54 protein-coding genes, 1 tRNA gene and 1 riboswitch (1 of these 56 running past the window's edge) are annotated in these 56,471 nt (G+C 64.8%); of the genes, 29 read left to right on the forward strand and 26 right to left on the reverse strand.

The features are described from left to right. Positions 1–21 precede the first annotated feature (21 nt). Together KNN17_RS02560 and KNN17_RS02565 are read right to left on the reverse strand one after the other, a co-directional pair. Complete coding sequence (locus KNN17_RS02560) at positions 22–162, reverse strand: hypothetical protein (RefSeq protein WP_171983543.1); 141 nt, start codon at positions 160–162, stop codon at positions 22–24. 120 nt (positions 163–282) lie between these two features. Beyond that, positions 283–657, reverse strand: a complete 375-nt coding sequence (locus KNN17_RS02565; RefSeq protein WP_241707371.1) for a hypothetical protein — start codon at positions 655–657, stop codon at positions 283–285. Positions 658–759: 102 nt separating this feature from the next. Here KNN17_RS02565 and KNN17_RS02570 point away from each other — a divergent pair, with 102 nt between their 5' ends. Further along, positions 760–2,205 (forward strand): MFS transporter, encoded by a 1,446-nt coding sequence (locus KNN17_RS02570; protein WP_241707372.1) that lies wholly within the window; start codon positions 760–762, stop codon positions 2,203–2,205. A gap of 32 nt (positions 2,206–2,237) precedes the next feature. Here the strand turns inward: KNN17_RS02570 and KNN17_RS02575 are convergent, their stop codons facing one another. From KNN17_RS02575 to KNN17_RS02605, 7 genes are all read right to left on the reverse strand, one after another. Next, positions 2,238–2,951, reverse strand: coding sequence for a metal-dependent transcriptional regulator (locus KNN17_RS02575; protein WP_241707373.1), 714 nt, complete (start codon positions 2,949–2,951; stop codon positions 2,238–2,240). Positions 2,952–2,980: 29 nt separating this feature from the next. Then, on the reverse strand, positions 2,981–3,757 hold the full coding sequence (locus tag KNN17_RS02580) for a class I SAM-dependent methyltransferase (protein WP_241707374.1): 777 nt from the start codon (positions 3,755–3,757) through the stop codon (positions 2,981–2,983). Positions 3,758–3,807: 50 nt separating this feature from the next. After that, positions 3,808–5,232 (reverse strand): aminotransferase class V-fold PLP-dependent enzyme, encoded by a 1,425-nt coding sequence (locus KNN17_RS02585; protein WP_241707375.1) that lies wholly within the window; start codon positions 5,230–5,232, stop codon positions 3,808–3,810. Between the two features lie 35 nt (positions 5,233–5,267). Then, positions 5,268–5,380, reverse strand: a riboswitch (SAM riboswitch). A 159-nt stretch (positions 5,381–5,539) separates the two neighbouring features. Continuing rightward, the gene (gene hisN / locus KNN17_RS02590) at positions 5,540–6,352 is read right to left on the reverse strand and encodes a histidinol-phosphatase (protein WP_078108436.1); all 813 of its coding nucleotides are present in this window, start codon (positions 6,350–6,352) and stop codon (positions 5,540–5,542) included. 59 nt (positions 6,353–6,411) lie between these two features. After that, on the reverse strand, positions 6,412–7,527 hold the full coding sequence (rsgA, locus tag KNN17_RS02595; protein WP_078108437.1) for a ribosome small subunit-dependent GTPase A: 1,116 nt from the start codon (positions 7,525–7,527) through the stop codon (positions 6,412–6,414). A gap of 2 nt (positions 7,528–7,529) precedes the next feature. Further along, positions 7,530–8,924, reverse strand: a complete 1,395-nt coding sequence (gene aroA / locus KNN17_RS02600; protein WP_241707376.1) for a 3-phosphoshikimate 1-carboxyvinyltransferase — start codon at positions 8,922–8,924, stop codon at positions 7,530–7,532. Between the two features lie 6 nt (positions 8,925–8,930). After that, complete coding sequence (locus KNN17_RS02605) at positions 8,931–9,446, reverse strand: DoxX family protein (protein WP_241707377.1); 516 nt, start codon at positions 9,444–9,446, stop codon at positions 8,931–8,933. A 218-nt stretch (positions 9,447–9,664) separates the two neighbouring features. Here KNN17_RS02605 and KNN17_RS02610 point away from each other — a divergent pair, with 218 nt between their 5' ends. Continuing rightward, positions 9,665–10,504, forward strand: a complete 840-nt coding sequence (locus tag KNN17_RS02610; RefSeq protein WP_372489613.1) for a sigma-70 family RNA polymerase sigma factor — start codon at positions 9,665–9,667, stop codon at positions 10,502–10,504. Next, complete coding sequence (gene rsrA / locus KNN17_RS02615; RefSeq protein WP_028264789.1) at positions 10,501–10,758, forward strand: mycothiol system anti-sigma-R factor; 258 nt, start codon at positions 10,501–10,503, stop codon at positions 10,756–10,758. Before KNN17_RS02610 ends, rsrA begins: the two co-directional genes overlap by 4 nt. Before the next feature lie 79 nt (positions 10,759–10,837). On the opposite strand, the gene KNN17_RS22605 is transcribed toward rsrA, so the two are convergent. The 5 genes from KNN17_RS22605 to KNN17_RS02635 all read right to left on the reverse strand — a co-directional run bounded on the left by KNN17_RS22605 (position 10,838) and on the right by KNN17_RS02635 (position 17,151). Continuing rightward, a complete protein-coding gene (locus tag KNN17_RS22605; RefSeq protein ID WP_369299106.1) occupies positions 10,838–10,912 on the reverse strand; it encodes a 50S ribosomal protein bL37 in 75 nt (24 codons plus the stop codon). Positions 10,913–11,039: 127 nt separating this feature from the next. Next, on the reverse strand, positions 11,040–11,654 hold the full coding sequence (locus KNN17_RS02620; RefSeq protein ID WP_234747938.1) for a PadR family transcriptional regulator: 615 nt from the start codon (positions 11,652–11,654) through the stop codon (positions 11,040–11,042). Then, complete coding sequence (locus KNN17_RS02625; RefSeq protein ID WP_241707378.1) at positions 11,654–12,502, reverse strand: DUF4097 family beta strand repeat-containing protein; 849 nt, start codon at positions 12,500–12,502, stop codon at positions 11,654–11,656. Before KNN17_RS02625 ends, KNN17_RS02620 begins: the two co-directional genes overlap by 1 nt. Positions 12,503–12,618: 116 nt before the next feature. Continuing rightward, positions 12,619–13,218, reverse strand: a complete 600-nt coding sequence (locus KNN17_RS02630; RefSeq protein ID WP_241707379.1) for a GDSL-type esterase/lipase family protein — start codon at positions 13,216–13,218, stop codon at positions 12,619–12,621. A 135-nt stretch (positions 13,219–13,353) separates the two neighbouring features. Then, entirely contained in the window at positions 13,354–17,151 is a 3,798-nt protein-coding gene (locus tag KNN17_RS02635; RefSeq protein WP_241707380.1) for a multifunctional oxoglutarate decarboxylase/oxoglutarate dehydrogenase thiamine pyrophosphate-binding subunit/dihydrolipoyllysine-residue succinyltransferase subunit, read from the reverse strand. 543 nt (positions 17,152–17,694) lie between these two features. Here KNN17_RS02635 and KNN17_RS02640 point away from each other — a divergent pair. From KNN17_RS02640 to KNN17_RS02660, 5 genes are all read left to right on the forward strand, one after another. After that, positions 17,695–19,158, forward strand: coding sequence for a hemolysin family protein (locus KNN17_RS02640; RefSeq protein WP_241707381.1), 1,464 nt, complete (start codon positions 17,695–17,697; stop codon positions 19,156–19,158). Beyond that, positions 19,155–20,225 (forward strand): hemolysin family protein, encoded by a 1,071-nt coding sequence (locus tag KNN17_RS02645; protein ID WP_241707382.1) that lies wholly within the window; start codon positions 19,155–19,157, stop codon positions 20,223–20,225. The genes KNN17_RS02640 and KNN17_RS02645 overlap by 4 nt, the downstream gene beginning before the upstream one ends. A gap of 66 nt (positions 20,226–20,291) precedes the next feature. After that, positions 20,292–21,305, forward strand: a complete 1,014-nt coding sequence (locus tag KNN17_RS02650) for a metal ABC transporter solute-binding protein, Zn/Mn family (protein WP_241707383.1) — start codon at positions 20,292–20,294, stop codon at positions 21,303–21,305. A gap of 121 nt (positions 21,306–21,426) precedes the next feature. Continuing rightward, the gene (locus KNN17_RS02655; RefSeq protein ID WP_372489614.1) at positions 21,427–22,260 is read left to right on the forward strand and encodes a metal ABC transporter ATP-binding protein; all 834 of its coding nucleotides are present in this window, start codon (positions 21,427–21,429) and stop codon (positions 22,258–22,260) included. Then, a complete protein-coding gene (locus KNN17_RS02660) occupies positions 22,261–23,178 on the forward strand; it encodes a metal ABC transporter permease (protein WP_241707385.1) in 918 nt (305 codons plus the stop codon). On the opposite strand, the gene KNN17_RS02665 is transcribed toward KNN17_RS02660, so the two are convergent. Beyond that, positions 23,175–23,657, reverse strand: a complete 483-nt coding sequence (locus KNN17_RS02665) for a Fur family transcriptional regulator (RefSeq protein WP_241707386.1) — start codon at positions 23,655–23,657, stop codon at positions 23,175–23,177. The genes KNN17_RS02660 and KNN17_RS02665 overlap by 4 nt on opposite strands. Positions 23,658–23,765: 108 nt before the next feature. Here KNN17_RS02665 and KNN17_RS02670 point away from each other — a divergent pair, with 108 nt between their 5' ends. Then, entirely contained in the window at positions 23,766–24,422 is a 657-nt protein-coding gene (locus KNN17_RS02670; RefSeq protein ID WP_241707387.1) for an MBL fold metallo-hydrolase, read from the forward strand. A gap of 18 nt (positions 24,423–24,440) precedes the next feature. On the opposite strand, the gene KNN17_RS02675 is transcribed toward KNN17_RS02670, so the two are convergent. Then, positions 24,441–25,529, reverse strand: a complete 1,089-nt coding sequence (locus tag KNN17_RS02675) for a PLP-dependent cysteine synthase family protein (RefSeq protein WP_241707388.1) — start codon at positions 25,527–25,529, stop codon at positions 24,441–24,443. 115 nt (positions 25,530–25,644) lie between these two features. Between KNN17_RS02675 and KNN17_RS02680 the strand changes: the two genes are divergently transcribed. The 3 genes from KNN17_RS02680 to KNN17_RS02690 all read left to right on the forward strand — a co-directional run bounded on the left by KNN17_RS02680 (position 25,645) and on the right by KNN17_RS02690 (position 28,184). Continuing rightward, positions 25,645–26,499, forward strand: a complete 855-nt coding sequence (locus tag KNN17_RS02680; protein ID WP_241707389.1) for a sulfurtransferase — start codon at positions 25,645–25,647, stop codon at positions 26,497–26,499. Between the two features lie 78 nt (positions 26,500–26,577). Beyond that, on the forward strand, positions 26,578–27,759 hold the full coding sequence (locus KNN17_RS02685; RefSeq protein WP_241707390.1) for an NAD(P)-dependent alcohol dehydrogenase: 1,182 nt from the start codon (positions 26,578–26,580) through the stop codon (positions 27,757–27,759). Further along, positions 27,756–28,184, forward strand: coding sequence for an HIT family protein (locus tag KNN17_RS02690; protein ID WP_241707391.1), 429 nt, complete (start codon positions 27,756–27,758; stop codon positions 28,182–28,184). Before KNN17_RS02685 ends, KNN17_RS02690 begins: the two co-directional genes overlap by 4 nt. A 106-nt stretch (positions 28,185–28,290) precedes the next feature. Here KNN17_RS02690 and hrpA read toward each other — a convergent pair whose 3' ends face one another. Genes hrpA through KNN17_RS02705 form a run of 3 tightly spaced genes read right to left on the reverse strand, consistent with a single transcriptional unit; the run spans position 28,291 to position 33,517 of the window. Beyond that, positions 28,291–32,289: an ATP-dependent RNA helicase HrpA gene (gene hrpA, locus KNN17_RS02695; RefSeq protein ID WP_241707392.1), complete on the reverse strand. Its 3,999-nt coding sequence runs from the start codon at positions 32,287–32,289 to the stop codon at positions 28,291–28,293. A 13-nt stretch (positions 32,290–32,302) separates the two neighbouring features. After that, positions 32,303–33,289 (reverse strand): helix-turn-helix transcriptional regulator, encoded by a 987-nt coding sequence (locus KNN17_RS02700; RefSeq protein ID WP_241707393.1) that lies wholly within the window; start codon positions 33,287–33,289, stop codon positions 32,303–32,305. 60 nt (positions 33,290–33,349) lie between these two features. Continuing rightward, the gene (locus tag KNN17_RS02705) at positions 33,350–33,517 is read right to left on the reverse strand and encodes a hypothetical protein (RefSeq protein WP_241707394.1); all 168 of its coding nucleotides are present in this window, start codon (positions 33,515–33,517) and stop codon (positions 33,350–33,352) included. Between the two features lie 81 nt (positions 33,518–33,598). Here KNN17_RS02705 and KNN17_RS02710 point away from each other — a divergent pair, with 81 nt between their 5' ends. Next, positions 33,599–34,567 carry a GlxA family transcriptional regulator gene (locus tag KNN17_RS02710; RefSeq protein WP_241707395.1) on the forward strand — a complete coding sequence of 323 codons (969 nt, stop codon included), beginning with the start codon at positions 33,599–33,601 and terminating at the stop codon, positions 34,565–34,567. Here KNN17_RS02710 and KNN17_RS02715 read toward each other — a convergent pair. The 6 genes from KNN17_RS02715 to KNN17_RS02740 form a co-directional block, all read right to left on the reverse strand. Next, positions 34,564–34,887, reverse strand: a complete 324-nt coding sequence (locus tag KNN17_RS02715; RefSeq protein WP_241707396.1) for a protealysin inhibitor emfourin — start codon at positions 34,885–34,887, stop codon at positions 34,564–34,566. The genes KNN17_RS02710 and KNN17_RS02715 overlap by 4 nt on opposite strands. A gap of 33 nt (positions 34,888–34,920) precedes the next feature. Beyond that, on the reverse strand, positions 34,921–35,937 hold the full coding sequence (locus KNN17_RS02720; protein WP_241707523.1) for a M4 family metallopeptidase: 1,017 nt from the start codon (positions 35,935–35,937) through the stop codon (positions 34,921–34,923). Positions 35,938–36,173: 236 nt separating this feature from the next. After that, a tRNA-Arg gene (locus tag KNN17_RS02725) sits at positions 36,174–36,246 on the reverse strand. An 87-nt stretch (positions 36,247–36,333) separates the two neighbouring features. Next, the gene (locus tag KNN17_RS02730; RefSeq protein ID WP_241707397.1) at positions 36,334–37,854 is read right to left on the reverse strand and encodes an FAD-dependent oxidoreductase; all 1,521 of its coding nucleotides are present in this window, start codon (positions 37,852–37,854) and stop codon (positions 36,334–36,336) included. Next, on the reverse strand, positions 37,851–38,723 hold the full coding sequence (locus KNN17_RS02735) for an FAD:protein FMN transferase (protein ID WP_241707398.1): 873 nt from the start codon (positions 38,721–38,723) through the stop codon (positions 37,851–37,853). The genes KNN17_RS02730 and KNN17_RS02735 overlap by 4 nt, the downstream gene beginning before the upstream one ends. A 4-nt stretch (positions 38,724–38,727) precedes the next feature. Further along, on the reverse strand, positions 38,728–39,147 hold the full coding sequence (locus tag KNN17_RS02740; protein ID WP_078108462.1) for an FMN-binding protein: 420 nt from the start codon (positions 39,145–39,147) through the stop codon (positions 38,728–38,730). Positions 39,148–39,366: 219 nt separating this feature from the next. Between KNN17_RS02740 and argS the strand changes: the two genes are divergently transcribed. The 10 genes from argS (at position 39,367) to KNN17_RS02790 (ending at position 52,070) form a co-directional block, all read left to right on the forward strand. Continuing rightward, positions 39,367–41,016, forward strand: a complete 1,650-nt coding sequence (argS, locus tag KNN17_RS02745) for an arginine--tRNA ligase (RefSeq protein ID WP_241707399.1) — start codon at positions 39,367–39,369, stop codon at positions 41,014–41,016. 5 nt (positions 41,017–41,021) lie between these two features. Next, positions 41,022–42,491 (forward strand): diaminopimelate decarboxylase, encoded by a 1,470-nt coding sequence (lysA, locus tag KNN17_RS02750; protein ID WP_241707400.1) that lies wholly within the window; start codon positions 41,022–41,024, stop codon positions 42,489–42,491. Further along, positions 42,484–43,800: a homoserine dehydrogenase gene (locus KNN17_RS02755; protein WP_241707401.1), complete on the forward strand. Its 1,317-nt coding sequence runs from the start codon at positions 42,484–42,486 to the stop codon at positions 43,798–43,800. Before lysA ends, KNN17_RS02755 begins: the two co-directional genes overlap by 8 nt. Beyond that, complete coding sequence (gene thrC, locus KNN17_RS02760) at positions 43,801–44,907, forward strand: threonine synthase (RefSeq protein WP_078108465.1); 1,107 nt, start codon at positions 43,801–43,803, stop codon at positions 44,905–44,907. A gap of 2 nt (positions 44,908–44,909) precedes the next feature. Then, complete coding sequence (gene thrB, locus KNN17_RS02765) at positions 44,910–45,884, forward strand: homoserine kinase (RefSeq protein ID WP_241707402.1); 975 nt, start codon at positions 44,910–44,912, stop codon at positions 45,882–45,884. A gap of 301 nt (positions 45,885–46,185) precedes the next feature. Continuing rightward, complete coding sequence (gene rho, locus KNN17_RS02770; RefSeq protein ID WP_241707403.1) at positions 46,186–48,300, forward strand: transcription termination factor Rho; 2,115 nt, start codon at positions 46,186–46,188, stop codon at positions 48,298–48,300. 177 nt (positions 48,301–48,477) lie between these two features. Continuing rightward, positions 48,478–49,551, forward strand: coding sequence for a peptide chain release factor 1 (gene prfA, locus KNN17_RS02775; protein WP_028264759.1), 1,074 nt, complete (start codon positions 48,478–48,480; stop codon positions 49,549–49,551). Positions 49,552–49,569: 18 nt separating this feature from the next. Beyond that, the gene (prmC, locus tag KNN17_RS02780; RefSeq protein WP_241707404.1) at positions 49,570–50,442 is read left to right on the forward strand and encodes a peptide chain release factor N(5)-glutamine methyltransferase; all 873 of its coding nucleotides are present in this window, start codon (positions 49,570–49,572) and stop codon (positions 50,440–50,442) included. Positions 50,443–50,454: 12 nt separating this feature from the next. Beyond that, the gene (locus KNN17_RS02785; protein ID WP_241707405.1) at positions 50,455–51,276 is read left to right on the forward strand and encodes an L-threonylcarbamoyladenylate synthase; all 822 of its coding nucleotides are present in this window, start codon (positions 50,455–50,457) and stop codon (positions 51,274–51,276) included. After that, positions 51,273–52,070, forward strand: a complete 798-nt coding sequence (locus KNN17_RS02790) for a WecB/TagA/CpsF family glycosyltransferase (protein ID WP_078108470.1) — start codon at positions 51,273–51,275, stop codon at positions 52,068–52,070. Before KNN17_RS02785 ends, KNN17_RS02790 begins: the two co-directional genes overlap by 4 nt. On the opposite strand, the gene KNN17_RS02795 is transcribed toward KNN17_RS02790, so the two are convergent. Continuing rightward, positions 52,067–52,963, reverse strand: a complete 897-nt coding sequence (locus KNN17_RS02795) for a glycosyltransferase (RefSeq protein ID WP_078108471.1) — start codon at positions 52,961–52,963, stop codon at positions 52,067–52,069. The two genes, KNN17_RS02790 and KNN17_RS02795, sit on opposite strands and share 4 nt — an antisense overlap. Before the next feature lie 212 nt (positions 52,964–53,175). On the opposite strand from KNN17_RS02795, the gene KNN17_RS02800 reads away from it, so the two are divergent. From KNN17_RS02800 to KNN17_RS02825, 6 genes are all read left to right on the forward strand, one after another. Beyond that, complete coding sequence (locus tag KNN17_RS02800; RefSeq protein WP_078108472.1) at positions 53,176–54,285, forward strand: MraY family glycosyltransferase; 1,110 nt, start codon at positions 53,176–53,178, stop codon at positions 54,283–54,285. A 128-nt stretch (positions 54,286–54,413) separates the two neighbouring features. Then, positions 54,414–54,902, forward strand: a complete 489-nt coding sequence (locus KNN17_RS02805; protein WP_078108473.1) for a hypothetical protein — start codon at positions 54,414–54,416, stop codon at positions 54,900–54,902. Continuing rightward, complete coding sequence (locus KNN17_RS02810; protein ID WP_241707406.1) at positions 54,889–55,227, forward strand: hypothetical protein; 339 nt, start codon at positions 54,889–54,891, stop codon at positions 55,225–55,227. Before KNN17_RS02805 ends, KNN17_RS02810 begins: the two co-directional genes overlap by 14 nt. Before the next feature lie 81 nt (positions 55,228–55,308). Continuing rightward, entirely contained in the window at positions 55,309–56,109 is an 801-nt protein-coding gene (gene atpB / locus KNN17_RS02815) for a F0F1 ATP synthase subunit A (RefSeq protein ID WP_078108475.1), read from the forward strand. Positions 56,110–56,190: 81 nt separating this feature from the next. Next, positions 56,191–56,409 carry an ATP synthase F0 subunit C gene (gene atpE / locus KNN17_RS02820; RefSeq protein WP_028264751.1) on the forward strand — a complete coding sequence of 73 codons (219 nt, stop codon included), beginning with the start codon at positions 56,191–56,193 and terminating at the stop codon, positions 56,407–56,409. Positions 56,410–56,463: 54 nt separating this feature from the next. Continuing rightward, a protein-coding gene (locus KNN17_RS02825; RefSeq protein ID WP_241707407.1) for a F0F1 ATP synthase subunit B crosses the window boundary here: on the forward strand, positions 56,464–56,471 show its 5' end (the start). It continues 553 nt past the right edge of the window; only the first 8 of its 561 coding nucleotides appear in the window; its start codon is at positions 56,464–56,466; its stop codon lies beyond the right edge, outside the window.

The following is a 56,471-nucleotide window of genomic DNA, read 5'->3' on the forward strand; positions in this document are numbered from 1 at the left end:
CAATGGCTCCGGCTTTTTTTGCTACTTCTTCCTCATCCTCAAGTGGGCCACCGGATCGGCAGCGGCGTCGGATTCGTGCTTGGCACGCTTCACTGCCCGTTTCTCCTTGATGGACTTCATACTCTTCTTCGCCTCGTGCTGGTGCGGCGCTTTGTCAGGCATGTCATGCTCCCTAACTACGGGTCTTCCGTGAAGATCCTGCAAAGAGGGTCCTGAAGGGCCCTCTCTTTGTAAGCTACGCCTGTTTCAGGCGAAATCAACCGGCCCCCAAACGCCCAGTATTTAGGCTTCGGACGCCGGAACGTCAACGATACCCACGAACCGGGAGCCGATTCCCTCGTACTCGCTCCGGACCTCTCCAGGCAGGATTCCGGGAACCTCGCTGTTCCGGTGGTGGCCACAGAAGACGTAGGTGAACTCGGGCCACCATTTCTTGGGACGCGCGGCCTCGGTGTAGCCGCACACCACGCAGCTGAGGTGCACCCACACGGGACGCTTGCCGGTACGGTTGGCGCGGGATTGGACGAGCCATGGCGGTGGATTGTCTTGCAGCTCCCTCAGCTCGGCTTGTGAAAGCCTGGAGGGGATGCCGTGGCGTTGGGCCATTTCCATCGGGATATCAAGGGCCAGTGCGGCGTCACGTCTGCTAATCACCATTCAACGATACGGGACTTTCGCCGTTGCAGAACTGCGGCAGAACCGCCGCAGGACCGGGCAGGAATCCGGACGGCAAAGGACAAGCAGGCGTAGGCTGTGCTCATGACCGACGCAGCGGCCCTGCTGCCAAGCACCCCGCTTCAAAAGCGGGTCCTTGTTGTGGCTATTGTGGCTTCCTTCATCGCCATTTTGGATGGCTTCGTGGTGAACCTCGCGCTCCCCGCGATCGGCCGCGAACTGGGTGGCGGCCTCGTTATCCAGCAATGGGTGGTGGATGCCTACCTGCTGACCCTGGGCGCGCTGATCCTGGTGGCCGGATCCCTGTCCGACCACTTCGGCCGCGCCCGCATCCTGGAATGGGGACTCGCCGGCTTCACCCTTACCTCCGTCACGTGCGGCCTCGCCTGGAACGGCGAGGTGCTGGTGGTTTCGCGGGCCCTCCAGGGGATTGCCGGGGCCTTGCTCGTCCCGAGTTCGCTTGCCATGATCGTTACGTTCTTCTCCGGGCCCGCGCAGTCCAAGGCAATCGGCCAATGGTCCGGTTGGACCAGCGCGGCCGCCATCGTCGCTCCGCTGATCGGCGGCGCATCGGTCGATCTGCTGTCCTGGCGCGTAATCTTCTTCATCAATGTGATTCCTGCCGTTGCAGTCTGGCCGATCCTCGCCGGGCTGCGGAAGTCCGATGCCGCCGTGGACAGGAGCAAGAAGATCGACTACCTCGGCGCGTTCCTGGCCATGGTGGGCCTGGGCGGTCCGGTCTACGCCTTCATCGAACAGGGGCGCATGGGCTGGAGTAACATGGTCGTCTGGATGCCGCTCGCCCTCGGGGCCGTAGGGTTGGCCCTCTTCCTGGTCCACGAAGCCAGGACCCCGGAACCGATGCTTCCCCTGCGGCTCTTCGGCATCCGCAATTTCGGCTGGGGAAACATCGCCACGCTCGCCATTTACGGTGCCCTGTCATTGGGCTTCTTCGCCGTAGGCATCTACTTGCAGCAAGTGGGAGGGATGAAAGCCACCACCGCGGGCATCGCGTTGCTTCCCGCGACTGTCCTCCTGATGCTCACGGCTTCATTCTTCGGGGGACTGGCGGGCAAGTACGGTCCGCGGTGGTTCATGACGGCCGGTCCGTTCATCTGCGGGGTCGGGTTCCTCATGACCTTGGCCGTCCAGGAGCCCTTGAACTACTGGACCCAAGTGTTGCCCGGGCAGATCGTCTTCGGGATCGGCCTCAGCACCTTGGTGGCGCCCCTGACCGCGGCCATCCTCGGCGCGGTACCGACTCAAGAGGCGGGGATCGGTTCCGCTGTGAACAACGCCGTTGCCCGGATCGCAGGCTTGATCTGCATCGCGTTTGCCGGGCTCATCATCGGTCCTGTCTTCAGCCGCCAAGGCCTCATGAATGCCGTGGTGGTCACCGCCTCGCTGTTCTTCCTCGGCGCGGTGGCATCCGCCGTCGGGATCCGGAACCCGGTGGTGGGCGCGGCGGTAGTGGACTCGTCGCAAGGTCCAGCCCCCGACGACGGCGGGACGGCTGCCCAGCGCGCCTGAACAGTGCGCTCCAAGACGCTGTGACGGTTCCGTCAGCTTTCCGCGAGGACGCAGCCTTCGTGTTCGGCGTCGGTGGCCACCCAGAGCGCGGAAGCGACCTCGTCCGCGAGATCGTAATCGCGGCTTCCCGGGCCCTTCCCGATCCGGACCACCAGCGCACCGCCGAACGGCTTGCGGCCAATCACCTCGATGCTGGCGTCGAGGTCGATTTCCTCGGCTGAAAGGTAGCGCAACAGCTCAGGGTTTTCGTCGCTGATCCGGGTGATCTTGCCGGAATGGCCGTCGTCGAGCTCGATCATCCGGTGCGCGTGCGGCAGGCTCACCGAACCGTCCGCGGCGGGGATGGGGTCACCATGGGGATCGCGTCCCGGGTTGCCCAATTTGGCGGCCATGCGATCGATGAAGGTGTCCGAGACAGCGTGCTCGAGCATTTCGGCCTCGTCATGGACTTCATCCCAGCTGTAGCCCAACTCCCTCACCAGGTAGGTTTCGATCAGGCGGTGCCGGCGGACCATGCCCAGGGCAAGATGCATTCCTTGGGGGGTCAAAGTGATGGCGCTGTACGGCTGGTGGTCCACCAGGCCTTGGTCCTTGAGCTTGCGGACCATCTCCGAGACGGAGGAGTTGGCGACACCGAGCCGCTGCGCGAGCTGTGAGGACGTGATGGGTTTGTCCTGCCACTCCGTAAAGGAGTAGATGACCTTGACGTAGTCCTCGATGGAGGAGGAGGGCGCACTGGTCTTCACGGTTCCAAGCCTATCGTGTGCCGGCGGCATCAGGCTTTGCGCGCCCGCCAGCTCTGCGTGAGATAGGGCAGGGGGATGACCTTGTCCTCTGCATGGCCCAGATGTTCGAAGAGATACCACCGGAGATTGCCCATGACCTTCGCCCGGGTGGCATCGTTCGCCCTGAGATAATAGCTGCGCGACTTCACGAGTTCGAGGATGTCTGCCGGAGCCAAGGGATCCTCCCAGCGCGTGACGTGGTTTTCGAGGCCGGTGAACTCGGGGCCCACCACTGGCCGGAAGTCCGGTTTGTGGACATCGCCGGCATGCATGATGCGGGACAGGCGATGGACCCAGGGCACCGAAGTGTCCAATTGGTTCCAGATCAAGCCGATGACGCCGTGGGGTCGAAGGATCCGGGCGATCTCAGTGCTCGCGGCGAGCGGATCGCACCAGTGCCAGGCTTGGGCAACGCTGACGACGTCGAATGCTGAGTCCGCCAGCCCGGTTGCCTCTGCCGTGCCCTCCAGGGCGATCACCTGTGGATACGCTTTGCGCAGTTGGGTGAGCATGTCCGTGGAGGGGTCCACTGCCGACACCGCCAGCCCCCGCTCGACGAGCAGCGAGGTGAACTTTCCGGTGCCGGCGCCGATGTCTGCCGCGTCCCGAGCCCCCTCCGGCAGCAGCCAGTCGGCTGAATCCGCCGGGTAGCCCGGTCGGACCCGCTCATAGTGTTCTCCGCCGTCCTGGAAACTCCGACCGAGTTCGAGTCGGCGTTCCTCATAAAGCTTGGGGCCGGCTGAGGTGCCTTTGGGTCGCGGGGCCACGCGGGGACTCCTTCGTAGGACAGGAAAAATACCCTACGAATCTATCGCAATCAGTCGGTGCTGCAGGGTGCGGCGCCTGCGGTCCCGGGAGTATTGGGAGCCCACTCCGGGTAGCTGCGGTGATCGTTCGCGGGCACCCAACGGCCGGCATCCACCACGTAGTCCCAGCCGAGGCCGTTGCTTTTGAGGGCCTGGATGCCCGCGATGAGCCGGGTGGCGTCTTCCAAACGCGACCCCACGCCGAAGCTGGCTCGCAGCGATCCGGAGGGAAGGCCAAGGCGCTTGAGCAGGGGGTGGGCGCAAAAGCGTCCGTCCCGCAGGCCGATGCCGTGCTCGGCCGCGAGATAGGCCGCGACGAGTCCGGCGTCGTAGCCCTGGAGCGAGAAGTTCACGACGCCGATCGTGTCCTGGGGATCCGTGTCGCTGAAGATCTGGTGCACGGTCACGCCGTCGATTTGCTTGAGGCCCTCGACCAGGTGCGAGCGGATGGCGGCCTCGTGGGCGTGCCATTCTTCGTGGTCGAGGCTGGCAATGACCTGTGTGGCCCGGGCCAGGGTGGCCGCGCCGAGCACGTTCGGAGAGCCCCCTTCGTGCCTTGCCGGCCCCGTGGCCCAGCTGACGGAATCAAGGCGTGCCTCGCGGACGGCGCCGCCTCCTGCCAGGTGCGGTGTGCCGGCGTCGAGCCAGTCGGGGCGCCCCACCAGGACGCCGGCACCGAACGGTGCATAGAGCTTGTGCCCCGAGAAGACCAGGTAGTCCACCTCCGCGGCGGCGATATCGATCCGGCGATGAGGGGCGAGTTGCGCCGCGTCCACCACGATCCGCGCCCCGAATTCGTGGGCCAAGGCTGCGAGGTCCTTGATGGGCAGGATCTCGCCGGTCACGTTCGACGCGCCGGTGACCGCCAGAAGGCTGACGCCACCCTGGGAGAGTGCCGTGCGGACAGCGGCAACAGTCTCGGACAATGTTCCGGCGGCAACGATGCTGCGATGGGGGACACCTTGCCATGGGAGCAGATTGGCGTGGTGCTCGATGTCCAGGTACAGGACTTCGCCGGTATGCCTTCCGTCCTCAACCGGCAAGCAACCCGCCAGCAGGTTGAGGGAATCGGTGGTGTTGCGCGTGAAAATGACGGAATCGTCCGGCCTGCCGCCAACGAAGTCACGGACGATGTTACGGGCGTTCTCGTAGACCGAGGTGCTGATTTGCGAGGCATAGCCGGCGCCGCGGTGGACGCTCGCATAGTACGGCAGGATTTCGTTGAGGTATGCGGAGACCACGGTCAGTGCAGGCGCGGAAGCGCCGTAGTCGAGGTTTGCGTAGCGGATCTGGCCGCCCTGGATCAAGGGCGCCTGCAGCTCCGCTCCAGTGACGGCGGCCAATGGGCGCGATGCCGGAGTCCGGGACTCACCGTGCCGCTGCGCAGGATCATGGTGCTGCGAAAGAGCCGTGGAAGAAATTGTGGCTGTGCTCATGGGACCTCACTCAAGAGGGACCCCTGCGTGCAGGGGGTCCGCGCTTGCCGCATCCGTTCCGGACCGGCCCGGTCGTCACCCGGGGCACCCCGCCGCGATGGAGGGTTGCCGGCCAGCAAACCGGGGTTTCGCGCTGGCACTCGTGACCTGTAAAGAGATTAGGACACCGGCAAGGCCGGTTCCAATGTGACCGCGATTGTTAAGCGGATTGTTACACCGCCCGAAAAATGTGCCTTCCGCCGAAGAAAAAGCAGCGGACGCCCCGGAAAGGGGGCGTCCGCCGTCGTTTGTTCAGTGAATGGGCGGATTAGAGGAGGTCGTCGAGTTCGGGGTTGAGCCTCTTGAGGACCTCGGAGTGCAGGATCGAGTTAGTGGCGACGGCGTTTCCGCCGAAGGGGCCATCCGCGCCATCCAGGGACGTGAAGCGTCCGCCGGCCTCGGTCACGATCGGCACCAAGGCGGCCATGTCGTAGACCTGGAGTTCCGGTTCGGCGGCGATGTCCACGGCGCCCTCGGCCACGAGGCAGTAGGACCAGAAATCCCCGTACGCACGGCTGCGCCAGACATCGTTCTCGAGGCCCAGGAAGTTGTCCAGCTTCCCGTGCTGCTTCCACTCGGAAAGCTCGGAGTAGGAGAGCGAGGCGTCTTCGAGCCGGGACACGTTGGAAACTTTCAAGCGGGTGGCCGCGGCCAGCGACCGGCCCATGTAGGCGCCCGAGCCCTTGGCCGCCCACCAACGCTTGCCGAGCGCCGGAGCGCTCACGAGCCCCACCACTACCTCGCCCTCGTCCACGAGGGCGATCAGCGTTGCCCAGACGGGTACGCCACGCACGAAGTTCTTGGTCCCGTCGATGGGATCGATGATCCAACGCCTCGAGCCGTGGCCCGTGCTGCCGAATTCCTCCCCGAGGACGGCGTCACGGGGGCGGGAACGGGAAAGCTGCCCGCGGATCGCTTCCTCGGCGGCTTTGTCGGCATCGGTGACTGGGCTCAGGTCGGGTTTGGTCTCCACCTGAAGGTCCAGCGCCTTGAACCGCTCCATTGTCAGGGAATCGACGGAGTCGGCCAGGACATGTGCCAGCCGCAGGTCGTCGTTGTAGCTCGAATCGGGTTGGGTCATGGTTCCAAACTACCGTCTCTTCGCCGGTGAGCCGGGGAGGTAGGACGGCAGCGGCGCAGTTAGTTGACTGTACCCAGTTCCTTGGTTTCCTGTGCTTCCATGCGCGGGTCCGCGCCGAGAAGCCGGCGCAACGATGCCAAGCGGGCCGGGCCCGACTCACCGGCGTGGCCATCGGCGACCCACGAATCCAGCCCGCACCGCACAGCGTTGGCATCGTGCTTGCAGCCCCGCTCGCACATTTCGGTCCCGGGTTCGAGGTCCGGGAAGGCATGCAGGATGCGGTCCGGGTTCACGTGGGCGAGGCCGAAGGAACGGATGCCGGGCGTATCGATGATCCAGCTTCCGCCGGGGGCGTCGCTGAGCTTCAGGGCAAGGGCAGACGACGAGGTGTGCCGTCCGCGCCCCGTCACCGCGTTGACCCCGCCGGTGGCGCGCTCGGCACCGGTCAGGGCATTCACCATGGTGGATTTCCCGACGCCGGAATGGCCCAGGAGCACGGTGACCTTGCCGTCGAGGTAGTCCCGCAGCTGGCCGACGGCGTCACTGTCGAGGCGTGCGGACAGACCGTCGTCCGAACGGGCGTCGATGCCGGAGGCGCCTGCGTCGGCCGTCCGGCTGATGATGATGGGGAAACCCAGGCTCACGTAGTTGGCGAGCAGTTCCGTCGGATCCTTGACATCCGCTTTGGTGACGAGCAGCAGCGGCTCGATCCCGGCGTCGTACGCTGCCACGAGGGCGCGGTCGATGAATCCGGTACGCGGTTCCGGGTTGGCGGCCGCCACCACCACCACGAGCTGATCGGCGTTGGCGACGACGGCGCGTTCGATCGGATCGGTGTCGTCGGCACTTCGCCGCAGGAGGGTCTTCCGCTCCTCGACCCGCACGAGGCGGGCGAGGGTGTCCGGGGCTCCTGAAACATCGCCGACGAGCGCGACGAAGTCCCCCGGAACCACGGGGGAGCGCCTCAGTTCCCGTGCGCGGGCGGCAATGACAATGCGCTCGTTGTCCGAGCTTTCATCCACGATCGCGGTGTAGCGGCCGCGGTCGACGGTGACGATGCGCCCGATCACGGCGTCGTCGTGGCTGGGGCGGTCCTTCGTGCGGGGGCGTGTGCCCTTCTTGTTGGGGCGGATCCGGACGTCGGACTCATCCCAGGAGCGTGCGTCGCGGGCCATCGTCAGTTGCTTGTCTCCGTTGAACCGGCGGCCGCGGCCGCTGGCCCTGCACTGAGCATCGACGTCCAGATCTGCGGGAATTCGGGCATGGTCTTGGACGTCGTCGCGATGTCTTCGACCCGGACACCCTCGACGGCGAGCCCAAGGATGGCGCCCGCCGTAGCCATGCGGTGGTCGGCGTAGCTATGCACGACGCCGGAGTGCAGCGCTGCGGGCCGGATTACCAGGCCGTCGCTGGTTTCCTCGGCGTCGCCGCCAAGCCGGTTGATTTCGGCGACGAGCGCGGCCAGCCTGTCCGTCTCGTGTCCGCGCAGGTGCGCGATGCCGGTGAGCCGGGAAGGGCTGGTTGCCAAGGCGCACAATGCCGCTACCGTGGGGGCGAGTTCGCTCGTTTCGTCGAAGTCCGCGCCCAGGATCTCGGAACCGCCGGTGACTGTCAGGGTCCCGTTGTCCAGCGTGACGGTAGCGCCCATGGTGGCAAGAATGTTCCGCCAGAGATCTCCGACTTGCGTGGTGCTGGCAGGCCAGTTGGGGATCCGCACGGTTCCCTTCGTGGCGAGCGCCGCGGCGAGGAAGGGACCCGCGTTGGAGAGGTCCTGTTCGATTCGCTCGTCGAACGCCTGGATGGCGCCGGGGGAGACTCGCCAATGGTTCGGCACGGAGTCATCTACCTGGACTCCAACCCCGCGCAGGACCGCCACAGTCATGTTGATGTGGTCGAGGCTCGGCACGGGCTTGCCGACATGCTCGAGGTGCAGGCCCTCTTCGAAACGGGCACCGACGAGCAGCAGGGCGGAGACGAACTGCGAGGAAGCGCTCGCGTCGATCACCAAGTGGCCACCGCGCACTGAGCCCGTGCCGGAGACCTTGAACGGCAAGGAGCCCGGCGCCTTCCCGTCCATGGCGCTGACGTCCACTCCGAGGGTCCGGAGGGCTTCGATGATGGTGCCCATGGGACGCTGGCGTGCGTGCGGATCGCCGTCAAACACCGAAGCGCCGTTGCGAAGTGCCGCAAGCGGCGGCACGAAGCGCATGACCGTGCCGGCCAGGCCGCAGTCGATGGCGGTCTCCGATGCCGCCGCCGCAGGGTCGATCGGGGTGACTTCAAGGTCCGGTCCGTACTGTCCATCGCCGGGAACCTCTGTAATGGTGGCGCCAAGCCGGCGCAGGGCCTCGACCATCAGCGCCGAATCGCGCGAATGCAAGGGTGCACGCAACCTGCTGGGGCCGTTGGCCAATGCCGCCAGGACCAGATAGCGGTTGGTCAGCGACTTCGAACCAGGAACCGTGACCGTGGCATCCACAGGGTGGCTGGCGAAGGGTGCGGGCCACAGGGGAAGCGCGGAAGCTGTGCTCGTCCCTGAATCGTCTGTCTGCGTGGCGGGGGTTCCTGGCATGCTTCCTTATGCTCCAACTGCGTTGTCTACGGCCTTGCGGACGGCCCGGTCTGTCTTCTTGAACTGCTTGCCTGTGGCCTTCTTGGCGTCGATGGCGAGGTGTTCGGCGCGCCATGCGAGGCTCGGTTTGCCGGCAGTGTCGACGGCGGCAAGGAGAACCCCGCCGGTCAGGGAAATGTTCTTGAGCAACTGGGCGCGACGGGCGAGCCGGCCTTCCTTCGTGCTGATGTCGGCAGAACGCCACTCAACAAAGGTGTTCAGGACCGAGATCCCCGCAAGCAGCGTTGCCGAGAACCGGGAGCACTTGCCGAGGGCGAGCAGGGCGCCTGCCCCCACCTGGGTGCCGCCAATGAGCCGCGCCAGCATCTTCTCGTTCGCCGGGAAAGGTAGCGACTCGGAAGCGCGGCGGAGCAGCGGAGAGAGCTGCTTGGCTGTGTCATCCGCATTCTTGAGCTTGTCCAGCCCTGCGACGACAAAACTGGAAGCCAACATTGGCCTGGCGAGAAAACGGACGAGGGACATGTCTTTGCCTCCTGGATGGCTTGCCACGGTGTTCAGGTGGTGCTGCGTTGAAGTGGTGCGGTGTTCACGGGGTGCAGTCGGATCTAGTCTTGCATCTTTGCGGAATATTTGCCCGGAGCTTGCCGTTGTCAGAAGAAGGTGCGGTTTGGGCCGGACCTTGGATTGTGGCGTGTGCGTTGTGCCGCGCTTAGTCGTGTCGTTTGAGTGGAGATGGTTTTTTGGCCTTGGTGAAGGACCGCGAAGGACGCTTGGCGCGTGCGCGGGAGCTGCCACTGGACTCCCGGCGGGTGACAGTAGACTTGGATGCAATGAGCACCATGGATCCGGCCGCAGCGGCCATGTACAAAGCAGCGACGGAAGTCACGGACGCAACGTCCGACGGCGACGCAACTGTTGAGGCCGACGTCGAGATGGCAGTGGACTTCGCAAGCGAGACGCCCGAACAGCGGAGGGCCCGCTTCGAACGGGACGCCATGCAATATGTCGACCAGCTCTATTCGGCTGCCATGCGCATGGCCAGGAATCCGTCAGACGCCGAGGACCTGGTCCAGGAGGCCTACACCAAGGCATTCTCGGCCTTCCACCAGTACAAGCCGGGTACCAACCTCAAGGCGTGGCTGTACCGCATCCTGACCAACACGTACATCAACCTGTACCGGAAGCGACAGCGCGAACCGTTGCAGTCGAATTCGGACTCCATCGAAGACTGGCAGCTGGCGCGGGCGGAATCCCATACATCCGCGGGGCTGCGCTCTGCGGAGGCGGAAGCTCTGGATCATTTGCCCGACTCGGACGTGAAGAGCGCGCTGCAGTCCATTCCGGAGGAATTCCGGCTCGCGGTGTACTTCGCTGACGTCGAGGGCTTCGCATACAAAGAAATATCAGACATCATGAATACCCCGATCGGCACGGTCATGTCCCGGCTTCATCGCGGCAGGAAGATGTTGCGCGATCTGCTGGCGGATTACGCCGCAGAACGGGGAATCAGCGCCGGCGCGGAAGAAAAGGCCTTGGCCGTGGGCGCGGCCACAAGCAAAAAACAGGAGAAAAGGAAATGAGCTGCCAAGGATTGGGCGACTGCGACGATGCTCGGATGCAGCGTATCTACGAGTACCTCGATGGTGCGTTGACCCGCGAGGACATCGCGGAGATCAAAGTGCATCTGGAAGACTGCCCGGAGTGCACCGAGCAATACGACCTTGAGTGCGTCATCCGTACTGTGGTGAAGCGCTCCTGTACGGAAGCGGCTCCTGAGAATCTCAAGAACTCGATCCTGGACAGGATCCACGCTATGAAGTCCGTGGACGTCTAAGAGCCTGGAACGGCAAGGGCCCCGGAAACCTGATGGTTTCCGGGGCCCTCCGCATTAAGTCTTACGCTAAGCCGCTGGCTTAGGTGTTGGGACGCTTGCCGTGGTTTGCGCCGCCGCGCTTACGGTCACGACGCTTACGTGCACGCTTGCTCATAGCTGGCCTCCTTAGATTCTTGATACTCAATAAAGCTGCCCTCCAGTCTCCCACATCCGGGGGCCGCCCCGCGAACCGCGGGCTGGGACCCAAGGGAAAGAGGGCTGCCCCAGCAGGAAGCCCGGGCCTAGCCCCGCAGGGAATTCCGGATGGAGATCCTGGCCTGGTCCAGGACCGTCCGCACGGTCTCAAGGGCGATCGGAGTCAAGGCCTTGGAGCCGGCGTGCTGTCGCAACTCCACGCGGATGTCGTCGCGGAAGGACTGGACCATCATTTCGGCTTCCTTCAGGATGCGGTGTCCCTCCGGAGAGTAGCTTCCGGCCCACGACTGGAATTCCGCGGACTTCGCGTTGGCTCTGGCGGCTTCGGCGGTCGCGGCGAGGTCTGCGCGCAGGCCGCGCATGTTGCTGCGGATGTCGTCGCGGAGGTTATCGGCCAACCGTCGCACGGAGGCCGAGATGTTGTCCTCGACGTCGGCGAGTTCCTGCCGCCGGCTGTTGAGTTCCGCCAGTCCCGCCGCGGTGATGGAGTAGTTGGTGCGGCGCCCGTCGCTGCTCGTCGCTACCAGTCCTTCCTCCTCGAGTTTGCCGAGGCGCGGGTAGATGGTTCCGGCGCTGGGGGAGTAGGTCCCCCCGAAGCGTTCGCCGAGGGCCTTGATGAGCTCGTAGCCGTGCTTGGGGCCCGATTCCAGGAGCGCCAGCAGATAGAGCCGCAGGGCTCCGTGGGCGAAGACGGGCGGCATCAGACTTCCTCTTCTCCGGGGACCGAGTGCGTTGTTCCGGGTGTTGGCGCACCGCCATGGATGATGGAGGTCTTTCCGGATACCGAATTGGTGCGCGCCACCATGAGCCGCTGGTCGGGGCCGGCGATGGTCTGGACCTTTCCGCCGGACTGGGCGTACAGCTGGTCGTCGATCATCACAGTGCCGCTCGCCGTTTTGGCGACGATATCCACGCCGACGTCATGCGGGAGGCGGATGGTGAGGTCGCCTGAAACGGAATTGGCTCCGAAATCCTGGGTATAGCCGTGAAGGTCGAAGCTGAGGTCTCCGCTGACAGTATTGGCCCGGATGTTCTTGAAGCGGCCCGACGCCGTGACTTCGCCCGAGACGCTCTTGGCTGTCATGACGCCGTCGTGGTTGCGGGCGATGACTTCGCCGCTGACAGTGTTGACGTGAAGCTCGCCCCGCGTACCGTCCGCGAGGACGGACCCGGACACCGTGTTGAGGCGGATATGGCCGCTGACGCCGGAGACCATGCCGTCACCGCCCACGGTTCCCGCTTCGACATCGACGCCGGCGGGCAGTGCGATGCTGATGGCGATCGTGTTGGTGCTGGTGTTGTTGACGGTCCCCATGAGGTTGCGGAACCAGCCCTGCGGGCCGTGCAATTGGTGGCGGACTTCGAGCCGGTCGTCAACGAGGCTGACGCTCAATGGGTCGCCGGCGATTTCCGAGACTTCGATCCGGGTGATTGCTTCGTCGTGCGCGACGACGTCGAAACGGCCCTTGACGATCCCCAGCTTGAGTGAGCGGACGCCGTCGACGTCGATGGTCTGCGGACCGGTAACGGTCCAATTCTCTTCTGTCATGACCCCTCCAATGGTGCGCCATTAGTTGCGATATATCGCGTATGGAAATCAAGATATATCGCGAATCCCATCGTGGCAATGGGTTCTGCTGGAGGAGAGGTGTTTCTTGGTCCCGGTTATTCCGGCTGGGCGATCCTCAGCCATTGGAACCAGCCGCGGTGCAACACAAGCCATGCCATGAGCCCGTAGCCGGCTTGGCCCGGCGTACCGCCATTCGCGGCGAGGTCGGTGCGCCATTGTTCGTGGTTGATCAACGGCGAGAACGTGTCGACATACTGGTGGTTGCGGCGGGTGGTGACGTCGGCGAAAGCGGCATTGAGTTCCGCGATCCGGCGGTTCTTGGCCGGGTCCAGCGTAGGCGGCGGGCCGACCACGAATACTTCGATGTTGCTTTGGGACGCCCCATCCAGGATGTTGGCCAGATTGAGGCGGCTGCGCGCGGTGGAAAGGCCGAATTCGATGTCGCGGCCGGACAGACCGATCACGAGGCGGTTTTCGTGGACGTTGCTGAATCGCCTTCCGGCTTCGTCGAGCCAGCGCGCCGCAAGGCCTTCCGTTCCCTCCATGGGGCAGGGAAGAGAGTAGCTCTCCACGAGGACGGAGTCCTGGGGAGTCCGCGCGAGAACCCTTCCGAGCCAGCCCAAGGCCCTGGGGTCACCGAGCCCGGCGAGTAGTTCATCACCAACAGCTGCGATGCGCAGCTTCCTGTCTTCCACAGTTACCTCTTCACCAAACGTTGCGGTCCTTGCACTGTGTCCGGCCGGGCGGCTTGATCACCGGACACTTGTTCCATTAAACAGAACTGCCCGGCTGGAAGCGGGTATTGAACCTCCAGCCGGGCAGCCGCCGTCTTACTTGCGTTCGAATGCCTGCTTGAGCAAGGTGGCCTGCTCGGCGCTGTGGCGCTTCATGGAACCGGCCGCCGTGGAGGCCGATGCCGGACGCGAGACGAGCCGGACCGTGCGGTCCAGTGCCTGCGGCAGGTTCAGGCCGATGAACGGCCACGGACCCTGGTTGGCGGGTTCGTCCTGCGCCCAGACGATATCGGCGTTCGGGTACTTGGCCAGTTCCGCCTCGAGCTGGGCCTGGGGCAGCGGGTACAGCTGCTCCAGGCGGATGATCGCCGTCGAGGTGTCGCCGGTCTTCTGGCGGTTGGCCAGAAGATCGTAGTAGAGCCGGCCGGAAACCAGGATCACGCGATCGACGCTCTGGGCTTGAAGGGACTCGTGCTCGCCGATGACCGGCTTGAACCCGCCCGTGGTGAAGTCCTCCACCGCAGAAGCCGCACCCTTGAGGCGCAGAAGCTGTTTCGGGGTGAAGATGATGAGCGGCTTGCGGGGACGGCTGTAGGCCTGCCGGCGCAGCAAGTGGAAGTGCGAGGCAGCGGTGGTCGGGTTCGCCACGATCATGTTGTCTTCGGCACAAAGCTGCAGGAACCGCTCGATGCGTGCGGACGAGTGGTCCGGTCCCTGGCCTTCGTAGCCGTGGGGCAGCATGAGCACGAGCGAGGAACGCTGGCCCCACTTCTGCTCGGCAGAGGAGATGAATTCGTCGATAATGGTCTGCGCACCGTTGACGAAGTCACCGAACTGGGCCTCCCACAACACCAAGGCGTCCGGGCGTTCCACGGAGTATCCGTATTCGAAGCCCATGGCTGCGTATTCCGACAACAAGGAGTCGTAGATCCACAGCTTGGCCTGATCGTTGCTCAGGTTGCCCAGCGGCATCCATTCGCTGCCGTTCGCGCGGTCGTGGAAGACGGCGTGACGCTGCACGAAGGTGCCGCGACGGGAGTCCTGGCCGGCGAGGCGGACGGGGACGCCCTCCATGACGAGCGAACCAAAGGCTGCGATCTCGCCGAAGCCCCAGTCGATGCCGCCTTCGCGGGACATCTGCTCACGCTTCTCAAGGAGCTGCTTGAGCTTGGAGTGGACCGTGAAGCCTTCCGGAATATCGAGGTGTGCCTGGCCGATCCGCTGCAGCATTTCGGCTGAGATGGCGGTGGTGGCAGGCGCGTTGGTGCCGAAGTCCGCCTGCTGGGCGATGGGACGCTCGATGTCCGAGACCGCAGCGGAGTCCGCCGTGATGATCGGGATAGGCGAAGTCTGTGCGGCATGGGTCTCCGCGAAGACGCGCTCGAGGCGTTCCTGGTAGTCGCGCAGCAACTGTTCGGCTTCGTCCTCGGTGATGTCGCCGCGGCCGATGAGGGATTCCGTGTAGAGCTTGCGGACGGAGCGCTTGGCTTCGATGAGGTTGTACATGAGCGGCTGCGTCATCGAGGGGTCGTCGCCCTCGTTGTGTCCACGGCGGCGGTAGCACACCATGTCCACGATGACGTCCTTGTGGAAGCGCTGGCGGAACTCGTAGGCCAGTTGCGCGATGCGCACGACGGCCTCGGGGTCGTCGCCGTTCACATGGAAGATCGGGGCCTGGATCATCTTGGCAACGTCGGTGGAGTACGTCGAGGAACGCGACGACGACGGCGCGGTGGTGAAACCGACCTGGTTGTTCACGATGATGTGGATGGTTCCACCGGTGCGGTAACCACGCAGCTGGGACAGGTTGAGCGTCTCCGCCACAACGCCCTGGCCGGCAAAGGCAGCGTCACCGTGGACCATGATGGGCAGCACGGGGAAGTCCTCGCCCTGGTCCAGCCGGTCCTGCTTGGCCCGGACGATGCCCTCGAGCACGGAGTCCACCGCTTCAAGGTGGGACGGGTTGGCGGCGAGGTAGACCTTGGTCTCATTGCCGTTGTCCGAAGTGAAGGTGCCCTCGGTGCCGAGGTGGTACTTGACGTCGCCCGAACCCTGCACGGAGCGGGGGTCCTGGGTGCCTTCGAATTCGCGGAACACCTGGGCGTACGTCTTGCCCGCGATATTTGTGAGCACGTTGAGGCGGCCGCGGTGGGCCATGCCGATCGCGACCTCGTCGAGTCCGTCGTCGGCGGCGTCGGAGATGATGGTGTCCAGCAACGGAATCAGGGATTCCCCGCCTTCGAGGGAGAAGCGCTTCTGGCCCACGAACTTGGTCTGCAGGAAGGTCTCGAAGGCCTCTGCAGCGTTGAGCTTGGAGACGATGCGCAGCTGCTCTTCGCGGCTCGGCTTGGAGTACGGGTGCTCCACCTGGTCCTGGAACCACTTGCGTTCTTCAGGCTCCTGGATGTGCATGTATTCAATGCCCGTGGTCCGGCAGTAAGCGTCGCGGAGAACGCCCAGGATGTCGCGGAACTTGAGCATCGGCCTGCCGCCGAAGCCGCCGGTGGGCCACTCGCGGTCCAGGTCCCACAGGGTGAGGCCATACGTCAGAACGTCGAGGTCCGGGTGCTTGCGCTGCACGTACTCAAGCGGGTTCGTGTCTGCCATGAGGTGGCCACGGACCCGGTAGGAATGGATCAGCTGCTGGATGCGGGCAACCTTGTTGATCTCGTCAGCCGGGTCGACCTGGAGGTCGGGGCTCCAGCGGACGGGCTCGTAAGGAATGCGCAGCGCTTCGAAGATCTCGTCGTAGAAGTTCTGGGCGCCCAGGAGGAGCTGGTGGACGAGCTTGAGGAACTCGCCGCTTCCGGCGCCCTGGATGACGCGGTGATCGTAGGTGGAAGTCAGCGTGAGGATCTTGCTGATGGCGTTCTGGGCGATGATCTTCTCGCTGGCGCCTTGCCATTCAGCCGGGTAGTCGAGGGCTCCGACGCCGATGATGGCGGCCTGGCCCTTGGAGAGCCGGGGCACGGAGTGCACGGTGCCGATGCCACCCGGGTTTGTGAGGGAAACGGTAGTGCCTGCGTGGTCGTCCGCCGTGAGCTTGCCGTTGCGCGCACGCTTGATGAGGTCTTCGTAGGTGTGCCAGAACTCCGCGAAGTTCATGGTCTCGGCCTTCTTGATGTTGGGAACCATCAGGAGGCGCGTGCCGTCGGGCTTGGGCATGTCAATGGCGATGCCGAAGTTGACGTGTGCGGGCTGCACGGCAACCGGCTTGCCGTCTACTTCGTCGTAGTACACGTTCATCGACGGGAACTGGGACAGGGCGCGGACCACTGCGTAGCCAATGAGGTGGGTGAAGGAGACCTTGCCGCCACGGGCGCGGGCAAGGTTGGAATTGATGACGACGCGGTTGTCGATCAGGAGTTTGGCAGGAACGGCCCGGACGCTCGTGGCGGTGGGAACCTCAAGGCTCATGACCATGTTGGAAGCGATGGCCTTGGCCGGACCGCGGAGGACGGACACGACATCCTCTTCCGGGGGAGTGGGGGCCTTGGTGCTCTTGGGAAGCTGTGCCGGGATCGGCCGGGACTGGCTGCCGTCCGATGGTTTCTGCGCGCCGTCCTTGGCGACAGTGGCCGGAGCCTTCTTGACCGGCACCGCAGGAGCGGCCGGAGCAGGGGCAGCTGCCGGGGCAACCACGGGAGCAACCGGCGTCATTGCCGATGCGGCGGCCTGTGCCACGACAGGAAGTTCGCGAGTGGGAGGGTTTGCAGGGGCTGCGGATGTTCCGTTGGAGGAAGTGCCGTCAGCGGTATCGAAGGACTCGAAAAGCGGCCACCACTTGGCGTCGACCGAATTCTTGTCCTGCTGGTACCGCTCGTACAGTTCGTCAACGAGCCACTCGTTTCCGCCAAATTCCTCGGGTAGACGGTGGCTTGGCTGCTCTGGCACTTGAAATACGCCTCTTCCGTGAGTGTTGATTTCCAGCTGGCCCGGGAAACTGCAAGGGGTGCAAAGGCGAGCCAGGGTCTGGGTCCCGCGAACTCAGACCCTAGCCAGTCTAGTGACGAGCGGCGGCTATCTGCCAATAGTGGTGACCTAAATCATGTTGATCCCGATATGGCTCGGCCTCCGCTCCCTGAGAGGGCTCTTCTTCCCCGGGTTCTTCCAGCCGTTTGATGCCTCGGGAACCTTGCCTCCGCGGGGTGAAGCCGCGTGAAGTCGCGCCGCGGCCGGACTGTAGACTTGAATTCTTATGGACAGTAATTCTAGGTGCCGGCCTGGGAACTGCAGGGGACGCCGTTCGGCAATCTCCGCGCAGCGCACCCGCCGAGCCGGCAATGCCCGTACACATGCCCATCGCACACCGGAGCTCCAGGCCGGCCGGTCGGCGGATCGCCCATCCGCAGCGTCCGACCAACCCCCGCCGGGTCAACCAGCCCATAGCCCTTCCGGTGCCTTGCGCCAGCCGTTCGCACCATCCGGCGGCCTCTGATGGAGTGGCTTTTCCTTCTCGCCGGCGTGCTCCTGATTCTGGGCACCGGCTTCTTTGTCGCCGTCGAGTTCTCCCTCGTGGCGCTCGACCAGTCAACGGTCCAAAGAGCGGTGGACGGCGGCGACCACGCCGCCGCGGCGTTGCTCAAATGCCTGAAATCCCTTTCCACCCAGCTCTCGAGCTGCCAATTGGGTATCACCCTCACGACCTTGCTGACCGGCTTCGTCATGGAGCCGTCCGTCGGTGCCCTCTTGCACGGACCGCTGCTCTGGGCAGGACTGCCTGAGGCTGCCGCGCAGTCCGTGTCGCTCGTCCTGGCCATGACGTTCGCCACCGCCCTGTCGATGCTCATCGGTGAACTCGTCCCCAAGAACATGGCCCTGGCCTTGGCATTTCCGCTCGGCCGCGCGCTGGCGCGTCCGCAACTGGTGTTCACTGCCGTGTTCAAGCCCGCAATCGTGGTGCTCAACGGCTTCTCCAACAAAATGCTCAACCTCGTGGGGCTGGAGGCCAAGGAGGAGATCTCCGGTGCCCGCTCGCCTTCTGAACTGGCGTCCCTGGTGCGCCGTTCCGCGGAGCTGGGAACCCTCGACGCCGGGACGGCCAACTTTGTCGCCCGGACGCTGAACTTCTCCGCGCGTACGGCGGCCGACGTGATGACCCCGCGCATCCGCATGGAGACCATAGATGCCGATCAGCCGGTGTCGGATATCATCGAAGCAGCCCGGCGGACCGGCTATTCGCGCTTCCCGGTCATCGGCGAATCGGCGGACGACATCCGGGGCGTGGTGCACATCAAGAAAGCCGTGTCCGTCCCGTCGGAACGCAGGAGCCGTCTTGAGGCCGGAGCCATCATGTCCGAGGTCCTGAGCGTTCCCGAGACCATCCACCTTGACGCACTGCTTCTGGAACTCCGGGAGGGCAACCTGCAACTCGCCGTCGTGCTTGATGAGTACGGCGGAACCGCGGGGATCGCCACCCTTGAGGACCTCGTGGAGGAGATCGTCGGCGAGGTGGCGGACGAGCACGACAAGGTCCGGCCTGGATTGCTGCAGAGCGCATCGGGGGACTGGTACTTCCCTGGACTGTTGCGTCCGGACGAGGTCAGCGAACAGATCCCGGGCCTCACCGTTCCCGACGACCCCGCCTACGAAACCGTGGGCGGTTACGTCATGAGCCAACTTGGGCGGATCGCGATTGTGGGCGACGTCGTCGAGGCCGGCGGCGGCACCCTGGCCGTCACCCGCATGGACGGCCGCCGGATCGACCGGATTTGCTTCCACCCCGCGGCGCCCGACACACATGATGATGAAGACGATAAAGGCACTGCCGAAAGCGACTCAAGCGGATGGCAAAGCAGGAAGCAGGCCAACAAGCGGCTGAGCAAGGGCTCGGGCGGTTCGGCAGGCGATGCAGTCGGCAACCCCGTGGCCAAAACCAGCCGTAGAGGACGTGCGGCATGAGCGACTGGGCAGGAATCCTGTGGCTCGTGGTGCTGTTGATCGGCAACGCCTTCTTTGTCGGCGCCGAGTTCGCTGTCATGTCTGCGCGCCGCAGCCAGATAGAGCCTTTGGCCCAAAGCGGGTCCAAGCGCGCGCAGACCACCCTGTATGCGATGGAGCACGTCTCGCTGATGCTGGCGTGTGCCCAGCTCGGCATTACCGTGTGTTCCTTGCTGATTCTCCTCGTGGCCGAGCCCGCCATCCACCATTTGCTGGGGGCGCCGCTGGAGTCCGTGGGCATCCCGGTCGAATTGTCGGACGTCATCGCTTTTGCGGTTGCCTTGCTGGCGGTCACGTTCCTGCATGTGACCTTCGGCGAGATGGTGCCCAAGAACATCTCTGTTTCCGTGGCGGACAAGGCGGCCTTGCTGCTGGCGCCGCCGTTGGTCCACGTCGCCCGTTTCGTGAAGCCCGTCATCTGGACGTTGAACTGGCTGGCCAACCGCATCCTGCGCTTGATGAAGATCGAGCCCAAGGATGAGGTCACCTCTTCCTTCACGCTTGAAGAGGTGCAGTCCATCGTCCAGGAATCGACCCGCCACGGGCTGGTGGACGACGACGCCGGCCTGCTGAGCGGCGCGTTGGAGTTTTCCGAGCACACCGCGGCGCACATCATGGTGCCGCTCGGCAAGCTCGTGATGCTCAAGTCCGGTTCCACACCTCGCGAACTGGAGAAGGCGGTCAGTCGCACCGGATACTCCCGGTTCCCTGTGTTGGACGACGACGGCGAGTTGACCGGTTACCTGCACATCAAGGACGTGCTTTCCATCCCGGAGGAAGGACGACGCTATCCGATCGCGGAAAGCCGGATCCGGTCCCTCGTGAACCTCGCACCCGAGGACGAGATCGAGGATGCCATGGCCGTGATGCAGCGGACCGGCTCGCATCTCGGCCGGGTTGTGGGAACGGACGGCGCGACCCTGGGTGTGTTGTTCCTGGAGGATGTTATCGAGCAGCTTGTGGGCGAGATCCGTGACGCCACCCAGGCGCGGGGAATCCGGCGGCTGGGCGGACCCGAATCGGTGTGACCTCTTGCCGGTCCCGCGGGGCCGGCACGAGTCGCCGGGAATTCTAAATAGGAATCATTCCCATTTATGGATACACTCATTGAGTCCCCTGTTGTGCTTGATTCGGTAGATCCGAGGTTTCCCGTGCGTCGTAGTGCCGCCCGTCCTTCCCTGACCGCTTTGCCGGCCGCGTGCGCGGCGTTCGCCGTCCTGCTTGCCGGGTGCGCGGCACCCGCAGCGACGGCGCCGTCGTCGTCCTCCGGGGTGATCGACGTCGTCGCCTCCACCAGCGTGTATGGCGATATCGCCAAGAGCGTCGGCGGTGACAAGGTGTCCGTCACCTCCATCATCAGCAAGACGAACCAGGATCCGCACTCCTACGAGGCAAGCACCCAGGACAAGCTGGCAGTCTCCAAGGCCCAGCTGGTGATCGACAATGGTGCGGGCTACGACGACTTCTTCAACAAACTGGCCGATGACAGCAAGGTTGCCGCGGATAAGACCATCACGGCCGTCAGTGTGTCCGGGCTCCTTCCTGCGGCGACCACCGGTGCATCTCCCTCCGCGGTGCCGGAAGGGTTCAACGAGCATGTTTGGTACAACTTCGGTGCGATGGCGAAAGTGGCCGATGCCGTGGCTGCGAAGCTTGGAAACCTGAACCCTGCCGATGCCAAGACCTTTACGGCCAACGCTGACAAGTTCAAGTCCTCGCTGACCGGGCTCAGCGCCAAAGTGGCCGAAATCAAGGCCTCCAAGGCTTCCGCTCCCGTAGCCATCACGGAGCCCGTCCCTGGCTACCTGCTTGAAGCCGCCGGCCTGGAGAACAAGACCCCCGAGGAATTCAGCCACGCCATTGAGGTCGGCTCGGATGTTCCGCCCGCAGCCGTCAAGGAAACGAGCGATCTGATTACCTCGAAGTCCGTCCGATTCCTCGCCTACAACGAGCAGACCGCGAGCGCCGAGACCGAAAAGCTGAAGTCCGAGGCAACCGCAGCCGGTGTCCCGGTGATCGGGTTCACCGAGACACTTCCCGAGGGCAAGGACTACGTCGCCTGGATGACGGACAACGTAGGCAACGTTTCTGCTGCCCTGAACAAGTAAGCGGACCCAAGCGGCGAAGAACAGGCGGGCCCCGCAATCGTCCTAAGATGTACAGGGCGGCTGCGGGGCCCTCTCCGTTCATCCAAGCGCCGGCCGCCAGCTTCATAGCTTCGCGAACCCCATGGATCGAGGAATCTTTTTGACACCGGTAGTGAGCCTTCGCGGCGCGGGCCTCCAGTTCGGCCAACGGGCCCTCTGGAAGGACCTCGACGTGGACATCCAGGCGGGTGAGTTCTTCGCTGTGCTCGGTCCGAATGGCAGCGGCAAGACCAGCTTCCTCAAAGTCCTCCTTGGACTGCAGCAGCTTCACTCCGGGACGGTGACCGTGGCCGGACATCCCGTGGAACGCGGCAGCCGGAAGATCGGTTACATACCGCAACAGAAGTCCTTTGCCCCGGACACGCCCCTGCGTGCCAGGGACCTGGTTTCCCTCGGCGTCGACGGTCACCGCTGGGGTCTGCGTATCAAGGCGAAAGCCGTCAATGAGCGGGTCGACGCGCTCCTGGACTTAGTGGGGGCGAGTGACTATGCCCGCGTGCCGGTTGGTCAATTGTCCGGCGGAGAGCAACAACGGCTGCGTGTTGCGCAAGCCCTCGCCGCGGAACCTGAACTCCTGCTCTGTGACGAACCGCTGCTGTCCTTGGACCTGCACCACCAGCAGGCCGTGAGCTCCCTCATCAACCGGCAATGCCACGAGCGCAACAGCGCCGTGGTCTTCGTGACCCACGAGATCAACCCGGTCATCGACTACGTCGACCGTGTGCTCTACCTCGCCGGCGGCAGGTTCCGCGTGGGAACACCGGAGGAGGTCATGACCACCGAAGTCCTCTCCGAGCTCTACAACAGCCGCGTTGAGGTCATTCGCGCGAACGGCCGGATCGTCGTCGTCGGGCTTCCGGACGCCACCACCCACTATCACGATGACGCCCACGCCGGTGTGGAAGAAGGCCACTAAATGGATCTCGGCAGCATCCTGCACACCATCTTCAACTTTGAAAACTACGGCGAACTGCTGGCGCTGGTCCAGAATTCCATCTTGGCCGGTGCGGTCCTCGGCCTGCTCGGCGGCCTCATAGGAACCTTTGTCATGAAGCGGGACCTCGCTTTCGCGGTGCACGGCATTTCGGAGTTGTCCTTCGCCGGTGCCTCTTTTGCCCTGCTCATCGGGGCGGACATCATTTTCGGTTCGCTCGCTGGGTCCGTCGCGGCTGCGCTGCTTCTGGGACTCATGGGTGTCCGGGCCCGGGACAAGAACTCGATCATTGGCGTCATCATGCCGTTCGGCCTGGGCCTGGGCATCTTGTTCCTGGCCCTCTACCAGGGCCGGGCGGCCAATAAGTTCGGGTTGCTGACGGGCCAGATCGTTTCGGTGGACACGGTCCAGCTCCAGGTCCTGGCCGGCACGGCCGTGGTGGTCATGCTCGCGCTGGCCGCGATATGGCGCCCGCTCAGCTTCGCCAGCGTGGACCCCGAGATGGCGGAAGCCCGGGGAGTTCCTGTCCGCGGACTGGCGATTGCCTTCATGGTGTTGCTCGGCGTCAGCGTTGCCTTGTCCATCCAGATTGTCGGCGCGCTTCTGGTGCTGGCACTGCTGATCACGCCCGCAGCCGCTGCGCTGCGGGTGACCACTTCGCCGCGGCTCGTGGTCTTGTTGAGCGTGGTCTTCGCGATCACTGCCACGGTGGGCGGGATCCTCCTGGCCCTGGGCAGCAGGATTCCCATCAGCCCGTATGTCACCACGTTGTCGTTCCTGATCTATGTGGTGTGCCGGATCATCGGCAACGTACGCGCCAACCGGGGAATCAACGGCAGGATTGTCCGCCCCGGCGCGGCCATGGGCCAGGCAGCGGAAGACCAGGCGGTAGCCGGCTAGAGCAGGCCCGCTGCCTTCTTTGCGGTGCACTCCGGGCAGAGCCCGAAGATCTCCACGGTGTGCGCCACCTCGGTGTAGCCGTTTTCGGCGGCGACCCGTGCTGCCCACGTCTCCACGGCCGGAGCTTCCACCTCGACGGCCTTCCCGCAATTGCGGCATAGCAAATGGTGGTGGTGGCCCGTGACCGCGCAGCGGCGGTAGACGGCTTCGCCGTCGGCGTTTCGCAGGACATCGATGAGACCGTCGTCGGCAAGCGACTGCAGGATGCGGTAGGCCGTGGCCAGGGACACCGAGACACCTTGGTTCTGGAGGAGCCGGTACAGTTCCTGCGTGCTCACGAAGTCGTCCAGTTCGTCCAGCGCGGCACTGACGGCCAGTCGTTGCTTGGTGACGCGCTGCTCCCTGACGGCGGGATCCTTCGCGGCCGGAACCGGCTCGGCTGCGGGCCCGGACGTGGCGGCATTGGCGCCCTGTGACATTCGTGGACTCATTTCGATATGGATGTTCGCAAACACCAACGTTACCAGCCGGCGGTCCCCGGATGTCGGTTCGTGGACACCATGGGAGGCCCGCCCTAGGCTGGCTGCATGAAGCTCACCAAGTTCACCCATGCTTGTGTCCGCCTGCAAAAGGACAGCCAGGTCCTCGTGATTGATCCCGGGACTTTTTCCGAGTCCGAGGAAGCCCTCGCAGGGGCCCACGCCGTGCTCATCACCCACGAGCACGCGGACCATGTGGACGCCGACGCCGTCGTCGCGGCACTCAAGGGAAACCCCGGACTGCAGGTGCATGCGCCCGCGGGGCTCGCATCCGATCTGGCCGCGAAGGCGGGCGACGACGGCGGGCGGGTACACGCCGTCGAACCCGGCTCGTCCTTTGACGCAGGGGGCTTCGCGATTCGTTCCTTCGGAGGGCAGCATGCCCTCATCCATCCGCAGATTCCGGTCGTGGCCAACATCGGCTACCTCGTGGACGCAAACGTCTTCCACCCTGGCGACTCGTTCGTCGTCCCGGACGGCATCGAGGTGCAAACCCTGCTGGTGCCCATCCACGCGCCCTGGTCGAAGATCGGCGAGGTGGTTGACTTCGTGATCGCGGTCCGCGCACCCAAGGCCTACCCGGTCCACGATGGGCTGTTGAACGAACTCGGGCGCGGTCTGGTGGAAGGCCACGTGACCCGCATCGGCGCGAAGTACGGTACCAGCTATGCGAGGTTGTCGCCGCGGGAATCGGTGGAGGTCTAGCTCAGTCCGCCGCGCCGCCTATATGCTGCCCGGCCACGTGCCTGTCTCGAAGAAGTCGGCCAGGACGGCCTCGTACGGGGCCGGGTCCAGGCCTCGCTCGGCGATCCAGTCCGGGTTGTAGTAGCTCCCCGCGTAGCGATCGCCGGCGTCGCACATGAGCGACACGATGCTGCCGCGCTGTCCCCGGGCCACCATCTCGGCGACCAGCTGGCAAACACCCCAAAGGTTGGTTCCCGTGGAAGGCCCGGCATGCAGCCCGGCCAGCCGGCGCAAGTGCCGCATCGCGGCGACGGAGGCGGCATCGGGAACCTGGATCATGGTGTCGATGACGGCCGGGACGAAGCTGGGCTCCATGCGGGGCCGGCCAATGCCTTCAATCCTGGACGGCATCCCCGTGGAGTAGTCCGGCACGCCGTCGCGCCAGCCGGGATAGAACGCCGAGTTTTCGGGATCGACCACGGCCAAGCGGGTGGAGTGGCAGTGGTACCGCAGGTAACGGCCGATGGTGGCGCTGGTTCCGCCGGTGCCGGCGCCCACCACGATCCACTCGGGCACCGGATGCTCCTCGAGGGCGAGCTGCTCGAAGATCGATTCCGCGATGTTGTTGTTGCCCCGCCAGTCGGTGGCGCGCTCGGCAAAGGTGAATTGGTCCATGTAGTAGCCGCCGGACGTCCGGGCAACTTCCTCCGCCATAGCGTAGACCTCCGAGGCGTGGTCCACGAGAAGGCAGGCGCCGCCGAACTCTTCGATGAGGGCGATCTTCTCAGGGCTGGTGGTCCGGGTCATCACGGCGATGAACGGGAGCCCGATCAACCTGGCGAAGTACGCCTCGGACACTGCGGTGCTCCCGCTGGAGGCCTCCACGATGGTGGTCCCTTCCGTGATCCAGCCATTGACCAGGCCGTAGAGGAAGAGCGAGCGCGCCAGTCGATGCTTGAGGCTGCCGGAGCGGTGCGTGGACTCGTCCTTGAGGTAGAGCTGGACACCCCAGTGTTCGGGGAGCGGCACCGCGTAGAGGTGCGTGTCCGCCGAGCGGTTGTTCTCGGCCTCGATGCGTCGGATTGCCTCGCTGGCCCATGCCCGGTCCTGGTTGCGTAGAGTGCTCACCGATCCAGCCTACCGGCGGCGGCTGCCGCCCAGGGATAGGCTGGTAGCCGGTTGGCAGCTGCACGGCAGCAGCTTCGACGTCGTTTGGTAGAAGCAGTAAAGCGAAGGAGATTCGATGGCCACCCTCATTGACGTAGCCGCGCTCAAGGACCGCATGGATGCGGGCAAGCGGACAGTCTTGCTGGACGTCCGTTGGGTGTTGGGCGACCCGCACGGCCATTCGCACTTCCGCCAGGCCCACATTCCCGGCGCAGTCTATGTGGACCTGCATCACGAACTCGCCGATCCCACGGCCGAGGGCCAAGGCCGGCACCCGTTGCCGCCCACCGCGGCGCTGCAACGGAGCGCCCGAGCGTGGGGCATCAACGACGGCGACACCGTGGTTGCGTACGACGACAGCGGCAGCACCGCAGCGGCGCGGTTGTGGTGGCTGCTCCGTGACGCCGGTTTCCATTCCGTCTTCCTGCTCGACGGCGGATTGGGCGCTTGGCGCGCGGCCGGCTATCCGCTGGCGCAGGACGAACAACCGCCGGTTCCGGGCGACGTCGTGCTTGGACACGGCCACATGGATGCCATCGGCATGGACGAGGCGGCGGACTGGCACAGCCGTGGAATCCTTCTCGATGCCCGGGCGGGGGAGCGCTACCGTGGCGAATTCGAACCCATTGATCCCCGCGCGGGACACATTCCCGGCGCGCTGAGCGCTCCCACTGCCGGAAACCTCGGACCGGACGGCACGTTCCTCCGCGCAGCGCAGCTCCGCGACAGATTCGCTGCCCTGGGCATCGACGAGGGCAGCAAGGTGGCGGTCTATTGTGGCTCCGGGGTCACCGCAGCCCATGAGATCGCCGCCCTGGAGATCGCAGGATTCAGGGCAGCCCTCTTCCCAGGCTCCTTTTCGCAGTGGTCCTCGCTCGAGTCCAATCCCGTCGTCACCGGAGCAGCGCCCCTGGGCATTTCGGACCAATGAGTCTTGGCTTGCCGTGAAGCCAGCGGGCGTGGCGGCGCAGAGTGGCAAAAAATCAGCCCGCAGGGGTAGCGTCGAGGCATGACTCCCGGACGCCCCGTTCCTCCGCCCCTTGGCAAGCCGCTCGTCGTGGATGACGCGACGGCGGATACCTCGCCGTCAACGCCCGCAGCTGCGAAGGGAACGCCGACCCTCGCGGCCGCCTACGGCGCCACGTCGGCCCACAGCGGCCTTGTCCCGCTGACCGTGGCCCGCCGCGTTCCCAAGGAAGACGACGTCGAGATCGAGATCGATTTCTGCGGCCTCTGCCACTCCGACGTCCACGCGACACGGGGCGAATGGGGCGCCCAGAACTATCCGTTGGTCCCGGGCCACGAGATCGTGGGCCGGGTCCGCCGGGTGGGCTCCGCCGTCGACGACTTCGCACCCGGAGACCTCGTGGGCGTCGGCTGCTTGGTGGATTCCTGCCGCGAATGCGGCAGCTGCCTCGAAGGCCTGGAGCAGTACTGCGAACGCGGAAACGTCGGAACTTACGGGGTGAAGGACGCCCGGAACGGCGACTCCATCACGCAGGGCGGGTACTCCACCTCGGTGGTGGTCGATCGCCGCTTCGTGCTGCGCGTGCCCGAGGGCCTCGACCCGGCCGCCGCGGCGCCGCTGCTGTGCGCGGGCATCACCACCTACTCGCCGCTGCGTTACTTCGACGTCAAGGAGGGCGACGTGGTGGGCGTCGTCGGACTCGGCGGACTGGGCCACATGGCGGTCAAGATTGCGAAGGCCATGGGGGCGCGCGTGGTGGTATTCACGACGTCGGACGCCAAGTTTGAGGCGGCAATCGAGCTCGGTGCCGACGAGGTGATCCTCTCGAAGGACCCCGAAGCCATGGAAGGCGCCAACCGTACCATCGACGTCATCATCGACACCGTGGCTGCGCCGCACGACCTGAACCCGTACTTCCGCACCTTGCGGCTGAACGGTGCCCTCTTCCAATTGGGGCTTCCTCCCACCGACATGCCTCCGGTCAGTCCCGGCGCGCTGATCCGGCGCCGGCTCTCCTACGCGGGTTCGTTGATCGGCGGCATCGCCGAAACCCAGGAAATGCTCGACTTTTGTGCCGAGCACGGCGTAGTAAGCGACGTCGAGGTCGTCACCGCCCGGCAACTCAATGAAGCCTACGACCGCATGGTTGCCGGCGACGTCAAATACCGTTTCGTCCTCGATACCAAGACCCTTCAACCCGCGTCGGAAAAGGCAGACATATGAGCACCCTGTTCACCAAGATCATCAACGGCGAGATTCCGGGACGCTTTGTCTGGAAGGACGACGACGTCGTTGCCTTCCTGACCATCGCCCCGCTGACTGATGGCCACACGCTCGTGGTGCCCCGCGAAGAGGTGGACCGCTGGACCGACGTCCCCACTGGGCTCCTCAACAAGGTCATGTCCGTCGCGCAGGCAATCGGCAAGGCGCAAGTGGAGGCGTTTGGCGCGCCACGGGCAGGACTGTCCGTGGTGGGCTTCGAAGTGGAGCACTTCCACGTGCACGTCTTCCCGGCAACCTCGCTGGCCGATTTCGACTTCGGGACCGTAGAGCACAACCCGGACCCTGCCCGGCTCGACGCGAATGCGGCGAAACTCCGGGCAGGCCTCGCCGCCGCAGGACACGGGGAGTTCGTTCCCGCGGATTGAGGGCGCGACGATGTGCAGGAAGGTTTCGGTTTAGATCCCGTCATGAGTGCATGAGGGTCGACAGAATGACCGCTATAAGTGAGCGGGCGTTTGGGGTTGGGGGCAGCTACGCGGGGGCCAGCGCCTGGTTGAGAACCGTCCGGATGCGCTTTTCCGAGACCGAATAGGCCGTGCCGAGCTCGACGGCGAAGAGGCTGACGCGCAGTTCCTCGATCATCCAGCGCACCCGTGTTAACTCGGCTCCTGCCCGTCGGCCGGGCAAGAGCGCGGAGACGGCGTCGTCGTAGTCGTCCTCCAGTGCCTGCACGACCGACATGTTCAGCCCGTCGCGCTGGACATTGTTCGGGAGCTTTTCGAGGCGCTTCTCGATTCCGGCCAGATAGCGCGGCAACTGGCTCAATTGGGCGTAGCCCGTCCGCGCCACAAATCCGGGGAAGACGAGCTGCTCCAGTTGGCTCTTCATGTCATTGAGCGCCCTGATCAGGGCAAGGCTCGTGCTGCCCTTGAGTTGCTTCTCGATCCGCCGGGTGCTCCCCAAAATGCGTTCGACGACGGCGGTCACCGTGAAGACGGTGTCGATCAGTTCCGCGCGGACCAGCTCGTACAGGGCATCGAACGCCGTCTTGTCCCAGGGAAGTTCGGCGGGAGTCAGCTTGTCGATGGCCGCCAGGACGCAGTCCGCGATCAAGGCGCTCACCGAACCATGGGGATTCTGGCTGAACGTCAACTTCTCGGTGTTGTTCAAATGTTCCAGCACGTAGCGGTCCGGCGCGGGAACCCGCAGGGCGAGCAGCCGGATAACACCGCCGCGCATTGCCGACTCCTGCTCCGCCCGGGTCTGGAACACGCGCAACGCAACGGTTTTGCCCTCATCCACGAGAGCTGGATAACCGGTGACATCGTGTCCTTTAACCGTCCGCGTCACGTGGCGCTCGATAGCCCCGAAAGTCCATGCGGTCAGCCCGGTTTGCTCTGAGAGGAAACCGGCTCCCTGAGGGGTCGTCCCGCCGCCGTTTCCCCCGGAGGCTCCGGCACCCGCGGCACGTGGGCCGTCCTTCGAACCTTGGGCGCGTGCGGTCGTCGCGGGTGTTGCGCCCAGGGATTCCGCGATGGCCCGGCGGGTGGCGGGGGCCAGCTGCTCCTGGAGGGCGGCGAGGTCCTTGCCTTCGTCGAGCACCTTGCCGCGGCTGTCCACTACCTTGAAGCTGACGCGCAGGTGCGCCGGAACGGCGTCCCAATTCCAGGATCCCGGAGGAATGATGTGTCCGCGGATACGGCGCAGCACCAGCTCGAGCGAGGCCTCGAGATCGTCCGAGGCGGGGTCGAAGTCGCTTTCCAAGGCAGCAGCAGCCTGCCGGGCCACATCAGGGGCCGGCACGAAGTTCTTGCGGAGATGTTTGGGCAGCGACTTGATCAAGGCCGTGACGAGCTCCACCCGCTGGCCGGGTATCTGCCAACGGAAGGGTGCGTCGTCGAGCTGGTTCAGGAACAGCACGGGTACCTCGGCCGTGACGCCGTCCGAGGGATTGGGCGGCGAGCCGGGCGCCACGGGATGGAACTCGTAGCTCAGGGGCAGCTCAAAGCCCTTGTGAAGCCAGGTCCTCGGGTAGGCGGAATCATCCAGGGCTTCGGCGTCCTCGCTGATGAGCAGCGATTGGTCGAAGTCCAGCAAGGTGGGATCCTGCTGGCGGGCTTCCTTCCACCATTTGTCGAAGTGGCGTTCGGAGACCACGTCCTTGCCGACCCTGGCATCGTAGAACTCGAAAAGCGCGTGGTCGTCCACGAGGATGTCGCGGCGGCGCATCCGTGTCTCGAGTTCCTCGATCTCATGGAGCAAGGCGCGGTTGCGGTGGAAGAATTTGTGGTGGGTTTTCCAGTCGCCCTCTACGAGCGCATGCCGGATGAAGAGTTCGCGGGAGAGTTCGGGATCGATCCTGCCGTAGTTGATGCGGCGGTTCGGGATGATGGGAACTCCGTAGAGCATCACCTTTTCATGGGCCATGACCGAGCCCGTCCGGGTGGACCAGTGGGGCTCGCTGTAGGAGCGCTTCACGAGGTCCGGTGCAACCTGCTCTGCCCACACAGGATCGAACTTCGCGGCCACCCGGGCCCAGAGCCGGCTTGTTTCAACCAGTTCCGCGGCCATCACAAACGCCGGCGACTTCTTGAACAAAGCCGAGCCCGGGAAGATGGCGAAACGGCTGCCTCGTGCTCCGGCGTATTCGCGCTTGCGTTCATCCAGCATGCCGATGTGGCTCAGCAGTCCCGACAGCAGGCTGATGTGGATCCCCTCGTTGTTGCCAACAGGGTCGGCCTCGCGCTTGTTGTCGATCGTGATGCCCAGCGGCTTGGCGAGCTGGCGCAATTGCTGGAAGAGGTCCTGCCATTCCCGGACGCGCAGGTAGTTGATGAACTCGTTCCTGCACAGCCGGCGGAATTGCGTGGAGGAAAGCTCCTGCTGTTTCTCCTGGATGTAGTTCCACAAGTTCAGGAATCCGGTGAAGTCCGAGTTCTCGTCCCGGAAGCGTGCGTGCTTCTCCGCCGCAAGCTGCTGCTTGTCCGTCGGGCGCTCGCGCGGATCCTGGATCGTCAAGGCCGCCGCCAGGATCATGACTTCCTTGACGCAGCCGCGCTTGCCAGCCTCGACAATCATCCTGCCGAGCCGGGGGTCCACTGGGAGCTGCGCCAACTTCTGCCCGACGGCGGTCAGGCCGCCGCGGTTGTCCGCGCCGCCCCCGCGCGTGTTTCGGCCGTCGACGGCTGGGGGAGCGCCGCCGTCGCCCGTGCGGGCAGCGCTCAAGGCGCCGAGTTCGCGCAGCAGCGTGACGCCGTCGTTGATGGCACGGGAGTCCGGCGGCTCAACGAAGGGGAAGTTCTCGACGTCCTTGGGGCCGCGGGCAACGCCCATGGCAGTCATCTGCAGGATGACCGCGGCAAGGTTGGTCCTCAGGATTTCGGGATCAGTGAACGGGGGGCGGGACTCGAAATCCTCCTCGGAATAGAGCCGTATGGCGATACCCTCTGACACGCGCCCGCAACGGCCGGAACGCTGGCTTGCCGATGCCTGCGAGACGCGTTCAATCGGCAGCCGTTGCACCTTGGTGCGGTGCGAGTATCGCGAGATGCGGGCCGTGCCGGTGTCGATGACGTACTTGATCCCGGGCACCGTCAGGGACGTTTCGGCGACGTTGGTGGCGAGGATGATCCGCCGCTTGCCGCCCGGGTTGAAGACCCTGTGCTGCTCCTGCAGGCTCAAACGGGCAAACAACGGCAGGACCTCCGTGCCCGCCAGCCTGCGGTTGGCTTGGATCCGGCCGTTCAGGGCTTCCGCGGCGTCACGGATCTCGCGCTCGCCGGAGAAGAACACCAGGATGTCTCCGGGAGACTCCAGCGCGAGCTCGTCGACGGCGTCGCACACGGCGTCGAGGGGGTCGCGGTCTTCCTCGAGCTCGTCGTCGGAGGCGTCCTCATCCTCGCCGGAAGCGCCGCCGGCCGGCTGGGACAGCGGCCGGTAGCGGATTTCCACCGGGTAGGTCCGGCCCGATACTTCAATGATCGGAGCAGGTTCTTCTTCGCTGCCGAAATGCTTCGCGAAACGCTCGGGGTCGATGGTGGCCGAAGTGATGATGACTTTCAGGTCCGGCCTTTGCGGCAGGATCCGCTTGAGGTAGCCCAGGATGAAGTCGATGTTGAGGCTGCGCTCGTGTGCCTCGTCGATGATGATGGCGCTGTACTTCCGCAGCAGCTTGTCCCGCTGGATCTCGGCCAGCAGGATGCCGTCGGTCATCAGCTTGATCTTGGTAGCCTTGCTGACCTCGCCGGTGAAACGGACCTGGAAGCCCACTTCCTGCCCGATCTCCACGCCCATCTCGAAGGCGATGCGTTCCGCAACGGTGCGCGCGGCAAGGCGACGCGGCTGGGTGTGGCCGATCAGGCCCTTGTCCCCGAGGCCGAGTTCCAGGCACATCTTGGGGATCTGCGTGGTCTTGCCGGAACCTGTTTCGCCGGCGATGATGGTCACCTGGTTTGCGGCGATCGCCGCCATCAAGTCCTCGCGGCGCTCGGAGACGGGCAGCTCTGCGGGGTAGGAAATATGAAATGTCATGGCTGCTGACAGTCTACTGTGGCGGCGCGCCGCCTTGCAGTGCATGGGTCCCTGCGGCTTTTTCCAATCGCCCTGCCAGGGTGCGGGCGTACTCCTTGAATTCCTCGGGAGAAATGATCTCAAAGTCCATGTCCAGCGCTGCGAGGTGTGCCGCCGGCTGCGCCAGGCTGTCCCAACCGGCGCGGAGCAGGGTGGCCTTCCCGCCGTCGTCGCTCAGGCTCGCGAGCTGTGGGCCGACGACGGCGGCCACCTCGCCGATCGGGGCATGGAGGCGCACGACGACGTCGTAACGGTAAGGCGAGCGGGTCACGGAGCGCTGGACATAGTCCGCGAGGTCCTCGGCAGGCAGGGGGCGCGGCACGTACTTCTTCCGTTCCGCCGGAAGCGTGGCGATGCGGTCGGCGCGGAACGTGCGCCAGTCTTCCCGGTCCACATCCCACGCGACGAGGTACCAGCGCCGCCCGGTGTCCACCAGCCGGTATGGCTCCACGAGACGCCGGCTGGCCTCGCCGTCAGCCTTGACATAGTCGAAACTGAGTTGCCGCTTGTCCGTGATCGCCGCGGAGACCACCGTGAGCTGCTGGGGGTCTACCGACGCCGCGTTGCTGGGCAGTGTGGTGACCGCGGCCTTGAGCATCGCGAACTTCGGGCGGAGACGTGAGGGAAGCACCTGTTCGAGCTTGGCAAGCGCGCGAACCGATGCTTCGCCGATACCGGCCACGGGACCCGCCGCCACCGAGTTCAGCCCCAGGGCGACGGCGAGAGCTTCATTGTCGTCCAGCAGCAGCGGCGGGAGCTGCGCCCCGGCGCCCAGTTGGTAACCGCCGGCTATCCCTGGCGAGGCGTGGATGGGGTACCCCAGGTTCCGGAGCTTGTCGATATCGCGGCGGACGGTGCGCTCCGTGACACCCATCCGTGTGGCCAATGCCGGGCCGGTCCATTCACGCCGGACCTGCAGCAAGGACAACAATTGCAGCAGCCTCGCGGACGTCTGGATCATGCCATTGAATCTAGCCCAGGATGCGGACAAAAGTCGTCCGTGTTGAGGGACAGGCTGTCGTTAGTACGAGCGCAATGTCCAGCATGAGTTGTCAGGCAGGTCCCGCGCGGTCCAAGGCTCCGAACGGTCGGGGGGAAGGTGGCCGCGGCCGTCCCGAAGGACCGCTGAGATGGAAGCGGCTGCGGTGATGATGAGGATGATGAACAGCAAGGCTCCGATGAATTCCATGACTCCATCGTGTTCCGGGTTAACCTCAAGAAACAGTGGCAGAAACGACCCATTTAGGCAATTTTCTGCCACACTGGATCTATGTTGAAAACAGTGGCGATCATTGTTGTTCCCAACTTCTCGATCTTCGAATTCGGGACCGCCTGCGAGGTCTTCGGCATTGACCGCGCGGACCGGGGGAGTGGCGTTCCCGCCTTTGACTTCAGGGTCTGCACTCCCCTCCCTGGAGACGTGAAGATGAAATCCGGGCTGTCAATGAACGTTGGCCTGGGCCTTGAAGCCACGGCCGATGCCGACCTGGTCATCATGGCCCCGTACGGACGGGATGAGGACGTGCCGGAGCCCGTGTTGGAAGCTCTGCGGGCGGCGCATGAACGGGGTGCCTGGGTCATGTCGATCTGCTCCGGCGCTTACGCGCTTGCGCGCGCAGGGCTCCTTGACGGGCGCCGCTGCACCACGCACTGGCACTATTCACAGGACCTCGCCAACAGGTATCCGCAGATTCACGTCGACGAAAATGTGCTCTACGTCCAGGACGGAACGATCATTTCAAGTGCCGGCACCGCCGCCGGCATCGACGCCTGCCTGCATCTGATTCGCGTCGAGCTTGGCGCCAACGTTGCCGCAGCCATCGCCCGCGACATGGTGGTTCCTCCGCACCGCGACGGCGGCCAGGCCCAGTTCATCGACCGGCCCATGCCCACGTGCGGCTCCGCGCCCATGGAGGCCTTGCTGCGCTGGATGGTGGAGAACCTTGAGCGGGACCACAGTGTCAACGAATTGGCGGCCCGCCTGCACATGTCTGCCCGGACGTTCGCACGCCGTTTCCGTGCAGAAACCGGGGCCACACCGGCGGCGTGGCTCAACTCGCAACGCGTGCTCCGGGCGCAGGAGCTTCTGGAAACCACCGAGATGAACATTGACGAAATTGCGCGCGAGGCCGGATTCGGACATTCCGTGCTGCTGCGTCACCACTTCGCCAAGGTCCTGGCCACGAGTCCGCAGTCGTACCGGAGGGCTTTCCGCGGCCAGTTGGCGGAGGTTGGCTAGCGGCGGAGGGTCTCGTGTCCCTCTACCTTGGCGTTCTCCACGAGGGTGTGCCACGGCCCGGTGACTTCGGTCTCGGGAAGCGTGGCCCGGTGTTGTCCGGCGCGGATTGAATACATGAACCTGTCGGCTTGCCTGGCTGCTTTCCCGGTTGTCCCCGCAAGCGCTTGTTCGCTGGCGCGACCGCGGGATGGCACCTGGTCCCAAGGACAGGCCTCCACGATTGGCATCCAGCGCTGCTTATCTTCCGAGGTGGCGGCGTCCACGGTCCAGACGCGGGTGATCGCGGCGACGCCACCGCTGCGCTGGACAGTGATTTTCATGTTCTGCGGCTTCCACTGCTCTGGAGGGTATTGCTAGAGCTTTACCTTCACAGTTTCCCATGCCTTACGGACTGCGTCATGCTCGCGTGAACCGGCGCCGAAGAGTTCCTCCGCCGACGCGGCCGTGGCTTTCGCAAAGCGGCCGAACGTGCAGGTGGCGGGCAGTGAGCCGCAGGTCAGCGTGTTGTACCAGATCTGTCCCGGAGCTTCCCAGGCATTGCCACCCAGCTCCAGGGCAAGAAGGGAGAACGCCCGGTTGGGGATGCCCGAATTGATGTGGACACCGCCGTTGTCCGCGGTGGTGCGGACGTATTTGTCCATGGAGTCCGGTTGCGGATCCTTGCCGAGAACGTCGTCGTCATACGCAGTACCGGGTGCTTTCATGGACCGGAGGCCGGTGCCGTGGACGGCGTCGGTGAACAAGCCCTCGCCGATCAACCAGCTGGCCTCGGCAGCAGTCTGCTTCCTGGCATACTGCTCCACGAGTGCCCCGAAAACATCCGACATGGATTCGTTGAGCGCTCCGGCCTGGTTCCGGTAGGCGAGTGCTGCCGTGTACTGGGTGACGCCGTGGGCGAGCTCGTGTCCGATCACGCTGAGCGACTTGGTGAACCTCTGGAAGATCTCGCCGTCGCCGTCACCGAAGACCATTTGGCCGCCGTTCCAGAAGGCATTGTCGTACAGCTCGCCGTAATGGACGGTGGCGTCGAGTTTCAGGCCGGCGCCGTCGATCGAATTCCGGCTGAACGCCTCCGCATAAAGGGCGTGGGTTCCGCCGAGTCCGTCGTAGGCTTCATCGGCGGCGGCGTCGCCCGTCGCCGGGCCTTTCTCCTTGCGGACCGCCTTGCCCGGCAAGGCTTCGGTGGAGCCGGCGTCGTAGATGGTGCGCTTGGGCGGGCCGGGCTTCGCCTGGCGCGCAGTGGGCACCAGGGCCGGCACCGGAAGCGAGCGGACCGCTTGGAGGTTCTTGATGTGGAGCAGGGATTCCTTGGCCGCCCGCGCAATAACGCGCAGGCGGGGCTCATGTTGGGCCGCCAGCCTTCGCAGCATGTACGGCGGAACGATGGAACAGATCACGGCGAACCCTTTCGTACCTCGTGGACGGGTACGAACAGCTTAGGAGCGGCCACCGACTTTTTAGCCGGCCCGCTGCGGCATGTCCCGGATCACGACGGCGGGTGGGCCCCGTGCGGGCACGCCGACTGGTCTGTAACCCAAAACCGGCAACGCGGCCGGGCAAAGAAAAAACCCCGCCGGTTCCTTGAACTGGCGGGGTTTTTCTGTTGTGCCCTCGATAGGATTCGAACCTACGGCCTTCTGCTCCGGAGGCAGACGCTCTATCCCCTGAGCTACGAGGGCATCCGGGGCTCCCGTCCGTTGCCGGAGGGACGTCCATGAGCTTAGCAGGTCACCGCGCCGCAACGGAAAACGGGTGCGGGCGAGCCGTCAGTAGCCCGCGAAAGCGTCCACATGGATTCGTCGGACTCCGGCGTGGCGGGCGGCCGAGCGAAGGGCGTCCACGTTTGCCGGAGACCCGGAGACGTACACGTCCCGTTCGGCCACATCGGGGATGAGCGCCCGCAGGGAGTCGCCATCGATGCGGCTCCGCCCGGCGTCGTGCATGAACGACGGCGGGAGGGAACCGTCCGAAAGCCGGGCGATGACCCGTGCCCCCGAGGCCTCGAGGACATCGCACCCGGCGAGTTCGGCGGCGCTGGGGGCGAGATACAGCACGATGATGTCCCTTCGTGCTGAGTCGCCGGCAGCCAGCTGGGAAAGGAAAGGTGCAATCCCGATTCCCGCCGCGATGAACAGCAAGGGTTTGCCGGCGTCGGGCGGGAGGACGAAGTCGCCGCCCACGGCGGTTCCATGGACGCACTGTCCAGGCTCAAGCGCGAGCAACACGCGCTTGGCTGCCGAGACGGGTTCCGCCGTGCCGACGCCGAATGTCATCTCGGGCGAGTCAGGCGCGCTGGTGATGCTGAACACCCGTCGCCGCCCTTTGCCGTCCGAGCGCGAGTGCGGAAGGTTGAGCTCCATGAACTGCCCCGGAAGGAAGCGGACGGGCCGTCGTGGCTCAAAACGGAACTCGGTGGTGAAGGGGGTCAGGGGACGCGAGCCCTTGAACGTCAGCACGATTCCGCCCCGCTGCCCCACAAGGAACGCGAGGAGGTTTCCAATGAGCAGAGCGAGTTCCGGCGAGTTGGCGACGCCCGCCACGTTGTAAGGCACCGCGAACAACAAGGCCACGACGGCGGCCAGCGCCACCTGCTGCCAACGGCGGGGAGGCAAGGTAAGTGGTTCGGTGAGCATGAAGCCGACGAAAAACAGAAGCGGCTGCTGCGCGATCGGTTGCCACACGGCGGGTCCGAAGGTCATGCCGCCCCGCAGGAGCAAGACGCACACCACCGAGACCGCCACCACCAGGAAAGTGCAGGCCATGAGCACCTTCAGCGTCCGGTACAGCACCAGCAGCACGCCGGGCACCAGGAGCCACAGCATGGCCGGGGTTGCTGCCCACCACGTGGCGATGTTCAAGCCGGTGAGCCCCGCGATGAAGGCGCCCGCGGCGGCGGGATTGAAGATGTGCCGCCCGCGGAAGGCCAATACATACTTCGTTGCCGAGGCCAGGACGCACGCCACGGCGACTCCGGCGAGATCGAGGACCTGGACCGAGGGAACCAGCTCAGTGGGCCAGAACAGGAAGTACAGCAAAAGGCCCGTGATCAGCGAGGACTCCGAATGCGGCCGGACCTGGAAGAGCATGGCCACGAGCCGGTTGGACGCGTACGTCAGGCCCAGGCACAGCACAAGGTGGACCAGCATTTCAGGCAGCCCGAAGGTGAGCCAGCCCAGCGCGTTCAGCACCAGGCTGTACACCGCAAGCACGCCAAGGACCCAAAGAATCAGCCGGTACATCGTGAAATGGCCGAGCCAGGCATCCACGCGCGCTTTGATGGCAATCATGTGAACAGTGTCCCTTCGAAGCCGGCCGAATAGGCGGCATGTCCGTCCGAATAGACCTTGAGCCAGGAGAATTCGAAGTCTGTCTCCAGCACCGGCGGATCAACCATGAAGAGTGCTGTGGCCAGGGCATCGGCTTCCATTGCCGTCGCAGCCGTGGTCCACGTGGCCACGACCGTCTCGATGGGGCGCCCGGTGGCGCCGTCGAGGACATGGTGCAGGCCGTCGCCCCACGTCCGGCGGTTGGCGGCGGAAGCGCACAACGCGCCGTCGCGCAGTTCGACGACGCCGATCGCCTGGGTGGGGTCGTAGGGGTGTTCGAGGGCCACGCGCAATGGTTCCGTGCCGGAATGGAGCATGTCGCCGCTCGCATCGACCAGGAACTCCGCGGTTCCCGCTCCGCGCAGGACCGAGGCCAGAAGGTCCACCAATTGGCCCTTTCCCGCAGCGCCGATGTCCAGGACCACGGGAGCGGAAGCGGAGATCGACGTGCCGCTCCATACGAGGACGTCTTCCCAACGCGGCGCCGGCACCGGATGGCCGAGGGGCCGCAAAGCGTAGTCTGCGCCATAGCCCAGGCGCTCGAGGCTGCTGCCAATGAGCGGAGTCATGGCACCGTTGCTGAGGTGGTATAGCTTTTTGAAAAGCTGTTCCAGCTTGCCGGCCCCGGCCGGAAGGGTGACGGTGCCGGGTTCACGGGCGAGCACTGCAATCAGGGAGTCGTCCCGGAAACGCGAGTAGCTTCGGTCGAAGTCCTCCACGACGCCGAGCAAGCCGGCGCGCACCCGCTCCGGGAGGTCCTCCGGCGTCGAGATTTCCCACGTGGTCCCGATGCCGTCGAAGCTGAAAACGCTCCAGCCCGTGAGCGTCATGCCGCTATTTGGCCTCGGACTTGATGGTTTCCACGGCCTTGTTGAATCCTTCGCTCGTCAGGGAGGAGCCCGCTACTTTCGAGACGTTGATCTCGTCCAGTTTCTTGCCGACAACCTGCGCGGCGATGCCGTTCTTGAACTGTCCCTGGAACTCCTGGGTGTTCGGGTTGTTGGCATGGACGGTGATGTCCACAGCGGAAATGGTGTTGCCGGCCAAGGTCAGTTGAACGCCGACGGTTTCGCCGCCGTTGGGTGAAATGTAGTCACCGTCCGCACTATAGGTTCCGTCCTTGTACGGGCCGGAAATCGAGGAGGTCTTCTGCGGGGTGCTGCCTTGGGCCGAAGGGGCGCAAGCTGCCACCGAACTGGCCAGGGTGAGGCCGGCGGCGCCTACCAGGAGGCCCTTGCGGAGTGGCGTAGTCATGGTTCTGCTCGTTTCAACTGGACTCGAAAAGGGTCAATGCATAGTGCTCCAGGCCGTGGGCCGATCACACGATTGACGTTGATTTCAGCCTATCGGTTCAGTCTGGGAGCTCTACTGGGCGAAGCTGGGCGTCGGCTGGGTGCGCGCTGGTGCCCGCATGTGCGCATTGCCAAGCATAAGAATTCCACCAGTTGCAAGCCCCACCGGTAGGCTAGACGGGTGACTCCCGAAGAACTCTCAGCCGCCATATCCGCCTGCCTGAAAGACGCTGTCGCCGCTGGCGAGCTTGCGCTTTCCGAATCTGCCCTCCCCGAGGACGTGCGCGTGGAGCGACCCAAGAACCGGGAGCACGGCGACTGGGCCACCAACATCGCCTTGCAGCTTGCCAAGCAAGCCGGGACCAACCCGCGGGAATTCGCCACGATCCTGGGCAAGCGGCTCGAAGCGATCGACGGCGTCACCGCCGTGGACATCGCTGGCCCCGGCTTCCTTAACATCACCGTGGACGCGGCCACCGCCGGCGCGCTGGCCAAGGTCATCGTCGAGGCGGGAAGCTCCTACGGAACCAACCAGGCGCTCGCAGGCCATGTAGTCAACATGGAATTCGTCTCGGCCAACCCCACGGGGCCGCTGCACATCGGCCACACGCGATGGGCCGCGCTGGGCGATTCCATCGCCCGCGTCCTCCGCGCCTCCGGTGCGGACGTCACCGCGGAGTACTACATCAACGACGCCGGCTCGCAGATGAACGTTTTTGCGAACTCGGTGCTCTCCCGCCTGCACGGACGCGGCGTTCCGGAGGGCGGCTACCCGGGCGAGTACATCCGGGAACTCGGCGACGAGGTCCTCAAGGCCCACCCGGCAATCCGCGAGCTGACCGACGAGGCAGCGCTGCCGGTCATCCGCGCCGCCGCCTACAAGGCCCAGATGAAGGACATCAAGGACACCCTGGCCGGATTCGGCGTGGCTTTCGATGTCTTCTTCTCCGAGCAGGAACTGCACGACGGCGGCGCGATCGAATCCGCCGTCGCCCGCCTCCGGGAACAGGGCCACGTGTTCGACGACGGCGGGGCAGTCTGGCTGCGCACCACGGACTTCGGCGATGACAAGGACCGCGTGATGATCCGTGCCAACGGGGAACCCACGTATTTCGCCGCCGACGCCGCGTATTACCTGTCGAAGAAGGACCGCGGCTTCACGGAGAAGATCTACCTGCTCGGGGCCGACCATCACGGCTACATCAACCGGCTCAAGGCCATCGCCGCCTGTGCGGGCGACGATCCCGAGGTCAACATCGAGGTCCTGATCGGACAGCTGGTGTCGGTCAACGGCGCCAAGCTGTCCAAGCGCGCCGGCAACATCATCGAGCTCAAGGACCTTATCGAGTGGCTCGGGAAGGACGCTGTGCGTTACTCGCTGGCGCGCTTCCCCGCGGATTCGCCGCTGACACTGGACCCGGAGCTGCTGAAGAAGAACAGCAACGAAAATCCTGTGTTCTACGTGCAGTACGCGCACGCCCGTTCCCGGGGAACGGCACGCAACGCGATCGACGCCGGCGTGGACCACAGCGCGTTCGACGCGTCGCTGCTGGACCACGCGACCGAAAACGAGCTGTTGTCCTACCTCGGCAGCTACCCGTCCATCGTGGCCAAGGCCGCGGAGCTCCGCGAGCCGCACCGTGTGGCCCGCCACCTCGAGGTCATCGCCGGTGCCTACCACCGCTGGTACGACGCCTGCCGCGTTTCGCCGCTGGGCGATGAAGCCGTCCAGGACGTCAACCGCACGCGGCTGTGGCTCAACGACGCCACGAGCCAGGTGCTGGCGAACGGACTTGAACTCCTCGGCGTTTCAGCTCCGGAACGGATGTGATCAGCGTGCAGAACAACGCCCCCGCCTCGCCCCTTGCGCCCGGATGGCTCGCCGTGCCGGAAGACCTGAACGCGCTGCACGCGCCGATGTGGGCCGAAGGTGTCCGGAGGAACGACGACGGCGAACTCGCCATTGATGGCGTTCCCGTCAGCGAACTCAAGGCTCAGTTCGGCACCCCGCTGTTCGTCATGAGCGAAGGCGATTTCCGGGCCCGTGCCCGCTCCTTCAAGCATGCCTTCGACGAAGCTTTCGAGGACATCTGCGGGGGAGTGGATGTCTATTACGCCGGAAAGTCCTTCTTGTGCACTGCCGTGGCCGCCTGGGTGGCGGAAGAAGGCCTGCGCCTGGACACGTGCTCCGGGGGAGAACTCGCCGTCGCGGCGCGCGCCGGCATCGACGGTGCCCATCTGGGACTGCACGGCAACAACAAGTCCGACGCCGAAATCAACCGCGCACTGGACATGAAGCTCGGCCGCATCGTGGTGGACAGCCTCGATGAGCTTGAGCGGGTTGCCAAGGTAGCCTCCGGCCGCGGCGAGACGGCGAAGGTCATGCTGCGGCTGACTCCCGGCGTCCACGCCCACACCCACGAATTCATTGCCACGGCCCACGAGGACCAGAAATTCGGTCTCTCCATGGCCGGGGACACTACCGAGTCGGCCGGCCTTTCGGCCGCCGAAGAAGCCGTCGCGGCGGCCACCTCGTACTCCAACGTGGAACTCCTGGGCCTGCACTGCCACATCGGTTCCCAGATCTTCGAGCCCGACGGCTTCGCCCTGGCAGCCGAGAAGCTGCTGGGATTCCTCGCAGCGATGCAGGCGAAGTACTCCATCGTCCTGCCGGAACTGGACCTGGGCGGCGGCTACGGCATCGCCTACACCCCGGTGGACACCCCCCGCCCGCCTGCCGAGATCGCGCAGGCGATGGCCGCCGTCGTACGCTCCACGTGCGCTGGGCTGGGGATCACCCCGCCGCGCATTTCGATCGAACCGGGCCGCGCGATCGTGGGCACCAGCACGTTCACCTTGTACGAGGTGGGAACGCTGAAAACTGTTCGAGTGGACGCACCCGCGGGTGCCGAGGCCAAAGAAAACGTTACGTTCCCGCGCCGCTATGTGTCGGTGGACGGCGGCATGAGCGACAACGCCCGTCCGGTGCTGTACGACGCGGATTATTCGGCCATTCTCGCCTCGCGGGCCTCGGGTGCCGCCCCGCAGCTGTCCCGAGTAGTGGGCAAACATTGCGAGAGCGGCGACATAGTTGTTAGAGATGTATATCTGCCCGAAGACGTGGCAGCCGGTGATCTGCTCGCTGTACCGGGAACCGGCGCTTACTGCTGGGCCCTCTCAAGCAACTACAACTATCTGGCCAGGCCTGGCGTTGTCGCTGTGCGCAATGGATCCGCCCGGCTGATCGTCCGCGGGGAAACCGAAGAAGATCTCTTGAACCGCGACATGGGAGTGGCGAATGTCTGAAGTGCGAACCCTGAAGGTGGCCCTGCTGGGCTGTGGCAATGTCGGGGCCCAAGTAGCGCGGATTCTCCTTGACGACGCCGACGCCCTTGCGGCCCGCACCGGCGCGCGCTTGCAGTTGTCCGGCATCGCCGTGCGAAACATCGATTCAGAGCGCGACGTCGAACTGCCGCGCGAACTGTTCACCACCGACGCCGATACCCTGGCCAAGGACGCCGACCTGGTGATCGAGCTCATGGGAGGCATCGAACCGGCCCGTTCGCTCATCCTGACTGCCATGCAGAATGGTGCCTGCGTCGTGACCGGGAACAAGGCGCTCCTGGCACAGGATGGCCCGACGCTCTACGAAGAAGCCGACAAGGCCGGCGTCCAGCTCTCGTATGAGGCCGCCGTCGCCGGAGCCATTCCGATCCTGCGCCCCATCCGCGACAGCCTCTCGGGCGACCGCATCACCCGGGTCCTGGGCATCGTCAACGGCACCACCAACTTCATCCTCGACCAGATGGACAGCACCGGTGCGCAGTTCGCCGACGCGCTGGCCGAGGCCCAACGCCTCGGATACGCTGAAGCCGACCCGACTGCCGACGTCGAAGGCCATGACGCCGCGGCCAAGGCCGCCATCCTTGCGTCGTTGTCCTTCCACACGCGCTTCGCGCTCGAAGACGTCTACTGCGAAGGCATCACCAAGGTCAGCGCGGCTGACATTGCCGCCGCGAAGGAAGCGGGCTTCGTCATCAAGCTTCTCGCCATCGCCGAGAAGATCACCAGCGCAAACGGCGACGACGGCATTTCGGTCCGCGTCCACCCCACCCTCCTGCCCCGCGAACACCCGCTCGCAGCAGTCCGTGGTGCGTTCAACGCAGTCTTCATCGAAGCCGAGAATGCCGGCGAGCTGATGTTCTACGGCCAGGGCGCCGGCGGAACCCCCACGGCGTCCGCCGTCCTGGGCGACCTCGTTTCGGCCGCCCGCCGGGTGGTGCTCGGCGGTCCCGGCCGCACCGAGACCACCACCGGCTACGTGCCCGCGCTGCCGATCGACGCCTCCACGACGAGCTACTACATCGGCCTCGACGTCGCCGACCAGGCCGGAGTGCTGGCCCGGATCACCCACATCTTTGCGGAGAACGGCGTGTCGATTGAGATCATGCGCCAGACAATCCACCGCGACGCCGGCTCGAAGGTTGAGTCGGCCGAGCTGAAGATCGTCACCCACCGCGCATCCGAAGCCGCACTCGCGGCAACCGTCGAGGCCGTCAAGGGCCTGGACGTCATCAATTCTGTGACATCCGTCCTGCGGGTAGAAGGGGTCTAAGTGGCTCACCAATGGCGCGGAGTAATCCGCGAATACGCTGATCGTTTGCCTGTGACGGAAGCCACGAAGGTCATTACCCTCGGCGAGGGCGGAACCCCGCTGGTCCACGCGCAGAAGCTCTCCGAACTCACCGGTTCCACGGTCTACCTGAAGGTGGAGGGCATGAACCCCACCGGATCCTTCAAGGACCGCGGCATGACGATGGCCATGACGGCGGCTGTCGAAGCCGGCGCCAAGGCCGTTGTCTGCGCCTCCACGGGCAACACCTCGGCCTCCGCCGCGGCCTACGCCACGGCCGCCGGGCTGAAGTGTGCCGTGCTCGTCCCCGAAGGCAAGATCTCCATGGGCAAGCTCAGCCAGGCCATCGCGCACGGTGCCACGCTCCTGCAGGTGGACGGGAACTTCGACAATTGCCTGGACATCGCCCGGAAGCTCGGCGAGTCCTACCCGGTGTTCCTCGTGAACTCCGTCAACCCGGCGCGCATCCAAGGCCAGAAGACCGGTGCCTTCGAAATCGTCGACGCCCTCGGAGACGCTCCGGACATCCACGTCCTGCCGGTCGGCAACGCGGGCAACATCAGCGCGTATTGGAAGGGCTACAAGGAGTACTCCGCGCCCTTCGAGTCCGCAACGGCCGGCACCCTTCCCGCCGTCTCCACCAAGACTCCGGCCATGTGGGGATTCCAGGCGGCAGGCGCGGCTCCGTTCGTGGCAGGCCACCCCATCACCGAACCGGACACGATCGCCACGGCCATCCGCATCGGCAATCCGGCATCCTGGGACACTGCCATCGCGGCACGCGATGAATCCGGCGGCTTCATCGACGCCGTGACCGACGAGGAAATCCTCGATGCCCACCGCTGGCTCTCCGCCAAGGAAGGCGTCTTCGTGGAACCCGGTTCCGCCGCAGGCGTCGCCGGCCTCATCAAGAAGCACGCGGCCGGCGAGGTTCCCACCGGAAAGACGATCGTCATCACGGTCACCGGTCACGGACTCAAAGACCCGCAGTGGGCCCTCCGCACCGAAGACGGAAGCGACGTCCAGCCGGTCAAGGTACCGAACGACGTCGTGACCGTGGCATCCGAACTGGGACTGGAAGAAAACTAAGAGTGGAAACCACGCAGCCCACCGCGACGGGTCTCAAGCTTGTCGCGGCAGGCCAGCAGCTGACCGTCAGGGTCCCGGGCACCAGCGCCAACCTGGGCCCGGGCTATGACAGCCTCGGCCTGGCATTGTCGATCTACGACACCCTGACTGTCGAAACGCTCAGCACCGGAGAGCTCGAGTTCGAGCTCTCCGGCGAGGGATCCGAGTCCCTCCCTCGCGATGGCAGCCACCTCGTAGTGCGTGCGCTCACCATGGCCCTGGAACGCCTCGGTTTCCGGCACAGCGGCCTCAAGATCACCGCGGACAACGTCAATCCGCACGGCCGTGGACTTGGCTCCTCGGCGTCGGCCGTGGTTGCGGCCGTTACCGCTGCCAACGCCTTGGTCCCCGAATCCGCCCAGCGCGACCGCGAATGGATCCTGCAGCTCACGAGCGAGATGGAAGGGCACCCGGACAACGTCGCACCCGCGATTTTCGGCGGACTGGCCTTGTCGTGGCAGGACAGCGAGCAGTACAGCAGTACCCGTGCGGAGGTGGTCCCGGCGGTCATCCCGATCGTGGCCGTCCCCGACTACGAACTGTCCACGGAAACCGCCCGCGGGCTGCTGCCCGCTTCCGTCGGCCACCACGCGGCAGCGATGAACGCAGGGCGTGCCGCCCTCCTGGTCCACGCCTTGACGTCCGATCCCCGTTTCCTGCTTCCCGGGACCGAGGACTACCTGCACCAGAGCTACCGCGCAGAGGCAATGCGGCCAAGTGCGGCGCTGATCAAGGCATTGCGGTCTGCGGGACATGCGGCTGTCGTTTCGGGAGCGGGTCCCACCGTTCTGGCGCTGGCCAACGGCGCGGACGAAGCCGGGGCGGTTGCCGAATTGATTAAAACGTTCACCGCGGACAACACACCGGACGTTGCGTGGCGCGTGATGACACTGGCAGTGGACGTTGAAGGTGCTAGAGTGGACTTGCACCGGCGGTAGAACCGCGGGCAGTTCCCTGACATTGGATCCCGGCTAGATGCCGTTCCCGTCTCCTACTGTGTCGAAGTCTGCCGGTGTCGTCTCCTTATCGGCCTGTCGCAGGTGCCACAGAACCCTTTCTGTTACCCGGACCGTCAGCCCGCGCCCCGCCCGCCGGAGCATCGAAGACGTATTAGTATCCGGCCCTGCTGAAACTAAACCGGCAAGACCGAAATCACGGCTGCAGATCTGAACTGCAGTCCAGAACAAATCATCGCGTCCAGCTCCAGGTCTGGACGCCGTCGAGGGGGAAGGATCCTTCGTGACAGAAACCACTGAGCTGGCTTCAGCTGTGGACACCACATCTTCTGCAGCTGAATCAACGGCCGCAACCGCTAAGAGCAGCGGCCTTGCAGGCCTCAAGCTCGCGCAGCTCCAGGCTCTCGCCAGTCAGCTGGGCATTTCGGGCGGATCCCGGATGCGCAAGGGGGACTTGGTTTCGGCGATCTCGGCCCACCGCGCCGGTGCAACCACCAGCAAGGCTCCTGCCGCGGCCAAAGCCGTGGCAGCGAAGGCCGCGCCTGCATCCCCGGAAGCCGAGACCCCTGCCGCACCTGCCGCAGCATCCACCGAAGCCGCCGCGCAGGATGGCACCCGGGCACGTGGCCGTGGCCGTAGCCGCCGCGCCACGAGCGACGGCGTTGTTGCCGCTCCCGCCGCCGCGGAAGCCGCGGACGCTCCCGCCGTCGTCGTCGAGGCTCCTGCAGCTCCTGCCGCCGAAGCAAGCGAGGCCGCCGGCGAACGCCGCCAGCCGCGCACGCGGAACCGTCGTCGTGGCGAGGCCGTTGCTCCCGTGGAGGCCGGTGAAGCCGGCGAGACCCGCGCTGCCGAGCAGCCGCAGGCCGAACAGCCCCGCACAGAACAGCGCCAGGCAGAACAGCGCCAGCCCGAGCAGCGCCAGGCCGAGCAGCGTCAGGCACAGCCGCGCCAGGGCGAACAGGCCTCGGCCGACGCCGGGGAATCCGGCCAGCGCGAACGCCGCGACAACACCCGTACGCGTCGCGAAGACACGAACGACGGCGATGACAGCGGCAACCGTCGCAATCGTCGCAATCGTCGCGACCGCAACGACCGTCCGGGTCCGCAGGACAACCGCGACAACCGTGACAACCGCGATGGAAACACCCGCAGCGACCGCTTCCGCGACCGCAACGAGCGTCGCCGGGGCCGCGGCCAGGGCCCGGACGTCGACGACGTCGAGGTCACCGAAGACGACGTCCTGCTGCCGGTTGCCGGCATCCTGGACGTACTGGAGAACTACGCGTTCATCCGCACCTCTGGCTACCTGCCCGGTGCCAACGACGTGTACGTGTCCCTCGCCCAGGTCAAGAAATACAACCTGCGCAAGGGTGACGCCGTCGTCGGCGCCATCCGCGCCCCGCGTGACGGCGAGGACCGCAACCAGCAGTCTGCGCGCCAGAAGTTCAACGCGCTCGTCCGCGTCACGTCGGTCAACGGCAAGACGCCCGAAGAGCTCAAGGACCGTGTCGAATTCGCGAAGCTCGTCCCGCTGTACCCGTCCGAGCGCCTGCGCCTCGAAACGGACCCCAAGAAGATCGGCCCGCGCGTCATCGACCTCGTGGCCCCGATCGGCAAGGGCCAGCGCGGCCTGATCGTCTCCCCGCCGAAGGCCGGTAAGACGCTCATCCTGCAGTCCATCGCGAACGCGATCACCACCAACAACCCTGAGGTCCACCTCATGATGGTGCTGGTTGACGAACGTCCCGAAGAAGTCACGGACATGCAGCGCACCGTCAAGGGCGAGGTCATTGCCTCCACCTTCGACCGTCCCGCCGACGACCACACCACGGTTGCCGAGCTTTCCATCGAGCGCGCCAAGCGACTCGTGGAAATGGGCATGGACGTGGTGGTCCTCCTGGATTCCATGACCCGCCTGGGCCGCGCCTACAACCTGGCAGCGCCGGCCTCTGGCCGTATCCTGTCCGGTGGTGTCGACTCCGCTGCGCTCTACCCGCCGAAGCGTTTCTTCGGTGCTGCGCGCAACATCGAAAACGGTGGCTCGCTCACCATCCTGGCAACCGCGCTCGTGGAGACCGGTTCCAAGATGGACGAGGTCATCTTCGAGGAGTTCAAGGGCACGGGCAACATGGAGCTCCGCCTGTCCCGCCAGCTGGCGGACAAGCGCATCTTCCCGGCCGTGGACGTCAACGCTTCGGGTACCCGTCGCGAAGAGAACCTGCTTTCGGCCGAAGAAGTCAAGATCATGTGGAAGCTGCGCCGCGTCCTGTCCGGACTCGAGACCCAGCAGAGCCTTGAACTCCTGACCAACAAGATCCGGGAGACCGGGAGCAACGTCGAGTTCCTCATGCAGGTACAGAAGACGACTCTTGGAGCCAAGTCGGATAACGACAAGTAGCTGTTTCAGGGGCGGGCGCTGGTTCGTTCGTGCGGTTGATTCCGCGCGGATGTTCAGCTCCCGCCCTTTCCCGTTGCAACGCGGGGTCACTTACGGCCCGTGCCGGGGGTCAAGATGGGCCGGAAGTGACCCCGCGTCGCAGTTATTAGACTTGTAGAAGTCGAAAGAGGTTTGAAAATGTTTGAGTCCGTACAGGGATTGCTTGACGAACATGCCGCCATCCAGGCGCAGTTGAGTGATCCTGCCGTTTATGCCGACCAGGCTTTGGCCCGCAAGTTGGGGCGGCGCTCGGCCCAGTTGCAGGGCATCGTTGAGGCGTACAACCGTTGGCGCGGGCTCATGGACGATCTCGAAGCAGCCAAGGAAATGGCTTCCGAGGACGCCGAATTTGCTGCCGAGGTAGACGAAATCGAGGCGAAGCTTCCGGCAGCGCAAGAGAAACTGCGCAGGCTGCTGATCCCGCGCGATCCCGACGACGCCCGCAACGTCATCCTTGAGGTCAAGGGCGGCGAAGGCGGCGACGAAGCTGCGCTCTTCGCCGGAGACCTGCTGCGCATGTACATGCGCTACGCGGAGTCGCGCGGCTGGAAGACCGAACTCATCTCGGCCACGGAATCAGACCTGGGCGGCTACAAGGACGTCCAGATGGCCGTCAAGGGCAACTCGAACGATCCCGCAGAAGGCGTCTATGCCCGCTTGAAGTTCGAGGGCGGCGTGCACCGCGTCCAGCGGGTTCCCGTCACCGAATCGCAGGGCCGCATCCACACTTCCGCCGCCGGTGTACTCGTGCTCCCCGAAGTGGATGAGCCCGAAGAGCTCGAAATCAACCAGAACGACCTGAAGATCGACGTCTACCGGTCCTCGGGCCCCGGTGGCCAGTCCGTCAACACCACGGACTCGGCAGTCCGCATCACGCACCTCCCTACGGGCATCGTGGTGGCCATGCAGAACGAAAAATCCCAGCTGCAGAACCGCGAAGCCGGCATGCGCGTCCTCCGTGCCCGCATCCTCGCCCACCAGCAGGAGCAGATCGACGCCGAGAACTCGGCCCAGCGCAAATCCCAGATCCGTACCATGGACCGTTCCGAGCGCATCCGGACGTACAACTTCCCGGAAAACCGGATTGCCGACCACCGTACCGGCTACAAGGCCTACAACCTCGACGCCGTCATGAACGGCGACCTGGAACCGGTCATCCAGTCGGCCATCGAAATGGACGAACAGTCGCGCCTGGATGCCCTGGGCGAGTAGCAGCCTGCAAGGATCCTGATGACGCTCTTTCCGGGCCAAAGCCTCGCCGACGCCGTCCGCGAGGCAACAACCATCCTGTCCGACGCCGGAGTCCCCACTCCGCGCGTGGACGCGGAACTTCTAGCGGAACATCTCCTGGGTGTCGGCCTCGGGCGGCTACGCGCCATGTTGCTCGGTGACACCGCAGCTCCGGAAGGGTACGCGGACCTGGTGGCCGAACGGGCACAGCGCGTTCCGCTCCAGCACATCACCGGCGTCGCGCATTTCCGTTACCTCACGCTTGCCGTGGGTCCGGGCGTGTTCATTCCGCGGCCCGAAACGGAATCCGTGGTCCAGCTGGTCATCGACCACCTCCAGGGTCTCCCGCACCCCAAAGTGGTTGATCTTGGCACCGGGTCGGGTGCCATTGCCGGTTCGATTGCCCACGAAGTGCCCGGAGCCGAGGTCCACGCCGTCGAATTCAGCACCTTCGCCCACGCGTGGGCCACCAAGAACCTGAAGCCGCTCGGGGTGAAGCTCGTGCAGGGCGACCTCCGCGATGCCTTGCCCGAACACGACGGAACGTTCGACGTCGTCGTTTCCAATCCGCCCTACATCCCGGCTGAAGCCGTTCCGAACGAACCCGAAGTGGCGCTGCACGATCCGCCCGAGGCGCTGTACGGCGGGGGAGCGGACGGAATGGAGCTCCCGACGGCGGCTGCGGCCTCGGCTGCCCGGCTCCTCAAGGGCGGCGGCTTCTTCGTGATGGAGCACGCAGAGGTGCAGGCGGGGTGGATTTCCGAACACCTGAAGTCGGCCGGCTGCTGGACCCGGGTCACCACCCACCTCGATCTCAACGGCAAGGAACGTGCCACGAGCGCAGTGTTGGCAATCGCTGCCTCCGGGAAATGAAAGAATAACGCTGTGACCACAAGCTACAACTGCACGTCAGAGGAACAACGCGCCGAAGGCCTGGAGCATGCGCAGCGCGCCATCAGCGAGAAAAAGTGTGTCGTCATGCCGACGGACACCGTCTACGGCATTGCCGCCGACGCGTTTTCGCCGCAAGCCGTGACCATGCTGCTTGTCTCAAAGGGCCGCGGCCGCCATATGCCGCCCCCGGTGCTGATCCCGCGGATCAATGCGCTCGACGGGCTGGCGACCGATGTATCGGAAGAAGCCCGGAAACTGGCGGAAGCCTTTTGGCCCGGCGGCCTGACGCTGATCTTCCACGCCCAGCCGTCCTTGGACTGGGACCTGGGGGAGACCCGCGGAACCGTCGCTCTTCGCATGCCGGACGACGCGATTGCGCTTGAACTGCTCAACCGCACCGGGCCGCTGGCCGTGTCCTCGGCCAATCGCACCGGCCAGGCGGCCGCGCAGACAGCAGCCGAGGCAAGGACCCAGCTTGCCGAGTCGGTCGAGGTGTACCTTGAGGGCGGATTCCGGCCGGTCGAAGGAACCGAGTCCGTCCCGTCCACGATCGTCGACGCCACCGCCTTGCCGCTCCGCGTAGTGCGCGATGGTGCCATTTCCCTGGAACGCCTCCGCGAAGTCGTGCCCGGAGTGCTGGCCCTCGGAGAAACCGCGCCGGAATCTGAACCGGAGCCGGAAACCGCGCCTGAGGCCGCCGTGCAGCAGGAAACTGCGGCTGAGACGGCGGCGGATGCGCAAGCAGAGACCCCTGCGCCTGAGACCGCTGTTTCTGGCGAAAATGCTGTCCACACGGAGACCAGGGCCGAATGAGCCTGGTCCGGGATCGTGTTCCCCTTCTGGACGTAGACGTCACCGCCTTGTGCGCCGACGAACTTATCGAGGCCATCAGCGGGTACGTTTCGGACGGCACCACCAAGGTTGTCCTCGGACACAATCTCCACAGCGTCACGTTGTTTCATTCGAGTCCGGACTTCCGTCGTCTGTATGAACGCAGCGATGTGGTGCTCATGGATGGCGCGCCGGTCGCGATGCTTTGGGGACTTGGGCACCGCGGAGGTTCACGTGACGATGCTGCCGGGTTGATGGAATACCGTTTGGGTTCCACTGACTGGGTGCCGGCGCTCGGCCGCGTCGATGGACTGCGCCGGATCGCCGTCGTCGGCGCTGGTCCCGAAGCCAACAGCAAGACAGTGGAACGCCTCCGCGACATCGTGCCCGGCGCCGTGGTATCCGGGCGCCCCGGGGAGAATTGGAACGATGCCGGCGAAGAGGCCGCCGTCGCCTGGTTGGCGGAATTCCGCCCCCAGCTCGTCCTACTTGGCCTGGGAATGCCGCTGCAGGAATCGGTCCTCCACCGGCGCCTGGACGAGCTTCCCCCTGCCGTCTACTGCACAGTCGGCGGCGCTATCGAGCAGCTGGCCGGCCTCCAGAAGCTCGCTCCACGCTGGCTGGGCCGCCTCGGGCTTGAATGGGCATGGCGACTTGCCCTGCACCCGGGACGCGTCGCCTACCGGGTCTTCGGCGAGCCGTGGGTGCTCCTCGGCCTGCTGGTACGCCGTCGGCTTTCCTCCAAGAACCGCGAGGCCGGAACACCACGCCCTTAGAACTTCTGGTCCTCCAGCGGACCGAAGCCTTTGTCCCGCAAACCCGCGGAGAACGCCCGGAACCACTCAGCGAGCCCGCGGAAGTCACCTCGGGGCAGGAAATAGCCCAGGTAGCCCCCGACGTCGGCCACCATCGACTTCCCGCGACGGTAGCGGCGGATCAAGTAACCCCGGTTGCGGTAGTAGAAGTACCGCTTGAACGCTGAATCGGGCACGATCACATGCCAGCGGGCGCCGAAGACGTGCTTTGTCTCGGAAAACGCGTGCGGGTGGGTGATCCATGCCGTAGCGACCGTGCCGAAGCGTATCCCGGCTTTCCTGAGGCGGATCATGAAGTCCACCTCGTCGCCGCGGATGAACAGCCGGATATCCGGCACTCCCACCTTGAAGAAGACGTTCGAACGGATGAGCGCCCCGTTGAAGAAGTGCCCGACGTCGGGCAGGAACCCCGCCTTTTCGACTTCGGCTCGGTCGTGGGTCACCTTGCCGTCAATCCGGAAGAAGAACGAGAGCTTGTCCGGATGCCCGGGAGCGACGACGAGCGGGACAACGGCATCCAGTCCGCGGGCCTCCGCTTCGCGAACGAGGGTTTCGAGGCATGCGGGATCGCCGGGCTCGGCGTCATCGTCCATGATCCAGACCCATTCGGCACCGCTGGCCACCGCCTTGAGGATCGCGAGGGCGAAGCCGCCCGCCCCGCCCAGGTTCGCCTCCGAGCGGACGTAGTCCACCTTCGGATGGCTCGACGCGAGCTCCCGAGAAGGGGTGGTTCCGCTGTCCACGAGGCAAATCGTGTCCACGGGCATGGACTGTTTGTTGATAGCGTCGAGCAGGACTGCTAGCTCTCCGGGGCGGTCAAAAGTCACAGCCGCAACGGCAACGGAGACAGTCATGTAGGGTTCCTTCCGGGCAGTGGCGGGGAGGTCTTCCCGGCTCGCCCTAGGGGCGCGTGAAACGGAGCAAAGCCGCCGTTGCCGCTAGTATCTTGACAGAGTCCAACTGTAGTACAGCAATATTCGGCGGTGCGCAGAGGTGTTGCGGGTGTTGTGCCGGCAGCTAGTCGCCAGGGACAAATTCCACCACCACCGCCAACAGGAGCCGCCACGTGATCATGTATTCGCTCATGATGCTCACGGCTGCCGTCGTGTCGTATCTCGCTACGTGGGTAGCCCGCCAGATGGGTAACAAACTCCGGCTCTTTGCCCCCATCCGCAGCCGGGACATGCATTCAGTCCCGATTTCCAGGCTTGGTGGCCTGGGACTCTTCGCGGGCTTTGCCATCGCCCTCGTGGTGGCCAGCAATTCGTTCTTCGTGAAGGACATCTTCCACGGGAACAGTGCACCGTGGGGGATCCTGGCAGGTGCCCTGGTGATCGTCGCGGTCGGTGTTGCCGACGACGTGATGGACATCCGCTGGTGGGTCAAGCTGATCGGCCAATGCACGGCGGCGACGATCGTTGCGGTCTGGGGCGTGCAGATGTCCGTGGTTCCCTTTGTTCCGGAGCCCATACGGATCGAAGCGGAACCGCTGCGGATCGTCCTGACCGCACTCGCGATTGTGACCACGATGAACGCGGTCAACTTCATCGACGGACTTGACGGCCTGGCTGCCGGAGTTGCAGCCATTGGCGGCGCTGCTTTCTTCCTGACGGCGTACTGGGTCCACCGCAATGCCACGCTTACCGACCGCTCGGACCTGGCCGCGCTGCTGATGGCCATCACGGTGGGTTGTTGCATCGGGTTCCTGCCGCATAACTGGTTCCCGGCCAAAATCTTCATGGGCGACTCCGGCGCCATGCTCCTGGGCCTCGTGATGGCTTCGGCCGGTGTCGTTTCCACGGGCCAGATCAGCTCAGGGCTTTACGACCGCGCCAACGGTATTCCAACCATCGTGCCCATCCTGTTGCCGTTCGCGATCCTGTCGCTACCGTTGCTGGACCTCGGCCTTGCGGTGTTGCGGCGAACGGCACGTGGCCAATCGCCTTGGTCGGCGGACCGGGGACACTTGCACCACAAGCTCATCGAACTCGGCCACACCCACCGCACGGCGGTGCTGATGATGTACGTGTGGACCTGCATTCTGGCGTTTGGAGGCCTTGCCTTTGCCATCTTCCCGTGGCAGATGGTCCTCACGGTCGACATCGTCGCCGCGCTCATCATGGCCGCAGTGACGGCATGGCCGTACTTTGCCCGCAAAGGGCGCGCCGCCCGGTAGACGGTGTGTGACAATGGCGTTAACATCACAGTTCTATCTCATGTAGAATTCTAGGGCGGACAGTCACTCGCCCGCGCACCCACCCTTTTTGAGAATTCGGCATTTTTGCCACGACGATTGGCATCCCCATGACCTCCAACGCCGGCGGACAGCAGTCCGACTCGAGCGGCGTTGCTGCCCCCCGCTCCACGTCCTCGCTGTGGCTGCGGCTTCTTTTCCTCAGCTCGACGACGGCGGTAGCGGCCCTCGCGGCGACGTCCGTTGTCGCGGTGGTCATGAACGGTGGCGTAGGCGTGCTTTCCGCTGTATTCGGCGGGGCGCTGGTGATGGCCTTTTTTGCCATCAGCCTCCTGATCGGCCACTTCGTCGGGCGGGATAACCCTTCCGGCGCGGTCGGCCTCTTCGTTGCCAGCTACTTTGTCAAGGTCGTCGGCTTCGCGGTGGTGCTGTTCGTCTTGGGCGCCCCCGCATGGCTGCACGGACGCTGGTTCGTGATTGGCGCCGTCGTCACGGTTGTCTCGTGGCAAGCCGCCGAAATCTACGGCTTCAGCAAGGCCCGGCTCCAGATCTACAACGACCCCGCAGCAGGCAAAGGGGGCGACGATGTTCACTCCTAGGAACAAGCGACGCTCCACCACACTCAACGCCGCAAAACCCGGCGATTCCGCTGGGCAAGCGAGCGACGGAAACGACGGCGGATACAACGCCGGCATTGCCGTCTTCAGCTACATTGTTGGCGGAATCATAGTCTGGAGTTTGATAGGCTGGGGTCTGGATAATCTGTGGGGGACTCGCTGGATTGTGCTCCTTGGCGCTCTGCTTGGAGCCGCAGGAGGGTTCTATCTTTCCCATATGCACGGCCTCACCAGTCATCGCTCGTCTTCCGGTGAGAGCAAAGCAGACAGTGGTCCGTCCCAGGACGGGAACAGTAATGCCAAATAATTTCACACGGGAAATGGCTGCAGGAAACGCGGCCGGATCCTCAACAACGCCCAATGATGGACACTGCAGAGAGGAAACGCGTTGATCGCGCTTGCGCTCCCGGCCCAGGATTCAGGGACCTTCACTCCTCCCGGAATCGACCAAATGCACCTGCCGGCTATCCTGCCGTGGGGTGCGAGCGATGGCTTCTCCAAGCAGATGTTGCTGGTGATCCTGTCGGTCGTCCTTATCGCTTCATTCTTTATCGCCGCTGCACGCAAGCAGCAGCTGGTTCCCGGCAAGTTGCAGTTCGCAGGCGAGATGGCCTACGGCTTCGTCCGCAACAGCATCGCCAAGGACATCATCGGCGGCCGCGACTTCATGAAGTACGTACCGCTCCTGTTCACCTTGTTCTTCTTCATCCTGGTGAACAACATCTACGGCGCAATTCCCGTGATCCAGCTTCCGAGCTTCTCGCACGTCGGCGGGGCCTATGTGCTGGCCGCGGTCGTATACGTCACCTGGATCGGCATCGGCATCAAGAAGAACGGCCTGAAGTACTTCAAGCTGGCCACCGTTCCTTCGGGCGTCCCGTGGTTCATCCTGCCGATCGTCGTACCGATCGAAATCATCTCCAACTTCCTGGTCCGCCCGGTCACCCACAGCCTCCGTCTCTTCGCGACCATGATGGCAGGGCACCTCATTGTCATGATCGCCGGCTCGGGTATCGAGTTCCTCGTCATGCAGGAAAACGTGCTTCTCAAGGGCGCGTCTGTGCTCGTGCTCGTTGGCGCCGTCGCCATGTACATGCTCGAAGCCCTGATCATGGTGCTGCAGGCATACGTCTTCACCCTTCTGACTGCGATCTACATCGAAGGCGCACTCCACGCCGACAGCCACTAGGCACAACCCTCAATCTTCCCCTCCGGGGGTTGAAGCAAACCAAACAACCTGCCGCGACTGCGGCATCTTGAAAGGAATACAATGAACGGCGACATCAACGGCTCCCTCAACCTCATTGGCTACGGTCTCTCCGCCATCGGCGGTGGTATCGGTGTGGGTCTCGTATTTGCTGCTTACATCAACGGTGTTGCACGTCAGCCGGAAGCCCAGCGCGTGCTCCAGCCGATCGCGTTCCTTGGTCTGGCTCTGACGGAAGCCCTCGCCATCCTCGGCCTGGTCTTCGCTTTCGTTCTCAAGTAAACCGCTAAGAACCAAGCGAACATTCAGAACCGAGTAGATAAGGACGGGTGAAACATGAATCA

Origin of the sequence: Arthrobacter bambusae (genome assembly GCF_022606295.1) — a bacterium.
GTDB classification, from domain to species: domain Bacteria; phylum Actinomycetota; class Actinomycetes; order Actinomycetales; family Micrococcaceae; genus Arthrobacter; species Arthrobacter bambusae_A.

Bases quoted from the DNA above. Each gene is read 5' to 3' on its own strand.
- KNN17_RS02560 (WP_171983543.1), bottom strand. From the start codon at position 162: ATGCCTGACAAAGCGCCGCACCAGCACGAGGCGAAGAAGAGTATGAAG.
- KNN17_RS02565 (WP_241707371.1), bottom strand. From the start codon at position 657: ATGGTGATTAGCAGACGTGACGCCGCACTGGCCCTTGATATCCCGATG.
- KNN17_RS02570 (WP_241707372.1), top strand. From the start codon at position 760: ATGACCGACGCAGCGGCCCTGCTGCCAAGCACCCCGCTTCAAAAGCGG.
- KNN17_RS02585 (WP_241707375.1), bottom strand. From the start codon at position 5,232: ATGAGCACAGCCACAATTTCTTCCACGGCTCTTTCGCAGCACCATGAT.
- hisN (WP_078108436.1), bottom strand. From the start codon at position 6,352: ATGACCCAACCCGATTCGAGCTACAACGACGACCTGCGGCTGGCACAT.
- rsgA (WP_078108437.1), bottom strand. From the start codon at position 7,527: ATGGCCCGCGACGCACGCTCCTGGGATGAGTCCGACGTCCGGATCCGC.
- aroA (WP_241707376.1), bottom strand. From the start codon at position 8,924: ATGCCAGGAACCCCCGCCACGCAGACAGACGATTCAGGGACGAGCACA.
- KNN17_RS02605 (WP_241707377.1), bottom strand. From the start codon at position 9,446: ATGTCCCTCGTCCGTTTTCTCGCCAGGCCAATGTTGGCTTCCAGTTTT.
- rsrA (WP_028264789.1), top strand. From the start codon at position 10,501: ATGAGCTGCCAAGGATTGGGCGACTGCGACGATGCTCGGATGCAGCGT.
- KNN17_RS02620 (WP_234747938.1), bottom strand. From the start codon at position 11,654: ATGCCGCCCGTCTTCGCCCACGGAGCCCTGCGGCTCTATCTGCTGGCG.
- KNN17_RS02625 (WP_241707378.1), bottom strand. From the start codon at position 12,502: ATGACAGAAGAGAATTGGACCGTTACCGGTCCGCAGACCATCGACGTC.
- KNN17_RS02640 (WP_241707381.1), top strand. From the start codon at position 17,695: ATGGAGTGGCTTTTCCTTCTCGCCGGCGTGCTCCTGATTCTGGGCACC.
- KNN17_RS02645 (WP_241707382.1), top strand. From the start codon at position 19,155: ATGAGCGACTGGGCAGGAATCCTGTGGCTCGTGGTGCTGTTGATCGGC.
- KNN17_RS02650 (WP_241707383.1), top strand. From the start codon at position 20,292: ATGGATACACTCATTGAGTCCCCTGTTGTGCTTGATTCGGTAGATCCG.
- KNN17_RS02655 (WP_372489614.1), top strand. From the start codon at position 21,427: ATGGATCGAGGAATCTTTTTGACACCGGTAGTGAGCCTTCGCGGCGCG.
- KNN17_RS02660 (WP_241707385.1), top strand. From the start codon at position 22,261: ATGGATCTCGGCAGCATCCTGCACACCATCTTCAACTTTGAAAACTAC.
- KNN17_RS02665 (WP_241707386.1), bottom strand. From the start codon at position 23,657: ATGTCACAGGGCGCCAATGCCGCCACGTCCGGGCCCGCAGCCGAGCCG.
- KNN17_RS02670 (WP_241707387.1), top strand. From the start codon at position 23,766: ATGAAGCTCACCAAGTTCACCCATGCTTGTGTCCGCCTGCAAAAGGAC.
- KNN17_RS02680 (WP_241707389.1), top strand. From the start codon at position 25,645: ATGGCCACCCTCATTGACGTAGCCGCGCTCAAGGACCGCATGGATGCG.
- KNN17_RS02685 (WP_241707390.1), top strand. From the start codon at position 26,578: ATGACTCCCGGACGCCCCGTTCCTCCGCCCCTTGGCAAGCCGCTCGTC.
- KNN17_RS02690 (WP_241707391.1), top strand. From the start codon at position 27,756: ATGAGCACCCTGTTCACCAAGATCATCAACGGCGAGATTCCGGGACGC.
- hrpA (WP_241707392.1), bottom strand. From the start codon at position 32,289: ATGACATTTCATATTTCCTACCCCGCAGAGCTGCCCGTCTCCGAGCGC.
- KNN17_RS02700 (WP_241707393.1), bottom strand. From the start codon at position 33,289: ATGATCCAGACGTCCGCGAGGCTGCTGCAATTGTTGTCCTTGCTGCAG.
- KNN17_RS02705 (WP_241707394.1), bottom strand. From the start codon at position 33,517: ATGGAATTCATCGGAGCCTTGCTGTTCATCATCCTCATCATCACCGCA.
- KNN17_RS02710 (WP_241707395.1), top strand. From the start codon at position 33,599: ATGTTGAAAACAGTGGCGATCATTGTTGTTCCCAACTTCTCGATCTTC.
- KNN17_RS02715 (WP_241707396.1), bottom strand. From the start codon at position 34,887: ATGAAAATCACTGTCCAGCGCAGCGGTGGCGTCGCCGCGATCACCCGC.
- KNN17_RS02720 (WP_241707523.1), bottom strand. From the start codon at position 35,937: ATGCTGCGAAGGCTGGCGGCCCAACATGAGCCCCGCCTGCGCGTTATT.
- KNN17_RS02730 (WP_241707397.1), bottom strand. From the start codon at position 37,854: ATGATTGCCATCAAAGCGCGCGTGGATGCCTGGCTCGGCCATTTCACG.
- KNN17_RS02735 (WP_241707398.1), bottom strand. From the start codon at position 38,723: ATGACGCTCACGGGCTGGAGCGTTTTCAGCTTCGACGGCATCGGGACC.
- KNN17_RS02740 (WP_078108462.1), bottom strand. From the start codon at position 39,147: ATGACTACGCCACTCCGCAAGGGCCTCCTGGTAGGCGCCGCCGGCCTC.
- KNN17_RS02755 (WP_241707401.1), top strand. From the start codon at position 42,484: ATGTCTGAAGTGCGAACCCTGAAGGTGGCCCTGCTGGGCTGTGGCAAT.
- prfA (WP_028264759.1), top strand. From the start codon at position 48,478: ATGTTTGAGTCCGTACAGGGATTGCTTGACGAACATGCCGCCATCCAG.
- prmC (WP_241707404.1), top strand. From the start codon at position 49,570: ATGACGCTCTTTCCGGGCCAAAGCCTCGCCGACGCCGTCCGCGAGGCA.
- KNN17_RS02790 (WP_078108470.1), top strand. From the start codon at position 51,273: ATGAGCCTGGTCCGGGATCGTGTTCCCCTTCTGGACGTAGACGTCACC.
- KNN17_RS02795 (WP_078108471.1), bottom strand. From the start codon at position 52,963: ATGACTGTCTCCGTTGCCGTTGCGGCTGTGACTTTTGACCGCCCCGGA.
- KNN17_RS02805 (WP_078108473.1), top strand. From the start codon at position 54,414: ATGACCTCCAACGCCGGCGGACAGCAGTCCGACTCGAGCGGCGTTGCT.
- KNN17_RS02810 (WP_241707406.1), top strand. From the start codon at position 54,889: ATGTTCACTCCTAGGAACAAGCGACGCTCCACCACACTCAACGCCGCA.
- atpE (WP_028264751.1), top strand. From the start codon at position 56,191: ATGAACGGCGACATCAACGGCTCCCTCAACCTCATTGGCTACGGTCTC.